General features: G+C 72.3%; 55 protein-coding genes (2 of these 55 cut by a window edge). 31 read left to right on the top strand and 24 right to left on the bottom strand.

The window, feature by feature from the left end:
• The 5 genes in view from LDL48_RS01260 to LDL48_RS01240 are tightly spaced (at most 27 nt apart) and all read left to right on the top strand, a layout consistent with a single transcriptional unit that may run on beyond the window.
• On the top strand, positions 1–1924 hold the 3' portion of the coding sequence (locus tag LDL48_RS01260) for a cation-translocating P-type ATPase (RefSeq protein ID WP_225253066.1). 893 nt of this gene lie to the left of the window's left edge; only the last 1924 of its 2817 coding nucleotides appear in the window; its start codon lies off the left edge, out of view; the stop codon is at positions 1922–1924.
• A gap of 18 nt (positions 1925–1942) precedes the next feature.
• Positions 1943–2794: a polyphosphate kinase 2 gene (gene ppk2 / locus LDL48_RS01255; RefSeq protein WP_225253065.1), complete on the top strand. Its 852-nt coding sequence runs from the start codon at positions 1943–1945 to the stop codon at positions 2792–2794.
• Between the two features lie 27 nt (positions 2795–2821).
• Entirely contained in the window at positions 2822–4294 is a 1473-nt protein-coding gene (gadC, locus tag LDL48_RS01250) for a glutamate/gamma-aminobutyrate antiporter GadC (RefSeq protein WP_225253064.1), read from the top strand.
• On the top strand, positions 4291–4737 hold the full coding sequence (locus tag LDL48_RS01245) for a hypothetical protein (protein ID WP_225253063.1): 447 nt from the start codon (positions 4291–4293) through the stop codon (positions 4735–4737). The genes gadC and LDL48_RS01245 overlap by 4 nt, the downstream gene beginning before the upstream one ends.
• Before the next feature lie 5 nt (positions 4738–4742).
• Positions 4743–6083: a dipeptidase gene (locus LDL48_RS01240; protein WP_225253062.1), complete on the top strand. Its 1341-nt coding sequence runs from the start codon at positions 4743–4745 to the stop codon at positions 6081–6083.
• A gap of 49 nt (positions 6084–6132) precedes the next feature.
• Here the strand turns inward: LDL48_RS01240 and LDL48_RS01235 are convergent, their stop codons facing one another.
• Together LDL48_RS01235 and LDL48_RS01230 are read right to left on the bottom strand one after the other, a co-directional pair.
• Entirely contained in the window at positions 6133–7209 is a 1077-nt protein-coding gene (locus LDL48_RS01235) for a M24 family metallopeptidase (RefSeq protein ID WP_443667664.1), read from the bottom strand.
• Between the two features lie 77 nt (positions 7210–7286).
• On the bottom strand, positions 7287–8786 hold the full coding sequence (locus LDL48_RS01230) for an MFS transporter (protein ID WP_225253060.1): 1500 nt from the start codon (positions 8784–8786) through the stop codon (positions 7287–7289).
• 172 nt (positions 8787–8958) lie between these two features.
• Here LDL48_RS01230 and LDL48_RS01225 point away from each other — a divergent pair, with 172 nt between their 5' ends.
• Complete coding sequence (locus LDL48_RS01225; RefSeq protein ID WP_225253059.1) at positions 8959–10215, top strand: threonine/serine exporter family protein; 1257 nt, start codon at positions 8959–8961, stop codon at positions 10213–10215.
• A gap of 11 nt (positions 10216–10226) precedes the next feature.
• Here the strand turns inward: LDL48_RS01225 and LDL48_RS01220 are convergent, their stop codons facing one another.
• Positions 10227–10559: a hypothetical protein gene (locus tag LDL48_RS01220; protein WP_225253058.1), complete on the bottom strand. Its 333-nt coding sequence runs from the start codon at positions 10557–10559 to the stop codon at positions 10227–10229.
• Between the two features lie 88 nt (positions 10560–10647).
• Entirely contained in the window at positions 10648–11208 is a 561-nt protein-coding gene (locus LDL48_RS01215) for an Rv1733c family protein (RefSeq protein ID WP_225253057.1), read from the bottom strand.
• A 198-nt stretch (positions 11209–11406) separates the two neighbouring features.
• Here LDL48_RS01215 and LDL48_RS01210 point away from each other — a divergent pair, with 198 nt between their 5' ends.
• Positions 11407–11994: a DUF7144 family membrane protein gene (locus LDL48_RS01210; RefSeq protein ID WP_225253056.1), complete on the top strand. Its 588-nt coding sequence runs from the start codon at positions 11407–11409 to the stop codon at positions 11992–11994.
• On the opposite strand, the gene LDL48_RS44365 is transcribed toward LDL48_RS01210, so the two are convergent.
• Positions 11991–14663: a winged helix-turn-helix domain-containing protein gene (locus LDL48_RS44365; protein WP_225253055.1), complete on the bottom strand. Its 2673-nt coding sequence runs from the start codon at positions 14661–14663 to the stop codon at positions 11991–11993. The two genes, LDL48_RS01210 and LDL48_RS44365, sit on opposite strands and share 4 nt — an antisense overlap.
• Positions 14664–15004: 341 nt before the next feature.
• On the opposite strand from LDL48_RS44365, the gene LDL48_RS01200 reads away from it, so the two are divergent.
• On the top strand, positions 15005–15223 hold the full coding sequence (locus tag LDL48_RS01200) for a DUF8691 family protein (RefSeq protein WP_225253054.1): 219 nt from the start codon (positions 15005–15007) through the stop codon (positions 15221–15223).
• A gap of 9 nt (positions 15224–15232) precedes the next feature.
• Here the strand turns inward: LDL48_RS01200 and LDL48_RS01195 are convergent, their stop codons facing one another.
• Positions 15233–16579 (bottom strand): diacylglycerol/lipid kinase family protein, encoded by a 1347-nt coding sequence (locus LDL48_RS01195; RefSeq protein WP_225253053.1) that lies wholly within the window; start codon positions 16577–16579, stop codon positions 15233–15235.
• Between the two features lie 375 nt (positions 16580–16954).
• On the opposite strand from LDL48_RS01195, the gene LDL48_RS01190 reads away from it, so the two are divergent.
• From LDL48_RS01190 to LDL48_RS01170, 5 genes are all read left to right on the top strand, one after another.
• A complete protein-coding gene (locus LDL48_RS01190) occupies positions 16955–19501 on the top strand; it encodes a winged helix-turn-helix domain-containing protein (RefSeq protein WP_255627020.1) in 2547 nt (848 codons plus the stop codon).
• Between the two features lie 130 nt (positions 19502–19631).
• On the top strand, positions 19632–20093 hold the full coding sequence (locus LDL48_RS01185) for a hypothetical protein (RefSeq protein ID WP_225253311.1): 462 nt from the start codon (positions 19632–19634) through the stop codon (positions 20091–20093).
• 22 nt (positions 20094–20115) lie between these two features.
• On the top strand, positions 20116–20589 hold the full coding sequence (locus LDL48_RS01180; protein ID WP_225253051.1) for a DUF7144 family membrane protein: 474 nt from the start codon (positions 20116–20118) through the stop codon (positions 20587–20589).
• 45 nt (positions 20590–20634) lie between these two features.
• Positions 20635–21759, top strand: coding sequence for an AI-2E family transporter (locus LDL48_RS01175; RefSeq protein ID WP_225253050.1), 1125 nt, complete (start codon positions 20635–20637; stop codon positions 21757–21759).
• A gap of 4 nt (positions 21760–21763) precedes the next feature.
• A complete protein-coding gene (locus LDL48_RS01170) occupies positions 21764–22678 on the top strand; it encodes a YhjD/YihY/BrkB family envelope integrity protein (RefSeq protein WP_225253049.1) in 915 nt (304 codons plus the stop codon).
• On the opposite strand, the gene LDL48_RS01165 is transcribed toward LDL48_RS01170, so the two are convergent.
• From LDL48_RS01165 to LDL48_RS01140, 6 genes are all read right to left on the bottom strand, one after another.
• The gene (locus LDL48_RS01165; protein ID WP_225253048.1) at positions 22629–23117 is read right to left on the bottom strand and encodes a DUF1269 domain-containing protein; all 489 of its coding nucleotides are present in this window, start codon (positions 23115–23117) and stop codon (positions 22629–22631) included. The two genes, LDL48_RS01170 and LDL48_RS01165, sit on opposite strands and share 50 nt — an antisense overlap.
• A gap of 30 nt (positions 23118–23147) precedes the next feature.
• Positions 23148–23390, bottom strand: coding sequence for a hypothetical protein (locus tag LDL48_RS01160; protein ID WP_225253047.1), 243 nt, complete (start codon positions 23388–23390; stop codon positions 23148–23150).
• Between the two features lie 37 nt (positions 23391–23427).
• The gene (locus LDL48_RS01155) at positions 23428–23907 is read right to left on the bottom strand and encodes a DUF2231 domain-containing protein (protein WP_308016416.1); all 480 of its coding nucleotides are present in this window, start codon (positions 23905–23907) and stop codon (positions 23428–23430) included.
• A gap of 66 nt (positions 23908–23973) precedes the next feature.
• Positions 23974–24492: a hypothetical protein gene (locus LDL48_RS01150; RefSeq protein ID WP_225253045.1), complete on the bottom strand. Its 519-nt coding sequence runs from the start codon at positions 24490–24492 to the stop codon at positions 23974–23976.
• Positions 24493–24503: 11 nt separating this feature from the next.
• A complete protein-coding gene (locus LDL48_RS01145; protein WP_225253044.1) occupies positions 24504–25961 on the bottom strand; it encodes a hypothetical protein in 1458 nt (485 codons plus the stop codon).
• A 45-nt stretch (positions 25962–26006) separates the two neighbouring features.
• Positions 26007–26492 (bottom strand): DUF6069 family protein, encoded by a 486-nt coding sequence (locus tag LDL48_RS01140; protein WP_225253043.1) that lies wholly within the window; start codon positions 26490–26492, stop codon positions 26007–26009.
• A 197-nt stretch (positions 26493–26689) separates the two neighbouring features.
• Between LDL48_RS01140 and LDL48_RS01135 the strand changes: the two genes are divergently transcribed.
• Both LDL48_RS01135 and LDL48_RS01130 read left to right on the top strand, forming a co-directional pair.
• Positions 26690–27961, top strand: coding sequence for a cation:proton antiporter (locus LDL48_RS01135; protein WP_225253042.1), 1272 nt, complete (start codon positions 26690–26692; stop codon positions 27959–27961).
• Positions 27958–29916, top strand: a complete 1959-nt coding sequence (locus LDL48_RS01130) for an alkaline phosphatase family protein (RefSeq protein ID WP_225253041.1) — start codon at positions 27958–27960, stop codon at positions 29914–29916. The genes LDL48_RS01135 and LDL48_RS01130 overlap by 4 nt, the downstream gene beginning before the upstream one ends.
• A 7-nt stretch (positions 29917–29923) precedes the next feature.
• Here LDL48_RS01130 and LDL48_RS01125 read toward each other — a convergent pair whose 3' ends face one another.
• Genes LDL48_RS01125 through ppk2 (LDL48_RS01115) form a run of 3 tightly spaced genes read right to left on the bottom strand, consistent with a single transcriptional unit; the run spans position 29924 to position 31764 of the window.
• Positions 29924–30598: a potassium channel family protein gene (locus LDL48_RS01125; protein ID WP_225253040.1), complete on the bottom strand. Its 675-nt coding sequence runs from the start codon at positions 30596–30598 to the stop codon at positions 29924–29926.
• Positions 30599–30611: 13 nt separating this feature from the next.
• Entirely contained in the window at positions 30612–30854 is a 243-nt protein-coding gene (locus LDL48_RS01120) for a DUF8691 family protein (RefSeq protein WP_225253039.1), read from the bottom strand.
• Between the two features lie 34 nt (positions 30855–30888).
• Positions 30889–31764, bottom strand: a complete 876-nt coding sequence (ppk2, locus tag LDL48_RS01115; protein WP_225253038.1) for a polyphosphate kinase 2 — start codon at positions 31762–31764, stop codon at positions 30889–30891.
• 191 nt (positions 31765–31955) lie between these two features.
• Here ppk2 (LDL48_RS01115) and LDL48_RS01110 point away from each other — a divergent pair, with 191 nt between their 5' ends.
• Positions 31956–33398 carry a DUF2252 domain-containing protein gene (locus LDL48_RS01110; protein ID WP_225253037.1) on the top strand — a complete coding sequence of 481 codons (1443 nt, stop codon included), beginning with the start codon at positions 31956–31958 and terminating at the stop codon, positions 33396–33398.
• A gap of 14 nt (positions 33399–33412) precedes the next feature.
• Here LDL48_RS01110 and LDL48_RS01105 read toward each other — a convergent pair whose 3' ends face one another.
• From LDL48_RS01105 to LDL48_RS01090, 4 genes are all read right to left on the bottom strand, one after another.
• Entirely contained in the window at positions 33413–34279 is an 867-nt protein-coding gene (locus tag LDL48_RS01105) for a M48 family metallopeptidase (RefSeq protein WP_225253036.1), read from the bottom strand.
• 116 nt (positions 34280–34395) lie between these two features.
• Positions 34396–34854, bottom strand: coding sequence for an RDD family protein (locus LDL48_RS01100; RefSeq protein WP_225253035.1), 459 nt, complete (start codon positions 34852–34854; stop codon positions 34396–34398).
• Positions 34851–35390 carry a hypothetical protein gene (locus tag LDL48_RS01095; RefSeq protein ID WP_225253034.1) on the bottom strand — a complete coding sequence of 180 codons (540 nt, stop codon included), beginning with the start codon at positions 35388–35390 and terminating at the stop codon, positions 34851–34853. The genes LDL48_RS01100 and LDL48_RS01095 overlap by 4 nt, the downstream gene beginning before the upstream one ends.
• A 234-nt stretch (positions 35391–35624) precedes the next feature.
• Positions 35625–36164: a hypothetical protein gene (locus LDL48_RS01090; RefSeq protein WP_225253033.1), complete on the bottom strand. Its 540-nt coding sequence runs from the start codon at positions 36162–36164 to the stop codon at positions 35625–35627.
• 216 nt (positions 36165–36380) lie between these two features.
• On the opposite strand from LDL48_RS01090, the gene LDL48_RS01085 reads away from it, so the two are divergent.
• From LDL48_RS01085 to fabG, 15 genes are all read left to right on the top strand, one after another.
• Positions 36381–36920 carry a DUF1269 domain-containing protein gene (locus LDL48_RS01085; RefSeq protein WP_225253032.1) on the top strand — a complete coding sequence of 180 codons (540 nt, stop codon included), beginning with the start codon at positions 36381–36383 and terminating at the stop codon, positions 36918–36920.
• 198 nt (positions 36921–37118) lie between these two features.
• Positions 37119–37520, top strand: coding sequence for a hypothetical protein (locus LDL48_RS01080; RefSeq protein ID WP_225253031.1), 402 nt, complete (start codon positions 37119–37121; stop codon positions 37518–37520).
• A gap of 16 nt (positions 37521–37536) precedes the next feature.
• Positions 37537–37989 (top strand): DUF7144 family membrane protein, encoded by a 453-nt coding sequence (locus LDL48_RS01075; RefSeq protein WP_225253030.1) that lies wholly within the window; start codon positions 37537–37539, stop codon positions 37987–37989.
• Between the two features lie 13 nt (positions 37990–38002).
• Positions 38003–38590, top strand: a complete 588-nt coding sequence (locus tag LDL48_RS01070; protein WP_225253029.1) for an Rv1733c family protein — start codon at positions 38003–38005, stop codon at positions 38588–38590.
• A gap of 50 nt (positions 38591–38640) precedes the next feature.
• Positions 38641–40374 carry a SulP family inorganic anion transporter gene (locus LDL48_RS01065; protein ID WP_225253028.1) on the top strand — a complete coding sequence of 578 codons (1734 nt, stop codon included), beginning with the start codon at positions 38641–38643 and terminating at the stop codon, positions 40372–40374.
• 10 nt (positions 40375–40384) lie between these two features.
• Positions 40385–41359, top strand: coding sequence for a YhjD/YihY/BrkB family envelope integrity protein (locus LDL48_RS01060; protein ID WP_225253027.1), 975 nt, complete (start codon positions 40385–40387; stop codon positions 41357–41359).
• Between the two features lie 110 nt (positions 41360–41469).
• On the top strand, positions 41470–42147 hold the full coding sequence (locus LDL48_RS01055; protein WP_225253026.1) for an HdeD family acid-resistance protein: 678 nt from the start codon (positions 41470–41472) through the stop codon (positions 42145–42147).
• A 201-nt stretch (positions 42148–42348) separates the two neighbouring features.
• A complete protein-coding gene (locus tag LDL48_RS01050) occupies positions 42349–44007 on the top strand; it encodes a tannase/feruloyl esterase family alpha/beta hydrolase (protein WP_225253025.1) in 1659 nt (552 codons plus the stop codon).
• Positions 44004–44771 carry an ABC transporter ATP-binding protein gene (locus tag LDL48_RS01045; RefSeq protein ID WP_225253024.1) on the top strand — a complete coding sequence of 256 codons (768 nt, stop codon included), beginning with the start codon at positions 44004–44006 and terminating at the stop codon, positions 44769–44771. The genes LDL48_RS01050 and LDL48_RS01045 overlap by 4 nt, the downstream gene beginning before the upstream one ends.
• On the top strand, positions 44764–45456 hold the full coding sequence (locus LDL48_RS01040; RefSeq protein WP_225253023.1) for an ABC transporter ATP-binding protein: 693 nt from the start codon (positions 44764–44766) through the stop codon (positions 45454–45456). The genes LDL48_RS01045 and LDL48_RS01040 overlap by 8 nt, the downstream gene beginning before the upstream one ends.
• Positions 45457–45504: 48 nt before the next feature.
• Positions 45505–46749, top strand: a complete 1245-nt coding sequence (locus LDL48_RS01035; protein ID WP_225253022.1) for an ABC transporter substrate-binding protein — start codon at positions 45505–45507, stop codon at positions 46747–46749.
• Between the two features lie 16 nt (positions 46750–46765).
• Positions 46766–47638 (top strand): branched-chain amino acid ABC transporter permease, encoded by an 873-nt coding sequence (locus LDL48_RS01030; RefSeq protein WP_225253021.1) that lies wholly within the window; start codon positions 46766–46768, stop codon positions 47636–47638.
• The gene (locus LDL48_RS01025) at positions 47635–48681 is read left to right on the top strand and encodes a branched-chain amino acid ABC transporter permease (protein ID WP_308016415.1); all 1047 of its coding nucleotides are present in this window, start codon (positions 47635–47637) and stop codon (positions 48679–48681) included. Before LDL48_RS01030 ends, LDL48_RS01025 begins: the two co-directional genes overlap by 4 nt.
• A 16-nt stretch (positions 48682–48697) precedes the next feature.
• A complete protein-coding gene (locus LDL48_RS01020; protein WP_225253020.1) occupies positions 48698–49378 on the top strand; it encodes a TetR/AcrR family transcriptional regulator in 681 nt (226 codons plus the stop codon).
• Positions 49379–49396: 18 nt separating this feature from the next.
• On the top strand, positions 49397–50134 hold the full coding sequence (fabG, locus tag LDL48_RS01015) for a 3-oxoacyl-ACP reductase FabG (RefSeq protein WP_225253019.1): 738 nt from the start codon (positions 49397–49399) through the stop codon (positions 50132–50134).
• A 10-nt stretch (positions 50135–50144) separates the two neighbouring features.
• Here the strand turns inward: fabG and LDL48_RS01010 are convergent, their stop codons facing one another.
• The 5 genes from LDL48_RS01010 to LDL48_RS00990 all read right to left on the bottom strand — a co-directional run.
• On the bottom strand, positions 50145–50927 hold the full coding sequence (locus tag LDL48_RS01010; RefSeq protein WP_225253018.1) for a MerR family transcriptional regulator: 783 nt from the start codon (positions 50925–50927) through the stop codon (positions 50145–50147).
• Between the two features lie 14 nt (positions 50928–50941).
• Complete coding sequence (locus tag LDL48_RS01005; RefSeq protein ID WP_225253017.1) at positions 50942–51703, bottom strand: ABC transporter permease; 762 nt, start codon at positions 51701–51703, stop codon at positions 50942–50944.
• Positions 51700–52497 (bottom strand): ABC transporter ATP-binding protein, encoded by a 798-nt coding sequence (locus LDL48_RS01000; protein WP_225253016.1) that lies wholly within the window; start codon positions 52495–52497, stop codon positions 51700–51702. The genes LDL48_RS01005 and LDL48_RS01000 overlap by 4 nt, the downstream gene beginning before the upstream one ends.
• Before the next feature lie 114 nt (positions 52498–52611).
• Entirely contained in the window at positions 52612–54012 is a 1401-nt protein-coding gene (locus tag LDL48_RS00995; RefSeq protein WP_225253015.1) for a carbohydrate-binding domain-containing protein, read from the bottom strand.
• 176 nt (positions 54013–54188) lie between these two features.
• Positions 54189–55666: the 3' portion of a glycoside hydrolase family 44 protein gene (locus tag LDL48_RS00990; RefSeq protein WP_225253014.1), read on the bottom strand. It continues 172 nt past the right edge of the window; only the last 1478 of its 1650 coding nucleotides appear in the window; its start codon lies beyond the right edge, outside the window — the gene reads right to left on this strand; the stop codon is at positions 54189–54191.

Below are 55666 nucleotides of genomic sequence, written 5' to 3'. Positions count from 1 at the left end.
CTCCGCCATCCCGACCGGCCTGCCGGCGTTCGTCGCCGGGCTGTTGTCGTACGGCGCCAAGAATCTCGCCGCGGCGCGCGCCATCGTCAAGAACCTCACCGATGTCGAGACACTCGGCGCCACCAGCGCGATCAACACCGACAAGACCGGCACGCTGACCATGAACCAGATGATGGTCTCGCTGCTCTACACCCAGGGCGCCTGGTTCACCGTGGCGGGCGACGGCTACCGCAAGTCCGGCGCGATCACCTCGGTGGCCGGCCTGCCGGTGCCGGACTTCACCCGGCTCGCCCTGGGCCTGGTGCTGGACAGCGACGCGATCGTCGCGGACGACGGCGCCGTGGTCGGCGACCCGACCGAGGCGGCGCTGGTGGTGCTGGCGGCCAAGCTGGGGGTCGACGCCGAGCAGACCCGCCGGGCGTACCCCCGGATCGCCGAGGTGCCGTTCGACTCCGAGTACAAGTTCATGGCCACCTTCCACCGGTATCCGGTGGACGGCGGCGAGCGGGTCATCGAGTTGGTCAAGGGCGCGCCGGACGTGGTGCTGGCGCGCTGTGCCCGGGCCGGGGGAGCGCTGAGCGACCGGCCGGCCGAGATCGACGACGTCCGCGAGGCGATCGAGGAGGCCGACCGGCGGATGGGCGCGCAGGGCCTGCGGGTGCTGGCGTTCGCCACCCGGATCGTGGAACCCGACGAGGAGCCGGAGCTGAACCGCGACCCGATGGCGCTGACCACGGGCCTGAGTTTCGTCGGCCTGGTCGGCATCATCGACCCGTTGCGCGCCGAGGCGCACGACGCGGTCCGCACGGCGTTGCGGGCGGGCATCGACGTCCGCATGATCACCGGCGATCACGCGGTGACCGCTCAGGCGATCGCCGGCATGCTCGGGCTGGGCCCGGGCGCGCTCAGCGGCACCGAGTTGCGGCAGATGTCCGACGAGGAACTCGATCGCCGGCTGCCGGACCTGCACGTGTTCGGCCGGGTGTCGCCGGAGGACAAGCTGCGGCTGGCCCGGGCGATGCAGCGGCAGGGCCAGATCGTCGCGATGACCGGTGACGCGGTCAACGACGCGGCCGCGCTGAAACAGGCGGACATCGGCGTCGCCATGGGCAGTGGCAGCGAGGTCACGAAGCAGGCGGCCCGCATGATCCTCACCGACGACAACTTCGGCACGCTGGTGCGCGCGGTCGAGATCGGCCGCCGGGTGTACGGGAAGATCGTCGCCTACGTGCGTTACCAGATGACCCAGCTGCTCGCCCTGGTGATGCTGTTCGTGGCGGCCACCGCGTTCAACATCAACAACGGCGTGGCGCTGACCCCGTCGATGGTGCTCTACCTGTTCTTCTTCGCCACCGCCGTGGGCGTGATCATCATCGCGGTCGACCCGGGCGACCCACGGGTCATGCACCGCCCGCCGCGCGATCCGAAGGTGCAGATCACCAACCGCCGGGCGGTGCTGTTCTGGTTGCTCTACGCCCTGGTGCTGTTCGGCGCCGCGCTCGTGCCGCTCGTTGCCGGTCCGGACGAGCCGCGTACCGACGCCCCCAGCGCGGCCATGACCATGGCGTTCGTCGTCCTCGGCCTGGGCACCGTGGGCAATGCGATCACCAACCGCCGGGATCCGGCCGGCGGGCTGGTGCCGCCGATCCTCAAGGCCGCCGGGATCGGGCTGATCACGGTCGCGCTCCTGGTGCTCGCCACCCGGGTCGACTTCCTGCAGCAGAGCCTGCTCACCCAGCCGCTGACCGGCCCGCAGTGGCTGGCCTGCCTGGCCCTCGCGCTGGCCCTGCCGACGGTGGTCGAGACCGCGAAGCTGATCCGCCGGGCCCGGGTCCCGCACGTGGCCATCGACCCGGTGGAGGCCGTCACGCCGGACCGCGGCCGCGCGCCGGCTCCGGACCGCATGCCGCCGCTGCCCACCTGACCAGCCGAGGAGAGAGCCATGGCCAAGCACAAGAACGCGGCGCACGCCGGTCACCCGTCGCCGGATCCCGCGACCGGCAACGGCGCCCGGCCGAAACCCCGGATGAGAAACAAGCAGTACCGGCGCGAACTGCGGCTGCTGCACGGCGAGCTGGTCGCGATGCAGGAGTGGGTGCGGTCCACCGGAGCGAAGGTCTGCGTGGTGTTCGAGGGCCGGGACACCGCCGGCAAGGGCGGCACCATCAAGGCGATCACCGAGCGGGTGAGCCCGCGGGTGTTCCGGGTGGTCGCGCTGCCCGCACCGACGCCCCGCGAGCGGTCCCAGATGTACCTGCAGCGCTACGTGCCCCACCTGCCGGGCGCCGGTGACGTCGTCATCTTCGACCGCAGCTGGTACAACCGGGCCGGCGTCGAGCGGGTGATGGGTTTCTGCACCGAGGCGCAGACCGAGGAGTTCCTGCACGCGACACCGGACGTGGAACGCGCCATCGTGGACTCCGGGGTGATCCTGCTCAAGTACTGGCTGGAGGTCAGTGCCGACGAGCAGACCCGGCGCCTGCAGAGCCGGATCGACGACCCCCGCAAGATGTGGAAGCTCTCCGACCTGGACCTCAAATCCTACAGCCGATGGTACGAGTACTCGCGCTGCCGCGACGAGATGTTCCGCGCGACGGACACCCCCTGGGCCCCGTGGTACGTGGCACGTACCGACGACAAGAAGCGCGGCCGGCTCAACATCATCAACCACCTGCTCGGCAGCGTCCCGTACGAGCCGCTGCCGCGCCGCCCGGTGACGCTGCCGAAGCGGCAGAAGGCGGACGGCTATGCCGAGCCGGCCGTGCCGCCGCACTACATCCCGGCGCCGTACTGACCGTCCCGCAGAATCGGAGGATTCACCGTGAGCACGAAGGATGTCCCCGCGAGCCGGTCGGTACCACCGACCGACCCCCGGGCCGTGGCAGGCACCCGGGCACCCGCGGTCGCCTACATCTCGTGGGTCGCGCTGGCCCTCATGACGACCAGTTCGGTGGCCAGCCTGCGGCCGTCACCGACCATGGCCGTGTACGGGCTGGCCTGCGTCTTCCTCTACCTCATCCCGGCCCTGGTCTTCCTGATCCCGACGTCGCTGGTCTCCGCCGAGCTTGCGTCCGGCTGGAGCGGCGGTGTCTACCGGTGGGTCAGTGAGGGCATCTCCAAGCCGATGGGCTTCCTGGCCGTCTGGTGCCAGTTCGCCATGACGGTCTTCTACTACCCGAGCCTGCTGGGTTTCGTGGCGGCCACGCTGGCGTACGTCATCAACCCGGACCTGGCGAGCAACGGCGTCTGGACCGCGATCGTGATCGTGGTCTGCTACTGGACCGGGGTGTGGGTGTCGTCGCGGGGCACCAAGGGCGTCGCCGGTCTGGCCAGCAGCGGCCTGATCATCGGTACCCTGATCCCCGGCGTGCTGCTGGTCACGCTCGGCCTCGTCTTCCTGGGCCAGGGCAATGAGTCCGCCGCCCCGATGACCGCCGACAACCTGCTTCCGGCCTGGGCGGGACTGGCCAGCCTGGTGCTCATCGTCAACAACTTCCTGTCGTACTCCGGCATGGAGATGAACGCGGTGCACGTCTCGTCGTTGCGCGATCCGGCCAAGCAGTTCCCGAAGGCGATGTTCTTCGCGATGGGCCTGGTGCTGCTCATCTTCATCCCGCCGGCGCTGGCGATCAGCTGGATCGTGCCGGCCGAGCAGCTCTCCCTGACCGCCGGCATCATGCAGGCGTTCGACGCGGTGTTCGCCCAGTTCGGGTCGCAGTGGCTCACCCCGATCGTCGGGATCATGCTGGTCACGGCGTCCCTCGGCGGCATGCTCACCTGGCTCGCCGGTCCGTCCCGTGGTCTGCTGCTGATCTCCCGGCAGGAGGGCTACCTGCCGCCGTTCCTGCAACGCCTGAACTCCCACGGCGTGCAGCAGAACATCCTGGTCACCCAGGGCGTGGTCACCACGGTCATCGCGCTCGGATACGCACTGATCCCGGACGTGTCCAGCGCGTACTGGATCTTCTCGGTGATCACCACCCAGGTCTACCTGATCATGTACCTGCTGATGTTCATCGCGGCCGCCCGGCTGCGCAAGCGGCAGCCCGACCACCCCCGCGGATATCGCGCCCCGATGCTGGTCGGTCTGTGCGGCGTCGGCTTCGCGGCCTCCCTCGCCGCGCTGCTGATCGGATTCATCCCGCCGTCCCAGTTCGGCTCCGGCAACATCGGGGTGTACCTGCTGATCGTGGCGGGCGGCGCGCTCGGGCTCGGGCTGCTCGTGCCCTACCTGTTCTACCGGCTGCGTAAACCGTCCTGGCGGACGGCCGACCCCGAGGAGGTGCCGGCATGATCCGGGCCACCGTCAACGATGCCGACCGGACCCACCGGACCACCTACGTGGTGCTCGGTGTCAGCTTCCTCCTGCTCCTCGGCGTCGCCCTGTTCGCGTTCGAGTCGGCCCGGTCGTCGGAGGAGGCCGAGGCGAAGGCCGACCGGTACCGCGCCGAGCTGTCCGCCCGCGGCCTGGGCGTGCCGTCGCAGGAACAGATCGTCCAGGTGCTCGGCGACGACGGCGGCGCCCTCTGCGACGACCCGGACTCGGCGCTCAACCGGGCGATCCTGTACGGCACGCTGACCAACGGTGCCGGCGGTCCCGGCGCCCGGCCGGTGATCGCGGACAACAACGTGCTGCAGGGCCAGTTGCTGGCCATCAAGGTCTACTGCCCGGAGGAACTGGAGAAGTTCGTCGAGGTCACGGACGTTCTGAAGTTCGCCGACATGGTGCAGGGGTGAGCCGGATGGACCCGCGTGAACGGATCACCGGCCTGATGGCTCGAGCCCGCGCCGACCTGGCCGAGCTGGTGGCCATCCCCTCGGTCGCCGACCCGCGCCAGTTCCCGCCGCAGGAGTGCGAGCGGGCCGCGCAGTGGGTGCGCGACCGGTTCGCCCAGGTCGGATTCACGGATCTGCGGCTGGCCGAGACCGCCGACGGAAGCCGTGCCGTCTACGGTGCCCGGCCGGCGAAGGACCCGGCCGCGCCCACCGTGCTGCTGTACGCCCACTACGACGTCCAGCCACCGCTCGACGAGGACGCCTGGCACACCCCGCCGTTCGCACTGACCGATGTGGACGGACGGTGGTACGGCCGGGGTGCCGCCGACTGCAAGGGCAACATCGTGATGCTCCTGACGGCGCTGCGGGCGCTCGCCGGCGAGATCCCGGTGAACGTGAAGCTCATCGTGGAGGGTTCCGAGGAACAGGGCACCGGCGGACTCGAGGACTTCGTTCCGCGCAACGCCGATCTGCTTCGCGCGGACGCGATCCTGGTGTGCGACACCGGTAACGTGGCGGTCGGCGCGCCGGCCGCCACGGTCAGCCTGCGCGGAATGGTCAACGTGGTGGTCGGTGTCGAGGCGCTCGGGTCGGAGGTGCACTCGGGCATGTTCGGCGGACCCGCGCCGGACGCGCTCGCCGCCCTCGTGCAGATGCTCGCGACGCTCCGCGACAGCGCCGGCAACACCACGATCGCCGGCCTGGACAACACGCAGACCTGGACCGGCGAGGAGTACCCGGCCGACCGGTTCCGGGCCGACGCCGGCCTGCTGGACGGGGTGGCCCTGCTCGGCGACGGCAGCGTGTCGGACATGATCTGGGCACGTCCGGCGGTCACCGTCCTGGGCATCGACTGCCCGCCGGTGGTCGGGTCGGCCGCGGCCATCCAGCCGCACGCCAGGGCCCGGCTGAACCTGCGCGTCCCGCCCGGAGTGGATCCGGACAAGGCGTACGACGCGCTGGCCGGGCAGTTGCAGGCGACCGCGCCGTGGGGCGTGCACGTCACGGTCGCGCAGGAGGCGGCGGGTCACCCTTTCCGGGCCCGGACCGGGGGACCGGCGTACGCGGCGCTGGCCGGTGCCATGCACGACGCCTTCGGCCGGCCGATGACGGCGCTCGGGCAGGGCGGGTCGATCCCGCTGTGCAACGTGTTCGCCGACACCTACCCGGACGCCGAGATCATGCTCATCGGCGTCGAGGACCCGGCGTGCCGCATGCACGCGCCGAACGAAAGTGTCCATCCCGAGGAGATCGCCCGGATGGCGCTGGCCCAGGCGCTGTTCCTGCAGCGGTACGGCGCCCGTTGACCGCGGCGGGCGGCGGCATCCCGGGCCGGATGCCGCCGCCCGCCGTGTCTCACGAGACGAAACGCAGATCGTGGCTGGTGCGGTTGAGCCGCCGGCCGCCGTCCTCGGTGACCGTCACGATGTCCTCGATCCGCACGCCGAACCGGCCCGGCAGGTAGACGCCCGGCTCGATGGAGAAACACATGCCGGGCACCAGCGGTCGCGGCTCGCCCTCCACCAGGTACGGCGGCTCGTGCGTGGTCAGGCCGATCCCGTGCCCGGTGCGGTGGATGAAGTACCGGCCGTAGCCCGCCCCGTCGATCACCCGGCGAGCCACCCGGTCGATCTCCTGGCACGCGATGCCCGGGCGAACCGCCTCGAACGCCGCCTGCTGCGCCCGGCGTACCACGTCGAACACCTGCCGTTCCTCGTCGGTCGCCGGGCCGACGTGCACGGTCCGGGTGGTGTCCGACCGGTAGTCGGCCCACACGCCGCCGAAGTCCAGGATCACCATGTCCCCGTCCCGGACGATCCGCTCGCTCATCTCGTGGTGCGGACTGGCACCGTTGGGACCGGACCCGACGATGGTGAAGTCCACCCCGGAGTGCCCGTACCGGCGCAGCAGCGCCGCCAGTTCGGCGCCGATCTCGTGCTCGGTGCGGCCGGCGAAGCGTACGCTGACGATCTGCTCGAACGCCGCGTCCGCCGCCGCCCCCGCGGCGGCCAGCCGGTCCACCTCCTCGGGCTCCTTGACCGCGCGCAGCATCGGCAGCGCCTCGGTCATCGCGCGGAAGCGGGCACCCGGCACCGCCCGCTGCAGGCCGAGCAGGTGCAGCGCCCACGCGGAGTCGGAGATCGCGTAGTGGCCGACCGGATCCAGCAGCGGCGCGAGCATCGCGTACGGGTCGGTCCCGTCGGCCCAGCCGAGCAGCGAGACGGCGGACGCCCCCGGTGCCGCCTCGGCGTCCGGGCGCTCCAACGCCGGCACCAGGGTGACCGGGTCCCGGCCGGCGTCGAGGACGAGCAGCGTGATCCGCTCCGTGATCGCGGTCGGACGGTACCCGGTGAAGTAGGAGAGATCGGGACCCGGGGCCACCAGGACCCCGGAGAGACCGGCCGCGGTGGCCTGCTCGACCGCACGCTCCATGCGGCGCACGTAGTCCTTGGTGGTGAACGGGCTGGTGTGCATCGGACGTACCTCCTCGCCCCCGGCGCGGCCCCGTCTCAGCGGTGCGCCGTCGGCTGTGTCGGGATGGTGTGACTCGCCGCCGCGGCCGCGGCGGAACGCTCGAGGGTCGACGGCGTCGTGCCCCGGTGCCGGCCCATCAGCACGGCGAGGGCGATGCCGAGTCCCGCCATGCCGGCGAGCAGCAGCGCCGAGCGGGACAGGCCGGCCGCCAGGGCGTCGGCCGGCGCGGCGCCGTCGGCGGTGCGGGCCGCGGACACGGCGGCGGAGACGGTCGCGGCGGCCGCGACGGCCAGCGACCCGCCCACGTACCGGGCCATGTTGGAGATGCCCGCGGCCTGTCCCACCTCGGCCGGTGCGACGGCGGCGGTGGAGGCCGACGACGCCGGCCCGTTGGACAGGCCCAGGCCGATCGCGATGACGGCGAGCGGCAGGACGAAAGCGGCGTAGCTCCAGCCCGCGGTCACGAACGCGAGTGCCGCGCAGCCGGCCGCGGCTAGGCCGAAGCCGAGGGCCACCGCCTGCCGTGACCCGATCCGCACCGCGAGCGGCGTGATCAACGGGGTGACGGCGATCATCGCGGCGGCGGCCGGAAGCGTGGCGAAGCCGGCCTGCAACGCGCTCATGCCGAACCCTGCCGGATCCTGGAAGTACAGGCTGAGCAGGTACATCAGAGCGTTGATCGCGCCCGCGACGAGCAGGATCGCCGCGGTCGCGCCGATCACCACCCGGTTGCGCAACAGCCGCAGGTCGACCAGCGGCGCGGCGGCCCGGCGCTCGGCGGCCACGAACCCCGCGGCCCCGAGCCCGGAGACCACCAGGCAGAGCAGCGTCGGCGCCGAGACCCAGCCCCAGTCCGCGCCCTCGCTGAGCGCCAGCACGAGGGGCACCAGGGCGACCGCGACCAGCACCGTACCCAGCACGTCGATGGACCGCGGCCGGTCGGGATCGCGGGACTCCGCGACGGTACGCAGGGTCAGCGGAATGCAGCCGGCGGCGATGGCGGCGTCGATCCAGAACAGACCCGCCCAGCCGACGGTGTCGGCCAACAGCCCGCCGAGCAGGGGACCGGCGGCGGCACCGACCGCCGACGCCGCGCCCCACAGCGTGATGGCACGCATCTGGCCGGTGCCGGACGACGCGACCGACAACAGGCTCATCCCGCAGGCGAGGATGGTGGAACCGGCCGCTCCCTGGATCATCCGGCCGGCGATCACCCCGGCGCCGCCGCCGGCCAGCGCGATGAGCACGCAGGACGCGGTGAACAGGGCCAGGCCGCCGACGAAGATCCGCCGCCGGCCGAAGACGTCGCCCATCGCGCCGGCGGTCACGATGACCGCCGCGCCGACCAGCATGTACCCGGTCACCGCCCACTGCAGCTGGGACACCGTGGTGCCGAGGTCCGCACTGATCGCCGGCAACAGGATCGTCACCGCGGAGGTGTTCGCGTTGACCACCAGTGCCGACACACACGCCGCCAGCAGTACGCCACGACCTGCACTGCGGCCGGTCGCCGCCGTTGCCCCGGTTCCGGCCATGCCGTTCCCTTCTCTGGATCGTGCTGTCCCGTCCGGGTCCAGCCTGGTGACCGGGCGGTGCGCGGGCGTCACTCGCCGGGGATGAGCGAGCGCCGCGCGGTCGCCGGACGACGACACCTCACCCGCGCGTGGTGAGGTGGGTCCCCCTCGCGGCTGGCTAGCGTCGGTGACCGTGACGACGGACCGGACAGTCGGCAGAGCCGGAGATCTGCAGCAGTTCCTGCTCTTCCTCGGCAGCGCGCTGACCGCCGCCGGGGAGGCCGTCAACCGGGTCGAGGAGCATCTGCGCCGGGTGGCCGCCGCCTACGGTGCCCCGGACGCGCGGGTCAGTGTGCTGCCCACGTACCTGGTGGTGGCGCTGGAACCCGGGCGGCCGGCGACGCTCGAGCCGACCGGCCAGCTGCGCGGTGGACTGCGGCTCGACCAGACGGCGGCGTTGTTCGAGGTCCTGCGGTCGGCCGAGCGTGGTCATCTCGAGCCGGACCAGGGCTCCCGTCAGGTGCAGGCGGTCGTCGACATGCCGCCCCGGTTCGGCGTCGCCGTCCGGGTCCTCGGGCATGCCGTGCTGACCGTGGGCATCTGCCTGGTCCTGAAACCGACCTGGGGTGATCTGGTACTGGCCGCGGTGTTCGGTGTGCTGGTCGGCCTCCTGAAGCTGACCGGTGCGCGGCTCGCGGGCCTGCAGATGATCCTGCCGGTGGCCGCCGCGTTCGCGGTGGCGACCCTGACCTTCCTGCTGGCGGGGACCGGGTGGGCCGACGCGGATCTGCGGGCCATGGTGGCACCGCTGGTCACGTTCCTGCCCGGTGCGATGCTCACCATGGCGGTGGTGGAGATCTCCGCCGCCGAGATGATCACCGGCTCCAGCCGCCTGGTGACCGGTTTCCTGCAGCTGTTACTGCTGGCCTTCGGCATCATCGGCGCCACGCACGCCGTGGGCACGCCGCCGGCGAACCTGCACGCGGAGACCCCGGCGGGGGCGCTGGGGGAGTGGGCACCGTGGATCGGGGTGCTGATCGTCGGCATCGGCAGCTACCTGCTCCACTCCGGCCCGCCACGCTCCCTGGGCTGGCTGTGTCTGGTGCTGTACGCCGGCTGGATCGGTCAGTACCTCGGCGGTCTGATCCTGGGCGGGTACCTCAGCGGGCTGGTCGGCGCCGTGGTGCTGACCGTGGTGGCGTACACGGTGGAGCGGGTGCCGTCGGGGCCGCCGGCGCTGGTGTCGTTCCTGCCGGGCTTCTGGTTGCTCGTCCCCGGAGCCCTGAGTCTGATCGGGATGACCGAGTACCTGAGCCGGGACGTCGTGCGGGGCGCCGAGGACCTGCTGGGCGCGATCGGTTCCATGGTGGCGGTGGCCCTCGGGGTGCTGTGCGGCCACCCGCTCTTCCAGTCGCTGGCCCGGGCGATCGACCGGACCGGTGACCGGTAGCAGGTCGCGGACTACACCTGGTCCAGATCGAACGAGTGGCGGCCCGGATGGCCCTCGAACAGCAGACAGACGACCTCCCCGGCGGACTCCTCGGTGTCGTCGTCGACCGCGGCACACGCCGTGCCCTGCTCGACCGCCGAGGAGGTCAGGGTCCAGCGGACCCACCACTCGACCTTGTCGCTGCGCTGGCCGAGGTCGCCGTGGGCACCGTCGTGCCGGAACTCGAGTTGACAGTCGTGGTGACGCCGAACCTGGAGCGCGGCGAAGGGCCGCCGCCGGAGCCAGAAGACCTGAAGGTCGCTGAGCTCGATCCGAGCGGGACACCGTTCACCGGGCGAGAACACGTCAGACACCGTACTGTGAGCCCGCCAACATGGCGACCGGTGGCAGCGCTGGATTTGTGGCCGCCGGCCGCCTCCCCGGTGTGGCCGGCTAGCGGCGCCCGCTCCAGCGTGGTCCGACCGTCGCCCATTCCGTCTGCCACGCGATCATCCGGCGACGGTCGAGCCGGCGCCGGACCAGCCGGCGCACACCGGCCAGGACGGCCGCGACCGCGCCGACGGCCAGCACGGCGGCCACCACGGCGACCGCCCGCGGATCGCGGTGGCTCGGCGATGGGGTCAGCCGCCCGCCGTCGTCGACCCACACCTCCACCGTGCTGCCGGGACCCCGGTCGGCACGGACGAAGACGGTACCGGTGCGGACCACACCGTGCGGCGCCGTCCACCGGGCCCGGGCGGGCACCAGCTCCGGACCGCCGTCGGCGGTTGCCACCAGGACCGCGGGGACCCGGTGGTGCTCCCGCCGCTGCCCGGCGTTGTCGTCGGTGACGTCCCGGAAGGCGGCCTCCGCCGCCAGCCGGCCGGCCCACGGCGAGAGGACGAGCATGGCGAGCACGAGGACCAGGGTGAGCCCGGCCTCGATCCGGTCGCAGGTACGCCGCAGCGGATTGCGCCCCCGGCCCCGGTGCCGGGCCGTACGACGAGCCGGCATGTCTCCTCCCATCGGCCCGGCGGCTCCACCAGTCAGCCACAGGGCCGCCGGACGGAGCCTCATCCGGGCGGAATGAACGGGTCGCCGATCGGCGCCGGCCGCCGCGTGGTCCGTTCACCCCAGCTGGATGAGGCAGGCGCCGGGGTGTGTCGGGGAAGCTCGGCGCGACCGTGCGATTACTGGCAGCAGGAGGACACGATGACGGACATGCACCCGCCGGCGAGCGACGGCACGGACACCGGGGCCGCCAGTACAGCTGAGGCCGCCAGTACAGCTGAGGCCGCCAAGGCGCCGGAGCCGGCGTCCCGGAACGGGCTACGGCCGGCACCCGCGCACGCGGCGCCGGCCGCTGCGCTGACCGCCCGGACGACCGCCTGGCTGGGGTGGGTGCTGTTCGTCAGCATCATCATGCTCTCCGCGGGCCTGATCAATATCGTCCAGGGACTGGTCGCGCTGTTCGACGAGGACTTCTACCGGTCCTCCGCCTCGGGCCTGGCGGTCGATGCGAGCTACACCGCGTGGGGGATCGCCCTGCTGGTGCTCGGCGTGGCCCTGATCGCCGGCGCGTACGGCGTACTGACCGGCTACCGGTGGGGCCGGACCATCGGCGTGCTCGCGGCCGCGGTGAACGCACTCGTGAACCTGGGCTTCGCGGCGGCCTACCCGTACTGGACGGTGCTGGCCGTCTGTTTCGACGTCATCGCGATCTACGCCCTGGTGGTGCACGGCGGCGCGGCCCGGACGCTGCGCACGGGCAGCCAGGACCGCCCCGCCCGGGCCGTCTAGAGCAGTCCTTGCTCGCGGGCACGGGCCACCGCCTGCCGGCGTCGTGCGGTACCGAGCTTGCGATAGATCGCCCGCATGTGCGCCTTGATCGTGTTGACCGACACCCCCAGTTCCTCCCCGATCTCCGCCGCCGTCAACATGGTCGGCAGGTAGCGCAGCACCTCGGTCTCCCGTTCGCTCAGGGTGCTCGCGGCACGCGCGGTGCCGTTCCGGCCGGCCGCGCCGATGCGCTGGACGAGGTCGGCGACGAACGGGGGGTGTTCGCCCGCGGTCAGGTTCTGCCGGTCGATCAGGTGAGCGAGCCGCCCGCCGGCCAGCTCCAGGAACGGGCGGCGGATCCCCTCCGGCGCCGCGAGCGCGATCGCCCTGCCCAGCATCTCGCCGGCCCGGAGTCCGTGCCCGGCGGCGTCGGACACCAGGGCGTCCAGGATGCGCGCCTCGACGGTCGCCACGGTCTCCGACATCAGCGAACCCCGCTCGGTCAGCGACGACTGCGCCCCGCTCAGGTCGCGCGTGGCGAGCGCCGCGCGAACCAGCAGGTTCCGCTCCGGCAGGGTCAGCGTGGCGGGCCGGCCCGGTGGGCCGTACCGTTGCCGAACCAGATCGGGCCGGCCGGAGCGCAGGTCCGCCTCGGACTCGGTGGCCAGGAGCCAGCGGTCGACCTCCGGCAGCCGGGCCCGCGGGTAGCGCGGACGGCGGGCCTCCGTCAGCAACGCCCGTGCGTTGGGCACCCGGTCCTGTGCCATCGCCAGCCGCGCCGCGATGCCCAGCGTCATCTTCCACTGGGCCGCCTCGGGGTCGCTGCGATGCGCGCGTGAGCCCCGCTGCAGCGCCTGGTCGGCCCGTTCCGGGCGACCGCGTTCCAACTCGACCAGGGCCATGGCGTGATGCGCGGGCACGGTCTGCAGCGCGTTCGTCCATCCGCCACGGGCCGCCTTGTCCAACGCGGTGCCGGCCCGCCGCTCGGCCTCCCGCACCGACCCGAACATCACCTCGAGCAACGCCAGGTGCCCGAGCGCGTTGATCTCGACCAGTCCCACACCGGCCGCACCTGCGGCGGCCGCCCCCATGGCGAGGTATCGCTGGGCGGCCTCGGTCCGTCCGGTCCACAGCAGCGCCACGCCCTTGTTGTTCAACGCGATCGCCCGGTACTGCAGCGTCGAGGGCAGCCGCGCGAACGACACGTGGGCGAGCGCGGCGAGCTGCTCGGTGGTGCTGTCGAGGATCGCCGGCATGTCGCCGTCCACCCGGCTCACCGCGGCTCCCAGCGCCCGGATCGCGATTCCGGCCGGGCGGCCCTCGGCGTCGGACCGACCGGCCAGTTTGGCCCGCGCCTCGCCCAGCCGCTCGTGGAGGCCCGCGTAGTCGCCGGCGTTGAACAGCAGCATCGCCTCGGACACGGCCAGTTCGGCCGTGCGCGCGAACACGCCGGCCGGCACCTGCTCGATCACCTTCACCAGCCGGGCACGCTCGCGGGAGAGGATCATCGGCGCCGCGTCCACCACGAGCCGGCCGACATACGACCAGTCCTGCGCGGCGACCGCATGGCCGAGAGCGTCCAGGATGAGATCGTGCCGGGCGTACCAGTCGGCGGCCCGGCGGTGCAGCAGCTGCACCATCTCCGGGGCCTCCAGCATCAGACGGTGCTGCAGCACGTCCCGGACCAGGTGGTGGTAGCGGAACCAGAAGGGCCGGGAGTCGAGCCGGACGACGAACTGGTTGACCTGCTCGAGCTGTTCCAGGAAACGCTGCCCGGTGCGTTCCAGGGTGAGCGCGTCGGCCAGTTCGCCGCACAGCTGCTCGCAGATGCTGGTGTACAGCAGGAACGTCCGTACCTGCGGAGTCTGGCGGGCCAGCACCTCTTCGGACAGGTAGTCGTCGACCGGCCGCACGTCGCCGGTGAAGTCGGCGACGGAGCCGCCGTCCGGGCCGGCGACGAAGGCCGCCGCGAGTTGCAGGCCCACCGCCCAGCCCTCGGTCCGCTGCACCAGCACCGCCACCTCGTCCGGTGGCAGGCTGACCCCCTGACCGGCGAGCAACGTGGCCGCCTCGGCCGCGTCGAAGGCGAGCTCACCGGCGCGGATCTCGGTCAGTTCGCCGGCCGCGCGCAGCCGGTGCAGCGGCAGCGCCGGCTCCGAACGGCTGATCAGCACGGTCCGCAGCCCGGCCCGCGGCGGGCGCAGCAGGATGCTCAGCTCCCGGACCAGCCGGGCATCGTCGATCACATCGACGTCGTCGAGAACGAGCACCATCGGGGCCGGGAGCCGGTCGAGCACGCCACCCAGCTCCCGGAGCCACGCGAGGCCGTCGCCGGGCCCGGGACCGAGGTCGGCCGGCAGCCGGCCGGCCGTCGCGGACCGCAGGGCCGCGAAGATGTTCGCCGAGAACACGCGGGGATCGTTGTCGGTACGGTCGAGTGTCAACCAGGCCACCGGCCGGCGCTGGGTCGCCGCCCACGCCGACACCAGCGTGGTCTTGCCCCACCCCGGACCGGCACTGACCAGCGTGACCGGCCGCCGCGCGCCGGCGTCCAGCAGTTCGGTCAGGCGGGCCCGGTGCAGGCTGGACCGGCTGACGCTGGGCCGGGACACCTTGGGTGCGGCCAGCACCGGCGCGGCCCGGACGGCCGGCGGCCCACCCGGCTGGTTCGCTTCACCGTGCTGCTTCACCCTTGTTCCCCTCTTCGCGTCCCGCCACCTGCGTGCAGGCGGTGTTCCGCTGAGGGACGCGGATGCGTCGCCCGGCGGAGCAGCCACCGACAGGGTCCACGATTCCGCGGTGTGCAGCGCAGCGGTCCGCCGGCGCGCCTGGGCGGGCGGCGCGCCGGTGCGGACCCATGATCCGTTCCCTCACCGGCAGGCCATCACGGAAGGGCGGGCCGACGCAACAGTCGGCGTGGCAGTACTTGCACCGGGTCCACCCGTCATGGATGAGCTGCGCCGTCGCGGATCGGAGCACGATCGGGGCAGACGTTCCCCGTAAGCCGACCACGGCGGGAGAGCCCGAAGCCATGAATGTCCGCTATGAGATTCACGTCCAAGGTCTGCTCGGACCGGTTCTGCGAGCCACTTTCGCCGAGCTGACGTGCGAGGTGGTGCCCCGGCGTACCACCATCCGGGGCCGGCTGTCCGCGGAGGAGCTGCGCCACCTGCTGGACCGGCTGGACCGGTGCGGTATGCAACTGGAGCGGGTGCATTCCCCGGACGCCGACGACCAGGGCGAGTACTGAGCGCCCGCATCAGCCGCGGCCGGTGGACAGAGCGAGCCGGCGCAGGCGGATCCAGTCCAGGTCCGGCCGCGGTGTGACGCCCGGCCGGTCGCGGGGCACCCGTACCCGCAGTGCCGCGGGCTGGATCGTGCACCGGACCGGTGTGGACACCGTGAGTGCCTCGCCGTCGACGCCCACCGGCACCGACGGCGCGTCCGCATCGATCACGACCTCGGTGGCGGTGCGGACGGTGAGCGACCCCGACCCGCGGCGGCGACCGCGCACCAGCCCGGCGGCGTCGACCGCTCCGCGCACCGTGACCGCCAGGACGCCCAGCACGCCGCCGTCCAGCCGTGGCCGCCGGCCGAGCCCGGCGACGTCCCCCGAACCGTACGGGTTGTTGCTGATCAGCACGGCCTGCGGTCCGGTCCGGACGGTGTCGTCCACGTGCAGCCGTAACCGTGGCCCGCGATGCCCGGCGAGCAGCTCGGGAAGCATGTCCAGCGCGGTGCCGACCTTGTCGTCGCGGTAGGCGGAACTCTGCACGACCGCCGCGTACGCCCCGAACGAGGCGTTGTTCACGAACGTACGATCGCCCATCCGGCCCAGGTCGACCCGCATCTCGACACCGTCGGTGAGTGCGTTCAGACAGGTCGCCGGGTCCGTCCGGTCCAGACCCAGGTCGAGCGCGAAGTGGTTCCGGGTTCCCGCGGAGATCACCAGGAACGGCAGGCCGTGCTCGGCCGCGACGGCGGCCACCCGGGCCTGGGTGCCGTCGCCGCCGGCCACACCGAGCAGGTCCGCGCCGTCGCGCACCGCCCGGCGGGCCAGGTCGGCCACGTCCGTCTCCGCCGGCCCGGCGAGCAGGACCACCTCGGCGCCCAGTGCCCGGGCGCGCTCGACCAGCCCGAACCGCTCGACCTTGCCGCCCCCGGATCGCGGGTTCATGATCAGGAATGGGCGCCGGGGCGGCGGACTGTCGTACTCCACCGGCCCGTTCGAGGTGGCGAGCGCGCGGCGTCCGGCCGCGACGGCCGCGACCCACAACAGCGTGAACGCCACGACCTCCGCGATCAGCCGGTGGGCGGCGAACAGGACGGCCACGGCGAGCGGTGCCAGCACGACCAGCGTCCCGGCGACCCACCGCCGCAGGCCCCGGGAACTCAGGAACCACCAGGCGCCGGCCAGCCCGGCCGCCAGCCCGGCGATCGCGACGGCCAGGAGCAGCACGCCCGCCAGGACCCCGACGAGCAGCAGCAGGGCGGTGGCCGCGGCGGCCAGCACGAAGGCGGCCCGGGCGAGCCACCGTTGGGCCGGCCGGGACGGCACGGCAGCCGCCGGAGCCTCCGCGGCGGCGGTGTACCGGGCACGCGTCATCGGGTCGCCTCCCGTCGATGTGGTCTTCCGGCAGTGTCGTCGGCCGGGCCGAACCGGTGCCTCATGCCCGCCGGATGAACCGCGACGATCGCTCGGAGTGGCGACTGTGCACTTCACGCCGCCGGAGCGCCCGGCGTACCCTCCGATGCGGAGGACTGCGCACATCCTCCGAATTATCCGATCCGGAGGATGCGCTACTGACGCGTACCGCAGAGGCTGAATTCCTGATTAGCGCCCGCGGAAGGGGGTCCCGTGCGTGCTGTTACCTCCGCGTTGGTTTCGGTAAGTCACGAGACGACCATCGATGATCCGCTCCTACGCTCCAGGTTCGACGTTCCCGATCGTCCACCCTTCGCGGTCACCCGCCCGCGCCTGTTGAACCGGCTCAGCGGCAGCGATGCGCCGGTCACCGTGGTCGTCGGGCCACCCGGCAGCGGGAAGACGCAGCTGGTGGCCTCGTGGGTCACCGAGGCCCGGGCCTCCGGCGCGGTCGCCTGGATCAACCTCGAGGACGACGACCGGTCCTGTCCGTTCTGGACGGTCATCGTCGAGGCGCTGCGCGATGCCGGCCTGGCGATCTCACCGTCCGTGGCCGCCTCGCCCGTGTCGTCGCCGGTCGACCGGTCCTTCCTGGTCCGGCTCGCGGCCGAGCTGAGCCGTCTGCGGAAGCCCGTCCTGGTGGTCCTCGACGGCGTCTCCGACCTGGCCGGCAGCCAATGGGCCGCCGAGCTCGAGTTCGTGCTCCGCCACACCGCCCCGCTGCTGCGGCTCGTCCTGATCGGACGCTGGGACCCCCCGCTGCCGACGCACCGCTACCGGCTGGCCGGGCGGCTGCTCGAGATCCGCAGCGCGGATCTGGCCTTCACCGCCGACGAGGCCGCCAAGCTTCTCGGCCTGCACGGCGTGCACCTCAGTCCGGCGAAACTGGCCTCGCTGCTCGAACACACCGAGGGCTGGGCCGCGGGCCTGCGGCTGTTCGCGATGGCCCTGCAGGGCCGGGAGGACGCGGACCGCATCGTCGACACCATCACCGGCAACGAGGCGACGATCGCCGAGTACTTCTTCGACGAGGTGCTCCGGGTACAGCCCGACGACGTGCGGTCGTTCCTGCTGGACATCAGCGTGCTGGACACGTTCACCGCCGAGCTGGCCGAGGCGGTCAGCGGCCGGGCCGACGCCCGGGGCATCCTGACCGATCTGGAACGCCGCAACGCGTTCGTTCAGCCGGTCGCCGAGTACTCGACCGTCTACCGCTTCCACCGGCTCTTCGCCGAGCTCCTGCTGGCCCAGCTGCTGTGTGCCGCCCCGGAGCGGCTACGGGTGCTGCACCGCCGTGCCGCCGCGTGGTTCGCCGAACGCGGGCAGACCGCGGACGCGGTGGCCCACGCGGTCAAGGCCGGCGACTGGGACGCCGCCGCGACGGTCGTCATCGAGCACTACGCCATCGGCCGTCTCCTCATCGACGGCCGGACCGGAGGGATCGGCCGGCTCCTGCACCAGCTGCCCACCGACCTGGAAACTCCGCAGGTGGCGCTGGTCGCCGCGGCGCTGGCGCTCGCCGACGGCTCCGCCGCGGACTGCGCCCAGCACCTGTGGCGGCTGCGGCCGGACGGCGGGGCCGCCGCGGGTGACGACCCGGCCGTCACCCTCTCGGACCTGCTGCTGCGGGTCATGCTCGCGGACGCGTACGGCACGGAGGAGCAGGTGCTCAGCTGCTCCGCCGCGGCAGAACAGGCGCTGGCCCACGCACCACCGGGTCAGCTGGCCCGGCACCCCGAACTGTCGGTGCTGCTGCTGGCCGCGAAGGGCCGGGCACAGAGCCGGCAGGGCGCGATCGACGCGGCAGCGGTCACCTTCACCCGGGCGATAGCCAAGGCTGACCCGGATAACCAGTACCCACGAATTGAATGCCTCGAACACCTGGCCGTCATCGAAGCGCACCGCGGACGTCTCGGACACGCCGAGCGGCTCGCCGAGGAGGCGATCGACATCGCGGAGCGGTGTGGCCTGGAGGCGGCCCGGCGGCCGGTCACCGCTCACGCCGCGCTGGCGTGGGTGGCCATGGAACGCTACGACGTCGACGCGACCGGCCACCATCTGCGCATCGCCGGTCAGCGGCGGCGGTCCGACGCCGACCCGCTGACCACCGCGACCATCGCACTGGTGAAGGCGCGCCGGCTGCAGGCGCGGGGCGAGTTACGCGGCGCCGCCGAGCTGCTCGACGAGGCCGAGCGGACGGACGGACGAAGAAGACCGCGTTGGCTGGCCCGCGACATCGTCCTGGCGCGCGCCCGGCTGATGATCACCGTCGGGCGGGCCGGCGACGCGCTCCGGCTGGTCAGCGCGCTGCCCGCACCGGCCCACCACGCGGTCCGGGTGGCCCACGCCGCGGCCCTGGTCGGGGTCGGCGACGCGGAGCCGGCCCGGGAACTGCTCCGGCCGGTCCTGGTGGCGGTGGGGCTGCCCTCGCCGGTGGCGGTGGACGCCTGGCTGGTGATGGCGACGGTGGCGGCGCACGACGGGGACACCGAGGAGGCCCGGAGCGCGCTCGGGCACGCGCTCCGGCACGCCATCCCGGAGGCGCAACGGCGGGCGGTGCACCAGGTCTGGGCCCAGCTGCGCCGGCTGTTGCGCGACGACGACGAACTGGCCGAACAACACCGCGTGCTGCAGGGCGCCGGGCGTGACTCCGGCGGATCGGGCGCGCCGGACACCGGACCGATCCTGGTCGAGCCGCTGAGCCGGCGCGAGATGGAGGTGCTGCAGGGCATCGCCGCCATGTTGCCGACCGAGGAGATCGCCGCCCGGCTGTTCGTGTCGATCAACACGGTCAAGACCCACGTCCGCAGCATCCTCCGCAAGCTGTCCGCGTCCCGCCGCAACGAGGCGGTGCGCCGGGCCCGGGCCCTGGGCCTGATCTGAGCCGGCGCGGCCCGGCCCGGCCACCGGCCGGGCCGGCCGGCGAACTCACTCGCCAGGGATGGCGCGCGGCCTCGCCGGACGACGCGAGCATGTGCCGGGACAGCCCAGTGGAAGGAGCCCGGTCGTGTGGATGTCGCTCATTCTCGGCACCTTCCTCGTGCTGGTCGTGGTGCTGGTCGCACTGGCCGCTCGGAACAGCCGGCGGCGGTTCCGGGGATCGGGCCGGGCGTTCCGGTGCAGCCTGCGCGTCCGAGGGCACCGGTCCCCGATCTGGCCGGCACTGGGCCGTCGCTGGTCCCGGCCGATGTGGGCGATGTGGTCGGACGACGTCCTGCTCGTCCGCCGCGGCCCGATCCTCGCCCGGGTGATCCCGCTGCGCACCGAACCGCCCGTGGACAGCGTGCGCACGCTCGTGTTCGAGGCTCCGCGATGGCACGGCTCGCTGCCGATCGGTGTGGTGCTGAAGATCTGGGACGGGTCCTGGATCGAGATCACCGCTCCGGCCGACGACCGCCTGGCTGTGGTCGGTCCCTATCTGGCCGCGGCGATCAACGATCTCCCGCGGGCGCCGGCACCCCGGCGCCGCACCTGACAGACGAAAGGTGGCACAACCCATGTCGGACACACAGCAGAGCAGCACCGAGACGTCCCGGCAGCAGTCCTACCCGGTCGACGAGCCGTACGACGTGCCGAGCCGGTCCCGGCCGACGGCCTGGGTCGGCGTGGTCCTGTTCGGCGGCATCATGATGTTGATGGTGGGCGGGTTCCAGTGCACCCAGGGACTCGTCGCGATCTTCCGGGAGGACTACTACCTGGTCAGCCCGAACGGCCTGGTGGTCGAGATCGACTACACCGCCTGGGGCTGGGCGCACCTGCTGATCGGGCTGGTCGCAGTGGCCACCGGAATCGGCGTGATGGCCGGGCAGATGTGGGCCCGGGTGCTCGGCATCGTGATCGCGGTGGTCAGCGCGCTGGTGAACATCGCGTTCCTGGCCGCGTACCCGATCTGGAGCACGATCATCATCGCGCTGGACGTGCTGGTGATCTACGCCCTCGCGGTCCACGGCCGCGAGGCCGGGGAGTCCTGACCCATCCGCTGGAACGGGGTCAGGTCACGGATCAGGGAGGTGCCGGTGGGCCGGGCAGCAGGCAGGAACGGCCGACCGGCACTCCGCGTGCGGGGACACGGCAACGGCTCCGGTCGCGCGGCCACCGGCACCGGCGGCGACATGATCGGCCTGCCGCGCGGCCTGATCGTGCTGCTCGGTCTGGCCGGCGCGGTGGTGACGGTGGCCGGATTGCGGATCTTCGCGGAGATCCTGGCGCCGGTCTTCCTCGCGCTGATGCTGACCGTCACGGCCAGCCCGCTCAGCACCCGGCTGATCCGCCGCGGCGCACCGGCGTGGCTGGCCGCGGCGGCCATGGTGGGGACCGTCTATCTCGTCCTGTTCGCCCTCGGGGCCGCCCTGACGGCGTCGATCGCGCGCCTCGTCGCGCTGCTGCCGCAGTACCGCAGCCAGCTCGCCGGCCTGCGCGCCGACGTGACCGGCGCGCTCGCCGCCATCGGCGTGGACACCGACCGGGCCGGCGATCTCGCCGCCCCGATCCGTCCGGAAGCGGCCGGCGATCTGCTCCAGGCGACTCTGGGCGGCCTGCTGGCGACCGCGTCCAACACCTTCTTCCTGCTCGCCGTCCTGCTGTTCCTGTGTCTGGACGCGGTGAGCTTTCCGAGCCGGTTGCGCCGGGTCGCGGTGCACCGCCCGGAGGTGGTGGGCGCGCTGCGGTCGTTCGCCGGCGGCACCCGGCGGTACCTGCTCGTCTCGACGATCTTCGGGATCATCGTCGCGGTGATCGACACGCTCGTGCTGTGGGCGCTGGACATTCCGCTGCCGCTGCTGTGGGGTCTGCTGTCGTTCATCACCAACTACATCCCGAACATCGGTTTCGTGGTGGGCCTGGTGCCGCCGGCGCTGCTCGGCCTGCTCGAGGGCGGGGTACCGCTGATGACGATGGTCATCGTGCTGTACTGCCTGGTCAACTTCGTCATCCAGTCGGTGATCCAGCCCAAGGTGGTCGGCGACGCCGTCGGCCTCTCCGCCACCGCCTCGTTCCTCTCGCTGGTGTTCTGGACCTGGGTCCTCGGACCGCTGGGTGCCCTGCTGGCCATCCCGTTGAGCCTGCTCGCCAAGGGGCTGCTCGTCGACATCGACCCGCGGACCCGCTGGATCGACTCGCTCATCTCCGCCGGACGGCGGTGATCCGGTGACCACCCGGCCCGGACCGGGCGGCGGGGACCCACGGGCGGCGGCCCGGCTGCTGGCGGCGCTGCCCCACGGGGTGCGCACCCGGATCGACTGGATCGCGAACCGGGCGATCGGCCGGATTCTGATCCGGACCGCGTCCGGACTGGTCCGGGTACAGATCTTCGACCGTGCGATGACGCTGGCCGCGCAGGCCTTCACGTCCCTGTTCCCGATCCTCATCCTGGTCGGCGCGATCTTCGGCGCCGACCAGGTCGCCCGGTTCGCCTCCGCGGCGCGACTGCCGGACTCGTCCCGGCACCTGATCGCCGACGCGCTGACCGACCGCGGGCTGAGCACCTTCGGGGTGGCGGGCGTGCTGGTGGTGTTGCTGTCGTCCACCGGGCTCGCGCGTGCCCTCGCCCGCGCCTACGGGACCGTGTGGGAGGTGCCCCGGCTGCCGTCCGGTCCGCGGGCCGCCTGGCGCTGGCTGCTCGCCGTCCTGGTGGTGGCGGCGCTGCTGGTCGGCACGCGGCTGTCCGGCTGGCTCACCGCCGAGCTGCCCCGCCCGCATCTGTGGTCCGGGGCGCTGCTGGTGATCGCCGACTGCGCGGTGGCCGTACTCCTGCCGCTCCTGCTGCTCAGCCGCGCCGTGCCGATCCGCATGCTGGTCCCGGGCGGGCTGGCCTTCGCCCTGGTCATGCTGGCGGTACGCCCGGCCGGTGCGGTCTATCTGCCCCGCGCGCTGCAGAACAGCTACGACCGCTACGGCACCATCGGCCTGGCGTTCACCTACATCGGCTGGCTGTACGTGCTGGCGTTCTGCCTGCTGATGACCGCGGTCCTGGGACAGGTGATAGCCCGCGAGGCCGGCCTCGCGGGCGCGCTCACCGACCGCCGAACGTCTCGTACAGGACGTCCCGTTCCTCGTCCGTGAGGTTCGTCGCGATCAGGGTGCTGTTGTCACCGTGGAACCGTTCGCCGAGCCGGTCCAGGTCGCCCGCCTCGGTCACCAGGAACAGCGCCGAGGTGCCCCGGGTGACCTCGGTACGGATCCGCTCGAGCTGCTCCGAGGTGATGCCGGCGTCCTCGGTCGCCTTGCTGATCGCACCGATGGCCGCGCCGGCGGCACCGCCGACCAGCGGCACCAGGAACAGCGTGCCGATCACCAGACCCCAGAGCGCCCCCCAGGCGGCGCCGTGCCGGGTCTCTTCGTGCCCGTGCTCGACGGTGGGCTGAGGCGCGTCGACCGGCCAGCGGACCACCGCGTGGTCGTCGATGCGGACCAGCCGCTCCGCCGCGGCATCCTTCAGCACGGCGACGGCGCGGTCGGCGCCGTCCGGGTCCTCGAACTTCCACACCGTGAAGGTCGTCATGGCCTACTCCCGTTCGATTCGGCGGTGCCGTCAAGCTTCGGCCCGCACCTTTGCGGATGCTCCATCCGTGCCGGATGAATCCGGCACGGCCGCGCCGTTCGCCCGGCGCCGCTCGACCGCGTTGTCGATGGCCAGGGAGATCAGGACTCCGCCCGCCGCGGCGAGAAACGGCATCACCAGCAGCAGGCCGTAGTCGAACTTGGGTCGGCGTCCGCGCAGCACGTCGAGCGCGGTGACGAGACGCTGCTGGGCGATCTTGCGGTTGTCCCTCATCGGATCCACCTCTTCCGCTCGTGAACTTCTGGATACGTCAGTGCGGTGCCGGGCCGTCCAGGATCTGTCCCAGCCGCACGGTCTCGGTGCCGGCCCGCACCCGTCCGCCGCGCGGCAGCGCGGCGCCGGTCAGGACGCCGGCCGCCGCCATGGCCAGTCCCACCATCTCGACCAGCAGCAGTCCGGGCCCGACGGTGCGTTCCGGTGTGCGCATCCGCAGCAGCAGGAGCACCGCGACGAGCAGCAGCACCGCGCCGTCGAGCAGGAAGCGCCGGGCCACCGGCCGGTCGTCGGCCCGGTACGCCACGACCGCCTCGTCGATCCGTACCGCCAGCGCGGTCATGGTTCCTCCCACCAGGCCGGCCGCCAGCGTGCAGTAGGCGAGCGTCCCGACGAACCGCGGACCGCCGAGCACCTGGAACACGTCCAGCAGGACCGCCACGGTCAACAGGCCGAGCGGGAACATCAGAAGGACGGGCGCCAGAGCATTTCCGCGGATACTGAGCCGGCTCTCCATGTGGCACCACGGTGGTGTGACGCGCCGCCGGACACCTCATCCCACCGGGATGACCTGCCCGGCGACTCAGTGCAACAACGCTTTCAACACGATCATGGCGACCCCGAAGAGACCCGCCACCGCGGCCGACACCACCTGTTCCGGCCCCGACAGCCGCCCGTGCCGGCCGACCCGCCAGCCGGCCATGCAGAGCAGGACGGTGCTGCACACCAGTGCCGCGATTATCGCCGTACGCAGGGCCGCGCCGGTCAGCCGGACGGCGAGCAGGACACCGAGCGGGAGCAGCGAAGCGGTGATCATCTCCCAGCCGCTGGTCAGTTGGGTGCGCACCGTGTCCCACCGCGGGCGGCGGCCCTCGTGGATGCGCTCGGCGAGGATGCGGGCGTACCGCTCGGCGGCCCAGTACGTGGCGAGCGTGGCCAGCACGGTGACGGCGGTGGCGGTCGCGGTCCGCGCGTGCGAGGTGGCCAGCACCGCGGCGTTCACGATGATGCCGTAGATGCCCGCCGCCGTGGCCTCGCGTACCTCGTGCGCCGATCGCGCCCGCCGCGGTTCCCGGGACGATCTGGTGGGCAGGGTGGGCACGACGTGGCCCGTCAGTGGGCGCCGGCCGGGCCGATGCCGGGGACCGGTGCCGGCGTCCGGGAGCGGGCCCGGTCCGACCGCGCCGCCACCGTGACGGTGACCTCGAAGGCGGCGAGCGTCAGCACGATCAGCAGCAGCGACGCCCAGGAGGAGAGCAGCAACGCCAGCACGGCGGCGACGACCACACCGCCCACCCGCAGCGCGTCCAGGTGGCGGGCGGCCCAGCCGGGCCCCTGCGCCGCGGCCACCCGGGCGCCGGTGCGTACCCCGCGCGCCATCGCGCGCAGCCCGGCGGCCAGCCCGCGGCGCAGCCGGGTCGGTCCCCGGCCGGGTCCGATCAGGTACATCACGGACGCCAGCACGACGCCGATGACGATGATCTGCACCCCACGGGTACGCAGCAGCGCGAAGACGATGGTCAGCGTCTCGGCCACCCCCTCGCGGTACACACCGTCCGGCACCTGGAGCAGCAGCTGGTTGCGGACGGCGCGCAGCACCACGGTGACCGCCACGGCCGCGACCACCAGCCACAGGCCGAGCTGCAGCAACGAGCGCCGGCGCCGCGGGGAGACGACGAGCGCGAGCACCAGCAGGACGACGGCACCGATCACGGCCAGCACGAGGTTCCGCTTGGCGGCGGCCACCGCCTGCTGAGCGGTCCACAGTTGCCCGGAGTCGTAGACGGTGAAGCGGGCGAAGTTCTCCGGCAGCGTCACCCCGAGCGCGTCCTGCACCCGGAGCCGCAGGTTGTCGGGGATGGCGCCGGAGCTGAGGTCGGGCAGGGCGATCTGCCGGCCGAACAGGGTCGGCAGCTGCGTGCTGAGTTCCCGCAGCACCTGGTTGATCAGCGGCAGCAGGTCGATCTCGACGCGGTTCTCCCGTCCGATCACGACGGTGCTCTCGCCGTTGAGGATGGCCAGCGCGCGCTGATGGGCGCGGCGGTTCAGCTCCGCCCAGATGCGCGCGAAGCGGTCGCTCTGCAGGACGTCGGTGACCGTCGAGCGGACCACGCCGCGCAGCTGGCCGGACACCGGCCCGGCGATGAAGCCCGCCTGGGCGGGCAGCACCGACCGCAGCCGTTGTTCGACGTCGACGGCCTGGAACACCTGGGTCGTGGTGTACTCGGCGACCGCCGCGGCGATCTGCGGGTTCCGCGGCAACGGCGCCACGGTGCTGACCCACCGGTCGGTGTTGAGCACGGTGGTGGCCGCCCACACGCCGACCACGCTGGTCACCAGCGCGAACGCGGTGAGGACCACGAGCACGGCGGCGGTGGCCCGGCGTCCGGCGGCGAGGGCGGAGGCGCGACGCGCGCGGGTGTCGAGGCGGGCGTGCAGGTCCGACACCTCGGCGCGCAGCCGCGCCAGTTCGTCGGCGCCGACCCCGGTGTCTTCGTCGGGCCGGGTGCGCGGCGGGTCCTCGCCGGTCGGCTGCGCGGTGTCCGTGGGAACCCGTTCACTGGCCGTCATGGCGTCATCCGTTCCGTGTTCGCCCGGCCGACCGGGGCAGCGGTGTCAGCGGTAGGGCCGTGGCGTCGGGCCGACCGGTGCGGGCCGCATGGCCGCATGCGCGGAGCCGGCGACCAGGGACCCGATGGCCACGCCGAGCAGGAAGTTGAGGCCGGCGGTGAAGAACCGGGAGCCCAGGTTCTCCTCCGTGACGAACGGCGCCAGCATGGCCGTCACCGTCGCCAGCGTCATCACCCAGCCGAAGAAGAGCATCGGCCGGGGCGTGAACAGCAGGAGCAGGTGGATCAGTCCGGTGGCCACCAGGCTGAGCATCGCGGCGCCGAGGGCGTACCACCCGGTGCGGGCGTCGCCCCACACCCCGGCGCCCTTCGGTGCCAGCACGGCGACGCCGAACAGGCCGCGGCCCACCAGGATCCCGACGATCGCGATCAGCGCCGCCACCGCTCCGGTCGCCATGCCACCGGCCCACAGCCGGCCCGCGTTGACAACGGCCCGCGGCGGGGGAGTGGCGGACTGGTACATCGCCGTCATGGCGTCCCTCCTCGTCCCTGCGGCACGGCGGCCGCTCCGAGACGAGCGTCCTCGGGCGGTGACCGGGACGCCTCATCCGGTGGGAGTGAACGACGCGGGCGGGCGGCGCGGCGGCGGTCCGACGCGGTTCCGGCCGCTCCCTGCCGTCACTCGCCGCGGACGATCCCGGGGGACCGCACCGCGCGTTTGGATGAGGCGTGACCTCGGGCGCCCTGGCAGTGATCGCGGCCGTCGTGTTCGCCTGGGGGGCGTTCTCGGCGAAGCTGGAACGCGCCGACCTGACCGCACCGATGGTCTTCGTCGGCATCGGCGTGCTGCTCGCGGGCGCCTCTGACACCGACGCCGGGACCGCCGGGATCGCCGTGCTCACCGAGGTGACGCTGGCCTGGGTGCTGTTCTCCGACGCCTCCCGCGTGGGACTGCGCGAGCTGCGCGGCGACGCCGGGCTGTTCGGCCGGCTCCTCGGCCTGGCCCTGCCGATGACCGTGCTGTTCGGGGCGACCGCGGCCTGGGCGGTCCTGGACGCCCCGGCGCCCTGGTACGCGCTGCTCATCGGGGCCGCGCTCGCGCCCACCGACGCCGCGCTGGGCGCCGTCGTGATCACCCATCCGGCGGTGCCGGCCCGGATCCGGCGCATCCTCAACGTGGAGAGCGGGCTGAACGACGGCATCGTCACCCCGGTCGTGCTGCTCGCCCTGGCCGGCGCCGCGACGACGACCGGGCACGGTGGCCCGAACGCCGTCGCCGCCGCCCTGCAACTTCTCGGCGGCGCACTGATCGGTGCGGCCGTCGGCGGCACGGGCGGATGGCTGTTGCGGGCGGCCGGCCGGCGCGGCTGGACCGACGACAGCTTCGCCGGTCCCGCGGTGCTGGCGCTGGCGCTCAGCGCGTACCTGGTGGCCGTGGCCGGGCACGGCAACGGGTTCGTCGCCGCCTTCGCCGGCGGCATCGCCTTCGGGCACGTGGCCGGGCGGGGCGGGCCGCGGGAGGTGTTCTACGTCGAGGAGACGGCGGGCCTCGCGTCCCTGCTGGTCTGGCTGCTGTTCGGCGCGTTCGCGGTGCCGCTGCTGTACGGACAGCTCGACGTCGCGCTGCTGCTGTACGCCGTGCTGAGCCTGACCGCCGTACGGATGATCCCGGTCGCCCTGAGCCTGATCGGTGCCCGCCTCGGCGGCCGCACCGTGCTGTTCGTCGGCTGGTTCGGCCCGCGCGGGCTCGCCTCCGTGGTGTTCGCGCTGCTGGCGGTGGAGCACCTGGGCGAGCGGGCCGGCCCGGCGGTCGCCGCCATCGTGTTGACCGTGCTGCTCAGCGTGGTGGCGCACGGCGTGAGTGCGGGTCCCTGGGCCGCCCGGTACGGTGCGCGCAGCCACCCGTCCGGCGCCCCGGCCGTCCCCGGACCGGCCGCCGCCGCACGACTGCGGCGGCCCGGCGCGACCGCACCCGCCGCGACGGGCGGCGAAGCGCCGTGACCACGGACCGGGCGGTGCCGCCGCGCAGGGCACCGGTCTCCGCGGTGCTGAGCGTGGTCCTGCTGTGCTGGGTGGCGCTGGCCGTCACGGTCGCGGTGGTGCCCGGGATCGCGGCGGTCACCGGCGGGGCGGTCCTGCTCGCCGCGGCGGTCCTGGGCCTGCTCGGCGCGGTCCTGCGCCCCGCCGCCGCGGTGCTGCTCACCCATGCCGGCTGGGCCGGGGTGTTCGGCGGCTGGCTGCTGGGCCAGGCGGTGCTCTTCTACCTCGCCCTGTCGATCACCCCGGGCCTGCAGGTGGCCGGCTTCTGGACCGCCTTCTGGGCCTCGTGGATGTACGCCGGCCTGGTCAGCGCCGGACTCTGGGTGGTCACCGCGGGCCAGGGCGGTATGGTCGTCCGGCATCTGCTGCGGGTCAACCGCCGGGTCCGCCGTACCGCGGCGACCAGCGACGTCCCGGGTGTGGTGGTCGTCCAGATCGACGGGTTGTCGGCGCCGCTGGCGAGGTGGGCGCTGGCCGCCGGCACGATGCCGACGCTGGCGCGGTGGCTGGGCTCGGGCAGCCACACCCTGGTGGAGTGGCACGCGCAGCTGCCCGCCACCACCCCGGCCAGCCAGGCCGGCCTGCTGCACGGCGCGAGCGCCGGGGTGCCCGCCTTCCGTTGGTACGAAAAGGAATCCGGCCGGCTCGTGGTGACCAACCGGCCCCGCGACAGCGCGCTGGTCGAGTCCCGGCTCTCCGACGGGCGCGGGCTGCTGGCCGACGGCGGCGTCAGCGTCAGCAACGTCTTCTCCGGCGACGCACCCACCAGCGTGCTGACCATGAGCACGGTCGGGGGACGGGGACCGGCCCGGTACGTCGCCACCTACCTGCTCGACCCGTTCGGCCTCACCCGGTCGTTGTTCCTCACCGCCGCGGAGATCGTCAAGGAGCTGCACCAGGCCCGGCGGCAACGGCTCCGGCGGGTGCGGCCGCGCACCGCCCGGACCGCCTCGTACGTGCTGCTGCGCGGGCTGACCAACGTGCTGCTGCGCCACCTGAACCTCTCGATCGTCGCCGAGCACGTGATGCGCGGCGCCCCGGTGATCTACTGCGACTTCGTCGACTACGACGAGATCGCGCACCACGCCGGCCCGACCCGTCCGGAGGCACTGGCCGCCCTCGAAGGCATCGACGACGTGCTCGCCACGCTCGAGGCGGTGGTGGCGGCGGCGCCCCGCCCGTACCGGTTCGTCGTGGTTTCCGACCACGGGCAGAGCCAGGGCGCGACGTTCGCCCAGCGCTACGGTGTCACGCTGGACGACGTGGTGCAGCGGCTCGCCCCGGCGGCCGGCACCTCGGCCGCGGCCGGCGGGCAGGACGAGCACGCCGGACGGGTCCGGGTCCTGACCAACGAGCTGCGGCGCGGTTCCGGGTCCGAGGCGCCGGCCGCGCCGGGAGCGGAGATCGTGGTGGCCGCGTCGGGAAACCTCGCGCTGGTCTACCTGACCCGGGTCCCGGGGCGGGCGAGCATGGAGGAGATCGAGCAGCGGCACCCCCTCCTGCTGCCCGGCCTGGTCGAACACCCCGGCATCGGCTGGGTGATGGTCCGGTCGCGCCGGCTCGGGCCGGTGGTGCTGGGCCGGGCGGGCTGCCGCCACCTGCGCGACGACCGGATCGAGGGACAGGACCCGCTGGCCGGGTACGGCCCGGCGGCCGCCGCCGACCTGCGCCGTCACGACGAACTCCGGCACACCGGCGACATCGTGGTCAACAGCGTCTACGACCCGGTGACCCAGGAGGTCGCGGCGTTCGAGGAACTGATCGGCTGCCACGGTGGCCTCGGCGGCTGGCAGGACCGCCCGCTGCTGGTCCATCCGTCGGCGTGGCCGGTGGACGCGGAGCTGGCCGGTGCGGACGCCGTGCACCGCCAGCTGGTGCGGTGGCTGGAACGGTTCGGCGGCCGGGCCGGCCGGTGAGCCGGGATCACCGGCCGGTGTCGCCGGGCTCCGCGCCGGTGTCGCGCCAGCCCCGGGGCCGCCAGTTCTCCACCACCTTGGACACCGCGGTGACCAGGAACAGCGTGCCGAGCAACGCCTCCAGCACGGCGATGCTCTGCGCCGGGTTGGTCGCCGGCACCAGATCGCCGTAGCCGGTCGTGGTGAGCGTGACGAAGCTGAAGAACAGCGCCTGGGGGAGGGCGGGGTCGCCCGCGTCGCCGAACAGCGGGCCCGGTTGCAGGGCCGCGACGCAGGCGTACGCGAAGCCGAACGCCATGCCGATGAGCAGATAGGCGGCCAGGGCGCCGAGCATCGTCTCCCGGTCCACCCGGCGGTGGACGCCGATGTCGCGGACGATCGAGATCGGCGCCACCAGATAGAGCGCGCCGGCGGCCAGGAAGGTCAGGCCGGTGAGCGGGCGGCCGGGAGCGAACCAGGCGAACGCGGCCGCCACCAGCGCCAGTGCGAACACGGCGACGGAGGCGAGCCGGACCGACCGGCGGGCCCGGGACACCCGCAGCGCCAGCCACACCGTGCCGGCCTGCACGACCAGCAGCACCGTCGGCAGCCAACGGCCGCCGGGCACCAGGGACAGCACGTACGTCGAGACGATCAGCGTCAGGACGGGGCCGTAGCCGTGCCGGGCCGGCCGTTCGCGCATGCCGCTCGGCCGGTCAGCGGGTCGGATCCAGCAGGGTCTCGGGACCCTCGTCGTTGGGCAGCCGCCGCACCTCGATCAGGCGGAGCCCCAGCCCGTGAATGCGGGAGATCAGGCCCACCACCGCGGACTGGTCCGGCAGCGACCCGTGCAGCACCGTCTCCGGCGGCTCCACGCTGACCGTCAGGTCGTGCAGCTCCGACAACAACTCCGCCGGGATCACCCCGGCGACTCTGACCTGGTACGACGCCTCAAGCATGTCGCTTCCTCCCTCGCGGCCGCTGGCCGAACCGTCATCCGGTGAACCTGCCGTTGCGCCGTAAATCGGCTTGCATCAAGGCGATCTCGTCCCGGCCCGGGACGACGATCCGCGGATCCGGAGCGAAGTCCAGGTCCGGGTTCGGCTCCTTGTAGTCGACCGCGTTGAGGATGACCTTGATGGCGTTCAGACGGGCCTGCTGCTTGTCGTTCGCCCGGATGATGAGCCAGGGCGCCGCCTTCGTGCCGGTGCGCGACAGCATCTCGTACTTGCATTCGGTGAAGTCGTCCCAGCGGCTCTGCGCCTGTAGGTCGATCTCGCTGAGCTTCCACCGGCGTAGCGGGTCGGTCATCCGGCGGTCGAAGCGGTCGGCCTGGGTCTCCTTGGTGACGCTGAAGTACAGCTTCACCAGCACCGTGCCCTGCCGTACCAGGTCCTTCTCGAACCCGGTCACGCCGCGCAGGAAGTCCTGGTACTCCTTGCGGCTGCAGAAGCCGAAGACCCGTTCCACCATCGCGCGGTTGTACCAGCTGCGGTCGAACAGCACGATCTCACCGCCGGTCGGGAACTGCGCCACGTACCGCTGGAAGTACCACTGGGACCGTTGTTCCTCGGTGGGCCGGCCGAGCGCGACCACCCGGTAGTGCTTCTCGTTCATGTACCGGGTGACCCGGCGGATCGCACCGCCCTTGCCGGCCGCGTCGCGTCCCTCGAAGAGCACGATCATCCGCAGATCCTGATCCTCGAGATGGCGCTGGAGCTTGAGCAACTCCACCTGCCACGGGCGCAGATGCCGATCCGATCGCAGCTTGCGGTTGAGGACCGCCCGCTCGCGCCGTAGGGCGGCGAGCTCCCGCATCGCCTCCTGGTACGCCACCGCAATGTCCACCGGGGGTGGTGACGCCGCCATCCTGGTCCTCCTTCGTACCGCCTCCCATGAGCCTTGTCCCGATCGGGTCGCGGGGACTCATCCCCGGTGAGTGACGTTCCCCGATCCGGCGCCGGCGGGTTCGTCCCCGACGGATGGTGCGCCGTGGCCCGGTGCCGGTGTCTGGTGGCACCCGAGGGCCGGAGTTGGCCGGCCTCCGCAGGAGGTGTGCCATGGCAGTTCGGACCGCGAACGAGAGCACCGGCACGACGGCCTCGCCGTCCGCGGCCCCGGCTGCCCGGCGGGCCGCCGGGCGGGCCGCCCGCGCCCGGGTACCGTTCGAATCCCACGTGAGCGTGCCGGCGGACGGTGATCGGCCGAATCCGGTCGAGGTGCTCGTCGCGCAGTCCGCGACCCGGCTGCCCGAGCTGGTGCCGATCCGCTACGGCCGGATGCTGGTGTCGGAGTTCGCGTTCTTCCGGGGCGCCGCCGCGGTGATGGCCGCGGACCTCGGGCGTACCCCCACCTCCGGGTTGACCTGTCAACTCTGCGGGGACGCGCACCTGAGCAACTTCGGCGTGTTCGGCTCGCCGGAGCGGCGGCTCGTCTTCGACGTCAACGACTTCGACGAGACCCATCCGGGCCCGTGGGAGTGGGACCTGAAGCGCCTGGTGGCGAGCCTCGCCGTGGCCGGTCGCGGCAACGGCTTCCGGCGCCGCGAACGGGCCGGGGTGGTGCTCGCCGCGGCCGGCCGCTACCGGCAGGCGATGCGCCGCTTCGCCGACCTGGGGCACGTCGACGTCTGGTACGCCCGCGCCGACATGGAAGAGGTCAACGCGCTGCTCAAGGACCAGCTCAGCGGGGCCCGGCGGAAGCGCTTCGCCGCGGCCCAGGCCAAGGCGCGCACCCACGACAGCGTGCACGCGTTCCGCAAGCTGACGGCGCTGGTGGACGGCCGGCGACGGCTCGCCGCGGACCCACCGCTGCTGGTCCCGGTGCAGGATCTGCTGCCCGACAGCGGCCGCACGGATCTGGAGAACCGGGTCTGCGGGCTGCTCGCCGGTTACGCCGGCACCCTGGCCCCGGACCGGCGGCGGCTGTTCGAGGCGTACCGGTTCGTGGACCTGGCCCGCAAGGTCGTCGGCGTGGGCAGCGTCGGTACCCGGTGCTGGGTGGTCCTGCTCAGCGGCCGGGACGAGAACGATCCGTTGCTGCTGCAGGTGAAGGAGGCGCCGCCGTCCGTCCTGGCCGGGCACGTTCCGGACCGGCCGGAGGCCGAGTGGCACAGCGAGGGCGAACGGGTGGTGTCCGGGCAACGGCTGATGCAGGCCACCGGCGACATCTTCCTGGGCTGGCACCGGGCCGCCGGCTTCGACGGCCGGCGGCGCGACTTCTACGTGCGGCAGTTGCGCGACTGGAAGGGCTCGGCGGTCGTCGAGACGATGGACCCGGAGGCGATGCGGGTGTACGCCGCCCTCTGCGGCTGGACGCTCGCCCGGGCGCACGCCCGCACCGGTGACCGGATGGCGATCGCCGGATACCTCGGCGGCAGCGACAAGTTCGACCGGGTGATGGTCGAGTTCGCCGAGCGTTACGCGGACCGCAACGAGCGCGACCACGGCCTGCTGGCGGCCGCGGCGCGTTCCGGCCGGATCCCGTTCCGGGACGGCGTGTGAGGGCGGGTTCCGGCTCAGACCGGCGTCTCCGTCTCGGCCTCGCGCAGCCGCGCGTGGAACAGCCCGAGGCGGTACAGGCGTTCCAGCCGGCGGACGGTGAACGGGTGCGAGCGCGGCAGCTGGGCCAGCCCCACCCAGAAGCCGTGCAGCGACCGGCCCTGCCGGACCAGCTCGTCCACGTCGACGACGTGCTCGGTGTGGCGGCCCGACGCCAGCAGCACGAGGCCGGTCATGCCCAGCGGCGCCAGATGGGCGCCGTGCCGGTCGCAGGAGTACTCCCGCAGCCGTGACAGGGCCGGGCCGAGCAGCGGGATCCGTTCCGAGTAGGCCACCGCCAGCTGGTACCACAGCGACACGTGGTGCAGCCGGATGTGGCCCAGTTCGTGTCCCAGGATGAACCGCAGGCCGTCCCGGTTGCCGTGGTACAGGTTCACGAAGAGCTCGTTGGACAGCACGACGTAGTCGTGGCCGGTGGCCTGTGCCGCGAACGCGTTCAGCGCCCCGTTGCCGTTGCCCAGATAGATCTGCGGCCGCCGGCGGAGCCCGAGACGCTGGGCGAACTCGTCCGCCGTGCGGTACAGCTCCGGGTACTGGCGCGGGGACAGCTCGACCGCGGTGCCGCGGATCGACGCCCGCTGCGTCTCGCGTACCACGATCAGCGTCGGGACCAGGAGCAGCAGGCCGATCAGGGCACTGCGTACCGCGGTGGCCCAGCCGGTGTCGTGGAACCGCTCGGGCAGGCCCGGAAGCATCACGGCGGCCTGCACGATCGCGACGATGATGAGCACGTTGAGTACCACCATGAAGATGAAGAACGGCAGCTCGGCGGGGTGCCGTAGCCGGCCGGCGGGGGTGGCGGGGTGCCGCGTGGACTTCGACACAGCGATCCTCCTCGTTCGTTCCTGCCGCGGGGGCGCACGGCCGGAATGCCGTGCTGCCGCCGAGCGTGCGCCACCGCGCCGGGTGTCGCCTCACCCCGCCAAGGTGAGGTGGGCGCTCAGAACCGGCGGTCGCCGTCGCGGTGGGCCCGGACCCGGATCAGCACGGTCCGGGCCACCTTGTCGTGTACCGCCTGGTGCCGCCGGTCCACCAGGGCCCAGACCGCTCCCACCGGGAAGTAGGCCAGCACCAGGCCGCGCAGCAGTGCCGCCGGCCAGGTCAGCCGGCGCGGGCGCGCGGCGACCACCCGCAGGCCCAGTACCGCCATGCCCGGGGTCCGGCCGGCGAGCGTCCAGAACAGCGCGCAGTACGTCGCGAACAGGGCGGGCAGCACCACCAGCCCGGCCGACGCGGCGGCGAGCGCCAGGTCGTGCACCCGCGCTCCGACAACCAGGGTGATCAGGCTGGCGATCGCGGTGCCGGCGGTGAACAGGGCGGTGACCAGGAACGCGTCGATCAGGTACGCGACCGTCCGGGTGACCGGCCCGGCGTACGTCCGCTGCGCCGGGGCGCTCACAGCTCGGGAGGCGGTGCCGGGGTCCGGCGGGGACCCCGCCGGAACACCCGGACGGCCAGCCCTTCGACCGCGGTGTCGCCGGCGTCCGCGCCGGCCCGCAGCCGTCCGACCAGTTCGTCGACCATGCTCTCGCGCTGCCCGCGGATGAGCGCCTGGATCCGCTCGGGTTCCTTCTCCAGCAACAGCAGGACGTCGTCGAGGACGGCCCGCACCACCGGCCGGAGGATCCGTTCCAGCTGGTGGTCCACCACGCGGTCGAGGACCGGCGAGGTGGCGACCGTGACCACCGCGTCGTCGGCGGTCCGCTCGGCCCGTTGCCGCCAGCGCGCGCGTTCCGCGGCGCCCCGGTCGGCCAGCCCGGCGACGCGCCGCCGGTGCCGTGCCGCGGCCCGGCGCAGCCCGGTGACCAGATCCGACGTGGTGTCCTCGGCCGCGAACGCGGCGCCCAGCACGGTGTCCGCCCACCGCACGACCGCGGGGCGCGCCGGACCGGCCGGGGTGGACAGGGATGCGGCTTGTGGGTCGGTGGCAGTCATGTCGTCACCGTGCCCCGCCGGGCCGGCCGGCGCGCCACCCGCTGCGGGTGAAAGGCGCCCCGCGCCGGACACGCGGACGCAGCCGGGGCGAACTCGCCCCGGCTGCATCCCTGTGACACCGGCTCAGCGCCGGCGGCGCCGTGACACGCGCCGTGCCGTGCGCCGTGCCGTGCGCCGTGCCACCCGGCGGGATCCGAACATGTCCTCACCTCCCTGCGTGCCCGCGGCGGTCCGCTAGCGGGCCGCCGCCGTCTCCAGGTCGTGCAGTTCCTTGGCCTCCGCCGCCGTGGCCATGCCGATGGCGACCAGATCGAACGGACTGATGAAACCGTCGCTGATCCGGTAGCCGCCCGCGCGGGCGATGGCGTCGCGCAGCGGCACGGCCCAGTGGTGTTCGATGAGCAGGAGCGCCGCGGCGGAGTCGTCGGGGATGTCGGCGAGAATGTCCCAGGCGTCCTCGTCGGTGAACGCTCTCGTCCCCGCGGTGGCGGCCTGCGCACCGGCGACGGCGCCGGCCTCCATGCCGGGCTCGCCGTCGATGCCGAGCCCGATCAGCGCGCCGATCTTGGTGCCCAGCTCCACCGCCTCCGGCACGGAGAGATTGCTCAGGTGCTCGACCTCGACGTCACCGCGAGCGGTCTTGTAGACGGCGAGCGCGTCGATCACCCGAACGGTGTCGGTGCTGCGGAGCCTTTCCAGCTCCGCGATGACCTCGCCGTGGAAGTCCGGACGATCGAAGCCCAGCACGATGAGTTGGACCGGACCGATGGCCATCTGCCACTCCTTCCTGTAGCCCGGTTCCGATCCTGGGCCGGGCCCCGGCGGTGCACCTCATCCGGTGGGGGTGACACCGGTCCGGCGCCGGTCCGGCGCCGGACCCAGCTTCATTCGCCGGGAATGAGGCTGGGGTCCGGCCGCCGTGGCTGACTGGGTCGGACGCCGGAGACGCGAAACCGGCGGGGCAGATCAGCGAAGGGATGTGTACGAATCATGGCAACACTCGTCGCCATCGGTTACCCCGACGAGACCACCGCGACGGCTGCGTCGCTGGAGGCACAACGTCTCGCCAAGGATCTGATCATCCAGCCCGACGCCATCGCGGCCATCATCCGCGACCGGGAGGGCAAGTTCCACGTCACCACCAACCATCACGAGGTGGGCGGCGGCGCGACCTGGGGCATGTTCTGGGGCCTGCTGTTCGGCGTGCTCTTCTTCATCCCGTTCCTCGGCATGGCGGTCGGTGCGGGGCTCGGAGCCCTGATGGGCAAGATGACCAAGGGTGCGATCAACAAGGAGTTCCAGGCCCAGGTCCGCGACATGCTCGAGCCGGGCACGTCCGCGCTGTTCCTCGTGGTCGAGCACGTCACCCCGGACAAGGCGGTCGAGGGACTTGCGCAGTTCGGCGGCACGGTGCTCAAGTCCTCGCTCCCCAAGGAGACCGAGGCGGAACTGCAGGAGGCGCTGCACGGCGACGCCGACGGTGCCCAGGCGGACCCGGTGGCGACCTCGTCGGCCTCGACCGCCCCGTGAGACCGATCCGGCGCCCGCCCGGTCTCCGGCGAGGACCTGGGGACGGGCAGCCGGATTCCTAGGGGATGCCGGCCCGAGTGGTGACGGGCCGGCACCCATGGGATGCCGGCCCGTGTGGGCGGGCCGGCATCCCCCTTTCCCGGTGTTTCATCCCCGCCAGATGACGCACCGGCCGCACACAGAAATGAGGCTCGGCCCATGAGACGGATGCCCATGTTGATCGCCGCCGGGACGGCCGCGGCGACGCTCGCGATCGGCGGTTGCAGCACGGACCAGCCGCCGGTGTGCGAGAGCCTGGCGGCCGTGCAGACGACGATGAACCAGATCCGCACCACGAACGTGTCGGAGAACGGTCTGGCCCCGCTGAAGGCGCACCTGCAGCAGCTGAAGACCGATGTCTACCTGCTGCTGACCGACGCCGGGGCGCAGTTCGCGCCGGAGGTGGAGGCGGTACGCACGGCCGCCGACCAGGTCTCGGCGAGCGTCGCGATGGCCCGGGAGACGCCCGACGTGGCCAACCTCAGCGCCGTCCGGACGACGTTGCAGGGTCTGCAGACCAGCCTGCGCGGCCTCGCTGACGCGATGTCGGGGACCTGCTGAGGCCGGGAGGGACACCATGTCCGAGAGCGCTCCGGCGCCGGGTGAGTCGTACACCGGTGTCGACCACAGCGAGGCGACCGCGTGGATCGCCTGGGTTCTGCTCGGCGCACTGATGCTGGTCATGCTGGGCGCCGTGCACGTCGGCACCGGCCTGGTGGCGCTCGCCCGGCCCGAGGTGCTCACCGCGGGCCGCGCCGACCTGCTGCTGCCGGTCGGGCTGACCACGCTCGCCTGGTGGCACATCGGGATCGGTGCCGTCGCGGTCGTCGCGGGGGTCGGACTGGTCCGCGGGCGCGGCTGGGCGCGGCTTCTCGCGGTCCTGCTGGCCGGCACGTCCGCGCTGGTCAACTTCGCGTTCCTGGACGTCCATCCGGTGTGGTCGGTCACCGCGATCGGAATGACCGCCGTCGTCATCTACGCGGTGGCCGCGCACGGTGCCGAGGCCGCAGGCGCCTACGGCGACTCATGACAGGGGAGGCCGCATGTGCTCCAGGCGCATCGCCAGCCGGATGCCGTGGAACCGGAATCCGTTGCGCCGCGGTTCGGACACGGTCCAGGCCTGGCTGACGCTGGTGGTGGTGCTGGCAACGCTGATCGTCGCGCCGTGGCTGGCCGGACACGTGGCACACACCACCTACCGGTCCGGGATGCGCGCCATGGCGTGGGAGGAACAGCATCACCGGCCGGTGACGGCCGTTCTGCTGGAGGACGCCCCCGACCTCGTACCCGGCGGCGCCGAGGCACCGCCGGGCCCGGACACCGTTTCGGTGCCGGCCCGCTGGACCGGAGCGGACGGCACGGTCCGCACGGGATCGGTGCCGGCCGCCGGGGGCACGCCGGCCGGCGACGCGGTGACCGTCTGGGTCGACGACCGGGGAACGGTGGTGCGGCCGCCGGTGCGCCGCAGTCCCACCCTGGACGCCTGGGTGGCCGCGACGATGGCGGCGCTTACTCTGGTCGCCGCCCTGGTCGTCACCCGGCGGATCCTCGTCTGGCGCCTCGACCGGCGCCGGTTGCGCTCCTGGGAGACGGAATGGCTGGTCGTCGGCCCCCGCTGGAGCCGACGGTGAGCGGGGCCGGCGGACCCGCGAGCGCCGGTCCCGGGGGTCCCGGCCGGTGGATGCCCGGCGTACGGACGGTGGCGACCTACCGCCGGGCGTGGCTGCCCAAGGACCTCGTCGCCGGTCTGGTCCTGTCCAGCCTGCTGGTGCCGCAGGGCATGGCGTACGCCGAACTCGCCGGCCTGCCGCCGATCACCGGCCTGTACACCACGGTGTTCGGCCTGCTCGGCTACGCCGTCTTCGGCCCCTCCCGGATTCTCGTGGTGGGACCGGACTCCTCGCTCGGGCCGATGATCGCCGCGGTGCTCGTGGCCACCATCGGCTCCGGTGGCGACCCGGCCGTGGCCGTCGGCCTGGCCTCGATGCTCGGGCTGCTGGTCGGCCTGACCATGACCGCGGCCGGGATCGCGAAGCTCGGGTTCGTCGCCGACCTGCTGTCCAAGCCGACCCAGATCGGCTACATGAACGGTCTCGCGGTGACCATCTTCGTCAGCCAGCTGCCCAAGCTGTTCGGGTTCTCGGTGGACGGCGACGGGCTGGTCAGCGAGGCGTCCGGTTTCCTGCGCGGGCTGGCGGCCGGCGAGGCCGTGCCGGCCGCGTGCGCGGTCGGCCTGTTCACCCTGGCGATCATCGTGGTGCTGCAGCGGTGGCTGCCCAAGGTGCCGGCGGTGCTCCTCGCCGTGGTGGCCGCGATCGCCGCCACCTGGATTCTGGACCTGGGCGAGCGCGGTGTGGAACTCGTCGGTCCGCTGCCGGCCGGTTTCCCGCCGTTCACCGTGCCGCGGGCCTCCTGGTCCCAACTCGTGCTGTTGCTGGTCGGCGCGGTGGGCATCACGATCGTGTCACTGGCCGACACGATCTCGACCGCGTCGTCGTTCGCCGCCCGTACCGGGCAGGAGATCCGGGCCGACCAGGAGATGATCGGCGTCGGTGCGGCCAACGTCGCGGCGTCCTTCTTCCAGGGTTTCCCGGTCAGCACCAGCGGCTCCCGCACCGCGGTCGCCGCGCAGTCCGGTGCCCGTACCCAGGTGACCGGGATCGTCGGCGCCGCCGTCATCCTGACCATGCTGGTGCTGACCCCCGGTCTGCTCCGGGACCTGCCGCAGCCCACCCTCGCCGCGGTGGTGATCGCCGCATCGCTGTCTCTCGCCGACCTCCCCGGCACGGTCCGGCTGTGGCGGCGGCGGCGCCTGGAGTTCCTCGTCTCGATCGCGGCGTTCCTCGGCGTGGCCCTGCTCGGGGTCCTGCCCGGCATCGGGGTCGCGGTCGGCCTGTCGGTGCTCAACGTGTTCCGCCGGGTGTGGTGGCCGTACCAGACGGAGCTGCGCCGGGCGCCGGGCGTGTCGGGTTACCACGACGTGCGCTCGTACCCGGACGCCGAACTGCTGCCGGGGCTCGTGCTGTTCCGCTTCGACGCCCCGCTGATCTTCGCGAACGCCCGGGTGTTCCGGGACCAGATCCGGCGGCTCGCCCGCACCGAACCGCGGCCGGACTGGATCGTGCTGGCGGCGGAACCGGTCACCGACGTGGACACCACCGCGGCGGACATGCTGGCGGTGCTCGTGCAGGAACTCGACGCCCAGGGGACGGCGCTCGTCTGGGCCGAACTCAAGGACCCGGTCCGGAGCAAGATCGACCGGTACGGCCTGACCGCCGCCGTGGACGAGGCGCACTACTTCGCGACCCTGGACGAGGCGGTCGTCGCGTACCGGGCGCGTACCGGCGCCACCTGGACGACGCCGGCCGCCGAGCCGCCGACCCGGGGCGAGGTACCGCCCCGGCCGGCGCGGTGACCATGACGCCATGACCGGCGTGAGCCGGATCGTGCAACGGCTGGACCGCTTCCAGCAGCGGCGTCCGGTGCTCGGCTTCGCGTACGCGGTGGTCCGCAAGTACGCCGACGACGACGGCGGCCGGGAGGCCGCGCTGATCACGTACTACGGGTTTCTCAGCATGTTCCCGGCACTGCTGCTCGCCCAGACCGTCGTGGTGCGGGTCCTGCACCAGCGGCCGCCGCTGCGGCACCGCGTGGTGGCGGCCATGGTGCCGCCGTCGCTGCAGTCCACCGTCTCCGACGCCGTGGCCTCCCTGCCGACCGCGCCGGTGGCCGTCGCGGTGGCGCTGGGTGGCCTGGTCCTCTCCGGCGCCGGTGTGGTCCTCGCGGCGGCCCGCACGCTCAACCACCTGGCCGCCGTCCCGTACCGGTTGCGGACGTTCACCCCGTGGCGCCCGGTACGCACGGTGGCCGCGCTGGCGCTCGTCCTGGCCGGGACGGTGACGGTCGGTTCCCTCGCGGTGATCGCCGCGGCCCATCCGGGCCGGCCCGGGGTGTCCCGGATGATGCTGGTGGCCGGGGAGGGCGTGACCGCCTGCGCGGTTCTGCTGCTGGCCGCGCGACTGCTGTTGGAACGCCCGGCGCCGGTGCGGGCGCTGTGGCCGGCGGCCGTACCGGGCGCGGTGGCGGTCACCCTCACGCTGGAGCTGGGTGCGGCGGTGCTGCCCGGCCTGGTCCGCCGGGCCGGCCCGATCTACGGCGCGTTCGCCACCGTGGCTGCGATGTTCACCCTGCTGTACCTGCTCAGCCTCGCGCTGGTGCTCGCGGCCGAGGTCGCCGCGGTGCACCGGGCGCGGCTGTGGCCCCGCGCGGTCGACCGCAGCCGGCCCGTGGCGGCCGACGTCCGCGCGCTCGGCCTGCTCGCCCGGGAGCAGGAGCGGATTCCCGGGCAGCGGGTCGAGTCGCGGCTGCCCCGCCCACCGGACGAGCGCGCCCCGGGCTGAGCGCCGGCCGGGTCCTTCGCCGCGGATGATGACCGCGCCCCCGGCGCCGGGGTTTGCTCGGCATGGCGGTCGCGCCCGCACCGTACGAGCACGGGCCGGAGGAGGTCGGTATGACCGGGACAGCAGAAGAACCGGGCCAGGGTACGGCGGACGGCTGGCGGAGCACCACCGAGGAACTCCAGTCACTCCCGGTCCCCTGGGGAGTGGTCCTGGCCACCGGCATCTTCGGTGTGGTGTTCGGCGCCGCGGTGCTGATCTGGCCGGACATCTCGTTGCGGGTGATGGCCCTGATCGCCGGCGGGTGGCTGCTGATGGCCGGCCTCGCCCGGATCATCGCCGCCTTCCTGCCCGGCAGTGGCGGGTCCATCGTCCATCACCTGCTGTCCGGCATCGTCGGCGTCGTCGTGCTCATCGCGGGCCTGGTCTGCCTGCGCGATCTCGTCAGCCGCCTCACGGTGCTGGCCCTGCTGTTCGCGGTCACCTGGATCCTCAGTGGGATCACCGGTGTCGTGCTCGGCCTCCAGCAGACCGGTCCGGCCCGGGCCGGACTCATCGCCGCCGGCCTGCTCTCCGTGGCGGCCGGCATCGTCTTCGTCCTGGTGCCGGACCTGTCGCTGACGACGCTCGTCGTCCTGACCGGCGTCAGCAGTCTGCTCGTCGGCCTCTCCGAGGTCGTGCTGGCGCTGTTCCTGCGCCGGACGGCCGCCTCCACCCGAGCCGCCGGGCCGGGACTGAACGCATCGCCGGCGGCCGGGCGCGGAACCGCCGCGACCACCCGTCCCGCCTGACGTCGCTACCGCCGCGCCGGCCCTGCCGATTCCGGACCCTTCCGGACGGCGGCCGGCGCGGCGGCGTTCCCGGCAACAGCATCGCAACATTTCCATGCGTAGCTCTTGCGACCAGGTGTGACGCATGGCACAGTGACTGGCACTCAGTGCCTTCCAAGATTGGATTGGCGGCACGGCGTGCTTTAGTCCAGGGGGTTCGCGATGAGTCCGGTGCGGCGATTCCAGGGGAGTTCGAGGCGGCTCCCGGCCTGGCTGACGGTGGTCACCACGGTGATCAGTGCGACGGCGCTGCTCGGGCCCGGGCCCGCCGCCGCGGTCAGTCCGGCCCCCAGGTGCGCGGAGCTGGCGGCGGTGCGGATCCCGCCGTCGGCGACCAGCCTGCCGACCCGCGGCGGCCGGGTGCAGTCGGCCGCCGTGACGACCCAGGTGGTGAGCGGTGCGACCGTCGAGTACTGCGACGTGCGCGCGGCGCTCTCGCCGATCGATCCGTCCGCTCCGGACATCAGGCTGCAGATCGCCATGCCGGCCGACTGGAACCGGGACACGATGATGTTCGGCGGTGGCGGTTTCAACGGCACGATTCCCGCCGTCACGCAGAACGTGCCGTTCGGCCGTCCCGATCGGGCGGCGCCCCTGGCCCGTGGATACGCGACGTACGCCAGCGACGCGGGCCACCAGGCGGGTCCCACCGGGTCCCTGGACGGGTCGTTCGGCGTGAACGACGAGGCACTGCGGAACTTCGCCGCCGGCGACGCGCTCAAGAAGACGCACGACGCCGCCACGTACCTCATCCGTCGCGGCTACCGGGCCGGCCCGGCCCGGGCCTACTTCGCGGGCGGTTCGACCGGCGGTCGCGAGGCTCTGGTCGTCGCGCAACGGTGGCCGGACGCCTTCGACGGCGTCATCTCCGCCTACCCCGCCTGGAACAACCTGGCCGAGATCCTCCACCTCGGACACCTGGCGCGGGTGATGTCCCGGCCCGGCGCGTTCCCCGGCCCGGACAAGCAGACCCTGCTGTACGACAGCGTCATGGCGGCCTGCGACGCGCGCGACGGGATCGCGGACAAGATCATCTCGAACGACCGCGGCTGCCACTTCGACCCCCGGGTGCTCCGCTGCCCCGACGGCGCCGACACCGGGCCGGCCTGTCTCTCCGACCCGCAGATCGCCGCGGTGACCGCCGCGTCCACACCGTTCAGCTGGCCGTACCGCATCGCCAGCGGCGAGCGGTACTACCCCGGCTTCCCGCTGCTGTCCGGGGCCGACATGCGCACCCCGTATCTCGGCTTCGGCACGTCCGCGCCCGCCAACCCGATGCCGGCGACGAGTGCGTACGGGTTCCAGTACTGGGACCAGTGGGTGAAGTACTTCCTGACCCGGGACCCCGGCCAGAACTCCCTCGAGATCGACCCGCGGCGGCCCGGGAAATGGCTGCCCCGGATCAGTCACCTCTCCACCATCCAGGACCGCAACGACGCGGACCTCCGTCCCTTCGCGCGATCCGGCGGACGGCTGCTGCTGATGCACGGCTCCGCGGACGAACTGGTCTCCCACCGGTCGACGAACGACTACTACCGGCGGGTGCTCGGTCAGGTCGGTGCCCGGCAGACCCACCAGTTCATGCGGTACCACCTCGTGCCGGGCGCGAACCACGCCAACTTCGGTGCGCCCGCGTTCGCCGCCACCTGGGACTCGCTGTCCGCGCTGGAACAGTGGGTCGAGGAGGGGCGGCCGCCGGTCGAGCCGGTGGCGGTGGACAGCAGGGACGGCCGGACGCGCCCGCTCTGCGAGTACCCGCGCTGGCCCCGGTACCGCTCGGGCGATCCCGGCCGCGCCGAGAGCTTCAGGTGTTCGTGGTGACCTCGCCGGACGCCCGGGTGGCGGTGCGCACGCGGGCGCTGACCAAGGTGTTCCGGGGTTTCCGCGCGGTCGACTCGGTCGACCTGGAGGTCCGCGAAGGCAGCGTGCACGCGCTGGTGGGCCCCAACGGTGCCGGGAAGACCACCCTGTTCAATCTGCTGACCGGCTTCGTGTCCCCGACCTCCGGGGCGATCACGGTGTTCGACGAGGACGTCACCGGCCAGCCGCCCGAGCAGGTCGCGCGCCGGGGCGTGGCCCGGTCGTTCCAGATCACCAGCCTCTTCGAGACGCTGACCGGCCGCGAGCATGTGGAACTCGCGCTGCAGGGCCTGACCAGGCAGGGATTCCGGTTCTGGCGGTCGGAGAAGCTGCTGGGCCGCAACCGGGCCCGGGTGGAGGAACTGCTCACCCAGGTGGGGCTGATGCCGCTGGCGGACAAGCCGGTCGGCCTGCTCGCCTACGGGCAGAAGCGCGCGCTGGAACTGTCCCTGGCGCTGGCGCTGGACCCACCGGTGATGCTGCTCGACGAGCCGACGGCCGGGATGGGCGTCGAGGACGTCGACCGCACCATCGAGCTGATCCGTCGCATCGCGACCGGCCGCACCGTGGTGCTCGTCGACCACAACATGCACGTGGTGGGCAGCCTGGCGGACCGGGTGACGGTCCTGCAACAGGGCCGGATCCTGGCCGAGGGCCCCTATCACGAGGTCCGCACCGACGAACGGGTGATCACCGCCTACCTGGGCGAGGCCGACCATGCTTGAGGTCACGAATCTGCAGGCGTGGTACGGCCTGGCGCAGGCGCTGCACGGGGTGGACCTCCGGGTGGGCGAGGGCGAGGTCGTCGCGCTGGCCGGACGCAACGGCGCCGGCAAGACCACTCTGGTGCGATGCCTGATCGGCCTGCACCGGCAGGCGGGCGGGAGCGTGCGCTTCCTCGGCCGCGACGTCACCGGCATGGCGGCACACCAGCGGGCCCGCGCCGGCATGGGCTGGGTCCAGGACGACCGCGGCATCTACGCCGGCCTCACGGTGGAGGAGAACCTGCTTCTCCCGCCCAGGGTCTCCGACCGGGCCTGGACGCTGGACCGGGTCTACGAGGCGTTCCCCGTCCTCGCCGACCGGCGCAAGGCGTCGGGCACCACGCTGTCCGGCGGGGAGCAGCAGATGCTGGCCATCGCGCGGGTGCTGCGGACCGGTGCCCGTCTGCTGCTGATGGACGAGCCCTCCGAGGGACTGGCCCCGGTGATCGTGGCCCGGATCGGCGCGATCATCCGCGAGATCAAGGCCACCGGCGCCGGCGTGCTGCTCATCGAGCAGAACGTCAAGTTCGCGGCCACCGTGGCCGACCGGCATTACCTGCTCAGCCAGGGCCGCATCGTCGAGTCCCTGGACAGCTCCGACTTCCGGCGCCGCGAGGGTGAACTCCTCAAGCACCTCGGCATCTGACCTCTCGATCGGCAACGCGACACACGGATACGACTGAGGAGAGCCACCATGACAAGCAGACGAATGCGCACCGGTGCCTCGGCCATGACGGCGGTACTGCTGCTCGGGGCCTGCGGCGGGGGCGGACCCGGGGGATCGGGAGGCGACTTCTCCGGGGACAAGCTGGTGCTGGCGGTGCTCAACGACCAGTCCGGCGTCTACAAGGACGCGTCCGGCCCGAACTCCGTCAAGGCGGTCAAGATGGCCGTGGCCGACTTCCAGAAGAAGTACGGCGACCAGGCGGTCGTCGACAAGATCGACGTCACGTCGACCGACCACCAGAACAAGCCGGACATCGCCAACACCAAGGCCTCGGAACTGTACGAGCGGCAGGGCGCGGACGTCATCCTCGACGTGCCCACCTCGTCGGCCGCCCTGGCCGTGGCCAACCAGGCGAAGAACCACAAGAAGCTGTTCCTCGACGTGAGCGCGGCGACCACCGCGCTGACCGGCGCGCAGTGCAACAAGTACACCTTCCAGTGGGCGTACAACACCTACATGCTGGCCAACGGCACCGGCACCACGGTCACCGAGAACGGCGGCAAGAACTGGACGATCATCTACCCGGACTACGAGTTCGGGCAGAACATGACCAAGTCCTTCAGCGACGCGATCACGCGGGCCGGTGGCACGGTGCAGAGCACCATCCCGACCCCGTTCCCGAACGAGAACTTCGCGACCTTCCTCACCAAGGCCGGCAGCACCAATCCCGACGTGATCGGGACCATGCAGGCGGGCGGTGACCTGATCAACCTGGTCAAGCAGTTCAACGAGTCGGGACTCAAGGAGAAGGGCGTCGAGCTGGCGGTCGGGCTGATGCTCATCACCGACATCCACTCGCTGGGCGTGGACCAGTTCGCCGGCACGATGTTCACCGACGCCTGGTACTGGAACATGGACGCCGAGGCGCGGGCGTGGGCGGACCGGTTCAAGGCGGAGACCGGGACCCGGCCGACGTTCGAGCACGCCGGCAACTACTCCGCGGCGCTGCAGTACCTGGAGGCGGTCCAGGCGGCCGGCACCGACGACGCCGACGCGGTCGTCGGCAAGCTGGAGGGCAAGAAGGTCAACGACGCCTTCCTGCGCAACGGCGAGATCCGCGCCAAGGACCACTCCGTCGTCCACGACGCGTACCTGGCCCGGGTCAAGAAGCCGGCGGAGGTGAAGGAGGAGTGGGACTACGAGGAGATCGTGACCACGATTCCGGCGGCGAAGGCGTTCCCTCCCGCCGAGGCGTCCGGCTGCTCGATGTGAGTGGTGGGCCGAACTCATGAACGCAGTGCTTCAGTACGCCGTACAGGGACTGGCGGCCGGCAGCTTCTACGCGCTGGCCGCCCTGGGACTGGCGGTCATCTTCGGCGTGCTGGGCGTGGTCAACTTCGCCCATGGCGCGTTCTACATGCTCGGCGCGGTCGCCGCGGCCGTCCTGCTCGACACCCTCGACCTCTCGCTGTGGTGGTCGCTGCTGGTGGTGCCGGTGCTGATGTTCGGGTTCGGCGTCGCGGTGGAGCGGCTGCTCGTGCAGTGGCTGCTCCGGCTCGACCCGCTCTACAACTTCCTGCTCACCTTCGGCCTCACGCTGGTCCTCGTCGAGCTGGTCAAGCAGCGGTACGGCGTCTCCGGACTGCCGTACGAGCTGCCGGGTCCGCTGCAGGGCCGGTTCGACCTGGCCGGCGTCGTGCTGCCGCGCTACCAGTTGTTCGTCCTGCTGTTCTCCCTGGCGATCTGTGTGCTCGTCTGGCTGGTGATGACGCGCTCCCGGGTCGGCATGATCGTCCGGGCGTCGACCGAGAAGCCCGACCTCGCCCGTGCCCTGGGCATCAACGTGGGCCGCTGGGTGACGCCGGTCTTCGGCTTCGGGGTCGCGCTCGCCGGCCTGGCCGGCGTGCTCGCCGCGCCGTTCCGGGCGATCACCGCGGAGATGGGCAACAACTTCGCGATCATCCTGTTCGCGGTCGTGGTCATCGGCGGGCTCGGGTCGATCGTCGGCGCGGTGGTCGCCGGTTTCCTGGTCGGCCTGGTGGAGGCGTTCGGGCAGGCGTACGCCCCCACGTTCGCGCAGATCTTCATCTTCGTCCTGATGGCCCTGATCATCCTGGTCCGGCCGGCCGGGCTGTTCGGACGCAAGGAGGCGACCGCATGACGCAGTCCGTGGAGACCGAGGCCCCGGTCACCGTGACCGGGACCCCCGTCGCGGGACGCGACCCGAGGTTACGCTGGGCCCTGCTGGCCGTGGGCCTGGTGGCGGCGCTGGCGCTGCCCTGGTTCGTCTATCCGCCGGTGGCGATGGACATCGTGGCGATGGCGCTGTTCGCGATCGCGCTGGACATCCTGCTCGGCTTCACCGGCCTGCTCTCCTTCGGCCACGCCGCGTTCTGGGGCAGCTCGGCGTACGTCACCGGCCTGGTCGCCACGCACTACGGCGTGCCGTTCCCGGTGGCCGTCGTCGGCGGCGCGGTGTTCGCGATGATTCTCGCCGTCCCCCTCGGGTACCTGTCGATCCGCCGGTCCGGGATCTACTTCGCGATGGTGACGCTGGCCTTCGCGCAGATGGTCTACTTCGTCGCGTACCAGTGGAGCGACCTGACCGGCGGCGAGAACGGGCTGCAGGGCGTACCGCGGTCGTTCTTCGGCATCGACCTGGTGGAGACCGAGTCGTTCTACTTCTACTACGCCGCCCTGCCGATCCTGCTGCTCGGCATGTGGGCGGCCTGGCGGATCGTGCACTCGCCGTTCGGACGGGTCCTGGTGTCGATCCGCGACAACACCCAGCGGGCCCGGGCGCTCGGCTACGAGGTCGAGAAGTACAAGGTCATGGCGTTCGTCCTCTCCGCCGGCCTGACCGGCCTGGCCGGCGGGGTGTTCGCCATCAACCACGGTTTCGTCGCGCTGACCGAGCTGCACTGGAGCACCTCGGGCGAGGTGGTGCTGATGACGGTGCTCGGCGGCATCGGCACGCTGTGGGGCGGCATCCTCGGTGCGTTCCTGGCCGTGATGCTGGCCGACTACCTCGCCTCGTCCGGCTTCTCCGGCATCGACCTGGTCACCGGAACGGTCTTCGTCCTGGTGGTGCTGCTGTTCCGCCGTGGCATCTGGGGTACCGTTCGACACCAATGGCTGGCCCGCCGGCTGCGCCGCAGTTCGTCGCGCCGCAGCCCGGCCGATGCCGACCCGGCGAAGCGGTGAGAGAGGGCACCTGTCGGTGACTTCGCGGAGAATACTCGAGACCAAGTACCGGATCTCGGAAACGGCGATGGCCCTGTTCCTCAAGGAGGGGTACGCGAACGTCACGGTCGAAGCGGTCGCGGAGGCGTCCAATGTGTCCCGCCGCTCCGTCTTCCGGCACTTCGAGAGCAAGGACGAACTCGTCTTCCCGGACCACACCGAACGCCTCGGGCTGGTCGAACGGTGTCTCCTGGAGGCCGGCCCGGACACCGACCCGGTGGACGCGGTCATCGCGGCCACCGAGGAGTCGCTGCGGGACTTCCTCAGCCGGCCCGAACTCGTCCTCCGCCGGTACAAGCTGACCCGGGTGGTGCCCGAGCTGCGCAAGCGGGAGGTCATCGAACACGAGCGGTACGTGGCGCTGACCCGGTCCTTCCTGCGCGACCGGCTCCCGCCGGACGCCCCGTCCTTCCAGTCGGTGGCGCTCGCCGCCCTCATCGACGCGATCCACCGGGCCGCGCTCGGAAACTGGGTACGCGGCGGCGGCACGACCGACCCGGTCGCCGAACTGGCGGCCGGCATGGACTGGGTTCGCCGCCTGATGGTGCACCAGTCGACCTTCTCGACCGCTCCGCTGCTCCTCGCCCTGCTGCCCGACACGCCGCAGACCCGCCGCGTCCTGACCACGTTGAAGGACGCGGCCGAGGATCTGCTCTAGCCTTGGGAGGATCCGCAGTTGCCGAACCTGACGTTCGACTTCGCGGGCAGAACCGCGATCGTGACCGGAGCGGCGCGCGGGCTCGGACTCGAGTTCGCCCGCCTCTTCCACCGGTCCGGGGCGACCGTGTTCCTGGTCGACGCGGACGCCGACGAGGTCGCGCTGGCCGCCGCGGAAATGGGCGCGGTCGGCATCGCCTGCGACGTCACCAGCACCGAAGCCGTCGATGATCTGGTGCACCGGGTGCGCACGGCCGCCGGCCGGCTGGACATCATCGTGAACAACGCCGGCATCCTCCGCGACCGCCGGCTCTGGAAGCTGTCGGACCAGGACTGGGCCGAGGTGCTGGACGTGCACCTGGGCGGCACCTTCCGGCTGACCCGCGCCGCGGTTCCGGTGTTCCGGGAGCAGCGGTACGGCCGCGTCATCAACGTGACGTCGTACACCGGCCTGCGCGGCAACATCGGGCAGGCGAACTACGGCGCCGCCAAGGCCGGCATCATCGGTTTCACCCGGACCGCGGCCAAGGAGCTGGCGTCGTTCGGGGTCACCGTCAACGCCATCTCACCCAACGCCGAGACCCGGATGATCGGCTCGATTCCCGAGGACAAGCGCCAGGAACTCGAGGCCGCCATCCCGCTCGGGCGGTTCGCGGCGCCCAGCGAGATCGCCGCCACCACCGCCTTCCTGGCCTCCGAGGAAGCCGGCTACATCACCGGAAGCGTCGTGCCGGTGGACGGCGGAATCTCGATCTAGCGTCCCGCCCTCAGCCGGGCGGCTCCTTGACCCGCTGCGTCCGGGTCCAGCCGTCCCAGCCGCGCTCGCGCATCAGTTCGCGGATCCGCTCCGCCCGCTTGTCGGCCGCGTCGGCCAGGTCGTCCAGCAGGGCGAAGGAGATGTCGTCGTCCTGCCCCGTCTCGTGTACGTCGATGACGCCCGCGGCCTCCGCCTGCTCCGCCAGTTCCACCATGAGGTCGACCACCTCCGTCACGCGCGGGTCGTCCACCACGTCGGCGTCCACGATCTCCGACAGCAGCTGGTAGAGCCGGACCACCCGCGGGTCGTCGAGCTGTGCCATCTTGTCCGGCATCCACTCCAGGACCTGGTCGGGCCAGCGGGCCGCGATCAGGATCCACCCGTCCCGCTCACCCGCCAGTATCCGGTCGGACGTCCCGATCTCCCGGAGCCGGTCGAGATACGCGACCACCGGCGGCGGGAGGACCAGGCTGTCCCCGGCGGTGAGCCGGGCGACCTGCCGGCGGCTCGCCGCCAGCCGGTCGATCTCGTCGCGCAGCTGGGCGTCGATCCGTTCCACCGCCTCGGCGAAGGTCGCCGGGTCGGCCTCGAGCATCCGGCCGACCTGCGCCAGCGGCACGCCGGCGTCGGCCAGGGTGCGGATCTTGATGAGCTGCACCACGGCCGGCGCGCCGTACTTCCGGTAGCCCGAGGTGTCCCGTTCCGGCTCGGGCAGCAGCCCGATCTGGTGATAGTGCCGCACCGCCCGCACCGTGACGCCGGCGTACGCGGCCAGTTGCCCGATCGTGAGCATGGTCTGATCCTGGCTCAGTTGATGCGGCGACGGTAGGTGATCACGGCGAACGTGACGGCCAGGACCAGGAGCCCGAGGCACCAGCCGAGGGCGGTCCAGATGCCGGAGCCGACCGGCTGCTCGGCGAACAGGGCCCGGATCGTGTTGACGATCGAGGTGACCGGCTGGTGCTCGGCGAAGGCACGTACCGGACCCGGCATGGACTCGGTGGGCACGAAGGCCGAGCTGATGAACGGCAGGAAGATCAGCGGGTACGCGAACGCGCTCGCGCCGTCCACCGAACTCGCGGTGAGGCCGGGAATCACGGCGAGCCAGGTGAGCGCCAGCGTGAACAGCACCAGGATGCCGGCCACCGCGAGCCATCCGAGCACGCCGGTCCCGGACCGGAAGCCCATCGCCAGGGCCACCAGCACGATCACCGCGAGCGAGATCAGGTTGGCGACCAGCGAGGTGAGCACGTGCGCCCACAGCACGGCGGCCCGGGCGATCGGCATGGACTGGAACCGTTCGAAGATGCCGCCCTGCAGATCCTGGAAGAGCCGGTACGCGGTGTACGAGATCCCCGAGGCGATCGTGATGATCAGAATGCCGGGTAGCAGGTAGTTCACGTACGAGCCGGATCCGGTCTGGATCGCCCCGCCGAAGACGTACACGAACAGCAGGAGCATGGCGACCGGCGTGACCGCCGTGGTGATGATGGTGTCGGGACTGCGCGCGATGTGGCGCAGCGAACGGCCCAGCAGCACCGCGGTGTCGCCGAGGAAGTGCCGGTTCATCGCTGTTCTCCGTTCGCGGCGGTGCCGACCAGGCTGAGGAAGACGTCTTCCAGGGTGGGCTGCTTCTCGACGTACTCGACCGTGGCCGGGGGCAGCAGCCGCTTGAGTTCCTCGAGGGTGCCGTTCACCAGGATCCGGCCCTGGTGCAGGATCGCGATCCGGTCGGCCAGGTGTTCCGCCTCGTCGAGGTACTGGGTGGTGAGCAGCACCGTGGTGCCGCCCTCGGCGAGTTCCTGGACGGCCCGCCAGACATCGATGCGCCCCTCCGGGTCCAGCCCGGTGGTCGGCTCGTCGAGGAAGATCACCGGCGGATTCCCGATCAGGCTCATCGCGATGTCCAGCCGGCGGCGCATGCCCCCGGAGTACGTCGCCACCCGGCGGGCGCCCGCCTCGGTCAGCGAGAAGCGCCGCAGCAGGCCGTCCGCGATCGCGCCGACGTCCTTGAGGTGCCGCAGCCGGGCGACCAGGACGAGGTTCTCCCGGCCGGTGAGGATCTCGTCGACCGCCGCGAACTGACCGGTGAGACTGATCGACTCGCGGACGTCGGCGGCCCGCGCCGCGACGTCGAACCCGTTGACCTCCGCGCTGCCCGCGTCGGCCCGGAGCAGGGTGCAGAGGATCTTCACCAGGGTGGTCTTGCCCGCTCCGTTGGAGCCGAGCAGGGCGAAGATGCTTCCGCGGGCCACGTCGAGGTCGACGCCGCGCAGCACCTGCAGATCCTTGAACGATTTCGCCAGGCCGCGTACCCGTATCGCGGGGTGTTCGGCCTGCGGGGTTGCCGGTGGAATGCTCATGGCGTCAGCATGCAGGGTTGACGCAGCGTCAGGGTCAAGCCCGTTCCGCGGCCGGCTGGGGGAAGGCCGTCCGCCCGGCGACGACACCTGCTGCCGGGCGGACGGTCCGGGTCCCTACGGGCGGGCGCGGCCGTACACGCCGGCCGTGACCGTCAGTGCCTTGGTGGCGCCGGCGATGCTGCCGCCGGAGTAGAGGCCACCGGTGCTGGTGCCGCTCACGCTGCCGCCGGTGTAGACGTCGTAGGCCTGGCCGTTGGTGATCCTGGTGGAGGAGAACACGACCTCGTAGAAGCTCTTCGGCGCCTGGTACGACGCCAGCACGGTGGTGCCGGACACGATGTGGACGATCGTGCCGGCCGCCCGGTTGGTCGGGAACACCGGTGCCACCCAGCCCTGCCCGTTGGTCGGCACCCGGGTGCCGAGGACGGCCATGGAGGTCATGCCGGCACCGAGCACCGTGCCGCCGTTGAGGAACGTCGTGCCGTTGGCGTCGAACGCGCCGTCGCCGCCGCGGGCGCCGCTGGTCGGGCCGTTGGCCACCACGGTGCCACCGGTGAAGGTGAGCGTGCCGTTGGAGTCGTAGCCGTCCTTGCCCGAGTCGCTGATGATGGTGCCGCCGCTGACCCTGATGAACGCCTTGGTGGACACCGCGAACTCGTCGAGGCCCTCCTCGGCGGCGTTGATCGAGTCGTCGGTGGACACCACGTTGAGCGTTCCGCCGCTGATCGTCAGCTCCAGGGCCTCGAGAGCCTCGAACGACCGGGTGACGTTGATCGTGCCGCCGGAGATGTTCAGGGCGTTCTGTCCCTTGATCCCGTCGTCGCCGGCGGCGACCGAGACGGTGCCGTTGGTGATGGTGACGACGCCCTTGCCGGCCTCCTCGTCGTTCGACTTGAGCCCGTCGCCGCTCGTCGAGGTCGCGCTGACGGTGCCGCCGTTGACGGTGAGCGAGTCCTTGCCCCGGATGGCGTCGTCCTTGGCGTTGACGGTGACCGTGCCGGACTGGATGACCAGGTCGTCCTTGGCGGCGATGCCGTCGGCGTAGTTGCCGCGGACGGTCAGCGCGCCGGTGCCCGCGATGGTCAGGTCCGCCGTGCTGAACAGAGCGGCGTCCGGTTCGTCGGGGTTGGTGTAGGTGGTGGCGTCGGTGAGCGCGTTGGTCGTCCCGGCCGCGAGCGTCACGGTGACCGCGTCGGCGCTGGCCACGTGGAGCGCCGACGAACTCGCGTTGGTGATCGAGGCGCCGTTGAGGATGAGTTCGACCGCGCCGGCGGCGGCGGTGTTCACCGTCACGGAGCCGTTGTTCAGCGTGCCCCGGATCTCGTAGGACCCGGGCGCCGTGATGGTGACCGCCCCGCCGGAGACGGTCACGTTGCTGCCGGAGACGGTGGCGCTCGACCCGTTGAGGGTGATCGTGGCGGTCGGCGCGGCCACCGCGGCCGCCGCGAGCGGTCCGGCCATCAGCCCGGCGGTGAGCCCGGCGACGACAGCGGTTCTGCGTGTGGTGCGTTTCATGACATTCCCGTCGTTCGGGTAGCGAGGACGGATTCCGGTGTCGGCGGCCTGGGGAATCCGGCCCATCGGTACCAATGGATGAATTGAAGCCTATCTATGGAAACATAGGCCCCTGCCCGCCTCGATCGGACCCTCGCCACCTCAAAGAATGCTGGGAATCTCCCGCTGACCGGGCGTCAGCGCCGGGGCAGGACGAGCATGGTGAGGGAGTTCGCCGGGTAGGTCGCCTGGACCGCGCCCCCGGTCACCGCGAGATCGTCGCCGCGGACGATCGAGGTCAGGTCGGCGGGGCCGTACGTGAAGCGCTGCGCCGTCCCGCTGCGGCGCGAGCCCGCGATCGCCAGCGGCGCGGTCAGGTCCTCGCCGGTCTTGTTGACGACCATCACGGTCAGCGCCCGGTCGGCGGAGCGCTGCGCCGCGTACACCGCCAGCCGGCCCTGGTCGCTGCTGGCCGCCGACACGCTGACGTCACCGAACCGGCCGCCCGCGCCGTCGTAGTTGCGGTACATCCGGAACGCGAACGCGCCGGGCTGCGTCGGCTGGGGCTCGCCCCACATGGTCGCGAGATCCAGTCCCTCGCGACCGAAGATGCCGAGGACGTCGGCCTGGGTCAGCGCGCCGTTGATGTGGTCCAGCGCGCCGAAGTTGTACTCGGTGACGGCGGTCCTGGTGCCCGGGTAGTGATCCGCGATCCAGGCCTTCATCGTCCGGATGAACTGCAGGGGCGGGGCGTTCACGCCGGTCGGGCCGATCCACGACTCCTCGACGTAGGTCGGGTCCCACAACGACCGGGTGGACCGCAGCCGCAGCGCGTTGGCGTCCGGGTCCGTACCGCTGCCGATCTGCGGGTAGTAGTGCTGGTCGAAGTAGTCCAGGAAACGCCGGCCGCCGTGGGCGTCGCTGTAGTCCTTCATGTTCTTCAGGTACCACTGGGAGAGGTTGAGCCCGCCGTGCGCGGCCGCGTCGGCACCGAGCGCGCACCCGTCCACGCCGGACGAGATCCATTCGCAGTAGCCCCAGCCCGACGGGCCGAGCACGGCCGCGGTGGGGTCGGCCCGCTTGATGGCGGCGGCGGTCGCCGTACCCTTGCCGCCCAGCTCGTCGTAGGTGACCGGGGCGGGATGCACGTCGCGGTGGGTGGAGGCCCACAGCACCGGTTCGTTGTCGAGTTCATAGATCCGCACGCCGCCCCGCGCCGCCGTGCCGAACCGGTCCACCAGATGCGACACCATCTCGCCGGCGAACGCCGCGTCCGCCGGGACGGAGGTGTCCGCCGGGTCCGCTCCGGTGAGGTTCGTGTCGTTGAGCCGGCCGTTGCCGCAGTTCGGGTCCCACTGGTCGAACTGGTCCTGCTCCGGGAAGCGGGTCGCCGGGAAGCCGCAGGCGAAGGGGTGCGACGACGGTGAGTCCTTGGCGACCCAGCCGATCATCGGCACGGTGACGATCTGCTTGGCGCCGCGGGCCCGGTTCCGCTCGACGAACGCCTCGACCGTGTTCTCCGGCCCGGCCACGATGTTCTCGAAGAACCAGTCGCTACCGGTGTTGTAGGTGTGGTTCCGGAAGTTGTAGCGGCTGCTGGCGTTGCCGCCCCAGCGCGCCACCGGCTGGCCGATCTCGGCCGCGAACGCCGCCTCGGCCCCGTTCAGCCCGTAGA

The organism is Jidongwangia harbinensis, assembly GCF_020216025.1.
GTDB lineage: Bacteria > Actinomycetota > Actinomycetes > Mycobacteriales > Micromonosporaceae > Actinoplanes > Actinoplanes harbinensis.
Note: the sequence above shows the minus strand (reverse complement) of the source record. Positions and strands in the feature narration are given on the sequence as shown.

What these genes read in the sequence shown, in the direction of transcription:
- LDL48_RS01095 (WP_225253034.1), bottom strand. Translation starts at nt 35,390, where the DNA reads ATGACTGCCACCGACCCACAAGCCGCATCCCTGTCCACCCCGGCCGGT.
- LDL48_RS01210 (WP_225253056.1), top strand. Translation starts at nt 11,407, where the DNA reads ATGACGGACATGCACCCGCCGGCGAGCGACGGCACGGACACCGGGGCC.
- LDL48_RS01065 (WP_225253028.1), top strand. Translation starts at nt 38,641, where the DNA reads ATGCCCGGCGTACGGACGGTGGCGACCTACCGCCGGGCGTGGCTGCCC.
- LDL48_RS01030 (WP_225253021.1), top strand. Translation starts at nt 46,766, where the DNA reads ATGAACGCAGTGCTTCAGTACGCCGTACAGGGACTGGCGGCCGGCAGC.
- LDL48_RS01140 (WP_225253043.1), bottom strand. Translation starts at nt 26,492, where the DNA reads ATGACGGCGATGTACCAGTCCGCCACTCCCCCGCCGCGGGCCGTTGTC.
- LDL48_RS01180 (WP_225253051.1), top strand. Translation starts at nt 20,116, where the DNA reads ATGTCGGACACACAGCAGAGCAGCACCGAGACGTCCCGGCAGCAGTCC.
- LDL48_RS01090 (WP_225253033.1), bottom strand. Translation starts at nt 36,164, where the DNA reads ATGGCCATCGGTCCGGTCCAACTCATCGTGCTGGGCTTCGATCGTCCG.
- LDL48_RS01240 (WP_225253062.1), top strand. Translation starts at nt 4,743, where the DNA reads ATGGACCCGCGTGAACGGATCACCGGCCTGATGGCTCGAGCCCGCGCC.
- LDL48_RS01195 (WP_225253053.1), bottom strand. Translation starts at nt 16,579, where the DNA reads ATGACGCGTGCCCGGTACACCGCCGCCGCGGAGGCTCCGGCGGCTGCC.
- LDL48_RS01165 (WP_225253048.1), bottom strand. Translation starts at nt 23,117, where the DNA reads ATGACGACCTTCACGGTGTGGAAGTTCGAGGACCCGGACGGCGCCGAC.
- LDL48_RS01040 (WP_225253023.1), top strand. Translation starts at nt 44,764, where the DNA reads ATGCTTGAGGTCACGAATCTGCAGGCGTGGTACGGCCTGGCGCAGGCG.
- LDL48_RS01120 (WP_225253039.1), bottom strand. Translation starts at nt 30,854, where the DNA reads ATGCTTGAGGCGTCGTACCAGGTCAGAGTCGCCGGGGTGATCCCGGCG.
- LDL48_RS01155 (WP_308016416.1), bottom strand. Translation starts at nt 23,907, where the DNA reads ATGGAGAGCCGGCTCAGTATCCGCGGAAATGCTCTGGCGCCCGTCCTT.
- LDL48_RS01085 (WP_225253032.1), top strand. Translation starts at nt 36,381, where the DNA reads ATGGCAACACTCGTCGCCATCGGTTACCCCGACGAGACCACCGCGACG.
- LDL48_RS01035 (WP_225253022.1), top strand. Translation starts at nt 45,505, where the DNA reads ATGACAAGCAGACGAATGCGCACCGGTGCCTCGGCCATGACGGCGGTA.
- LDL48_RS01235 (WP_443667664.1), bottom strand. Translation starts at nt 7,209, where the DNA reads ATGGAGCGTGCGGTCGAGCAGGCCACCGCGGCCGGTCTCTCCGGGGTC.
- LDL48_RS01200 (WP_225253054.1), top strand. Translation starts at nt 15,005, where the DNA reads ATGAATGTCCGCTATGAGATTCACGTCCAAGGTCTGCTCGGACCGGTT.
- LDL48_RS01215 (WP_225253057.1), bottom strand. Translation starts at nt 11,208, where the DNA reads ATGCCGGCTCGTCGTACGGCCCGGCACCGGGGCCGGGGGCGCAATCCG.
- LDL48_RS01070 (WP_225253029.1), top strand. Translation starts at nt 38,003, where the DNA reads ATGTGCTCCAGGCGCATCGCCAGCCGGATGCCGTGGAACCGGAATCCG.
- LDL48_RS01230 (WP_225253060.1), bottom strand. Translation starts at nt 8,786, where the DNA reads ATGGCCGGAACCGGGGCAACGGCGGCGACCGGCCGCAGTGCAGGTCGT.
- LDL48_RS01050 (WP_225253025.1), top strand. Translation starts at nt 42,349, where the DNA reads ATGAGTCCGGTGCGGCGATTCCAGGGGAGTTCGAGGCGGCTCCCGGCC.
- LDL48_RS01055 (WP_225253026.1), top strand. Translation starts at nt 41,470, where the DNA reads ATGACCGGGACAGCAGAAGAACCGGGCCAGGGTACGGCGGACGGCTGG.
- LDL48_RS01080 (WP_225253031.1), top strand. Translation starts at nt 37,119, where the DNA reads ATGAGACGGATGCCCATGTTGATCGCCGCCGGGACGGCCGCGGCGACG.
- LDL48_RS01025 (WP_308016415.1), top strand. Translation starts at nt 47,635, where the DNA reads ATGACGCAGTCCGTGGAGACCGAGGCCCCGGTCACCGTGACCGGGACC.
- LDL48_RS01185 (WP_225253311.1), top strand. Translation starts at nt 19,632, where the DNA reads ATGTCGCTCATTCTCGGCACCTTCCTCGTGCTGGTCGTGGTGCTGGTC.
- LDL48_RS01145 (WP_225253044.1), bottom strand. Translation starts at nt 25,961, where the DNA reads ATGACGGCCAGTGAACGGGTTCCCACGGACACCGCGCAGCCGACCGGC.
- LDL48_RS01075 (WP_225253030.1), top strand. Translation starts at nt 37,537, where the DNA reads ATGTCCGAGAGCGCTCCGGCGCCGGGTGAGTCGTACACCGGTGTCGAC.
- LDL48_RS01125 (WP_225253040.1), bottom strand. Translation starts at nt 30,598, where the DNA reads ATGCGCGAACGGCCGGCCCGGCACGGCTACGGCCCCGTCCTGACGCTG.
- ppk2 (WP_225253065.1), top strand. Translation starts at nt 1,943, where the DNA reads ATGGCCAAGCACAAGAACGCGGCGCACGCCGGTCACCCGTCGCCGGAT.
- LDL48_RS01160 (WP_225253047.1), bottom strand. Translation starts at nt 23,390, where the DNA reads ATGAGGGACAACCGCAAGATCGCCCAGCAGCGTCTCGTCACCGCGCTC.
- LDL48_RS00995 (WP_225253015.1), bottom strand. Translation starts at nt 54,012, where the DNA reads ATGAAACGCACCACACGCAGAACCGCTGTCGTCGCCGGGCTCACCGCC.
- LDL48_RS01060 (WP_225253027.1), top strand. Translation starts at nt 40,385, where the DNA reads ATGACCGGCGTGAGCCGGATCGTGCAACGGCTGGACCGCTTCCAGCAG.
- LDL48_RS01110 (WP_225253037.1), top strand. Translation starts at nt 31,956, where the DNA reads ATGGCAGTTCGGACCGCGAACGAGAGCACCGGCACGACGGCCTCGCCG.
- ppk2 (WP_225253038.1), bottom strand. Translation starts at nt 31,764, where the DNA reads ATGGCGGCGTCACCACCCCCGGTGGACATTGCGGTGGCGTACCAGGAG.
- LDL48_RS01010 (WP_225253018.1), bottom strand. Translation starts at nt 50,927, where the DNA reads ATGCTCACGATCGGGCAACTGGCCGCGTACGCCGGCGTCACGGTGCGG.
- LDL48_RS01005 (WP_225253017.1), bottom strand. Translation starts at nt 51,703, where the DNA reads ATGAACCGGCACTTCCTCGGCGACACCGCGGTGCTGCTGGGCCGTTCG.
- LDL48_RS01245 (WP_225253063.1), top strand. Translation starts at nt 4,291, where the DNA reads ATGATCCGGGCCACCGTCAACGATGCCGACCGGACCCACCGGACCACC.
- LDL48_RS01000 (WP_225253016.1), bottom strand. Translation starts at nt 52,497, where the DNA reads ATGAGCATTCCACCGGCAACCCCGCAGGCCGAACACCCCGCGATACGG.